Annotated in this window: 57 protein-coding genes and 1 tRNA gene (2 of these 58 cut by a window edge); 23 read left to right on the plus strand and 35 right to left on the minus strand. The window is 38.1% G+C overall.

All coding sequences use genetic code 11. The features are described 5' to 3' along the window. A protein-coding gene (locus FAZ25_RS02645; protein WP_157798163.1) for an IS3 family transposase crosses the window boundary here: on the plus strand, positions 1 to 92 show its final stretch. Its footprint begins 712 nt before the window's first position; the window shows 92 of its 804 coding nt (coding positions 713-804); its start codon lies off the left edge, out of view; it ends in the stop codon at positions 90 to 92. Between the two features lie 136 nt (positions 93 to 228). On the opposite strand, the gene arsC is transcribed toward FAZ25_RS02645, so the two are convergent. The 6 genes from arsC to FAZ25_RS02675 form a co-directional block, all read right to left on the minus strand. Continuing rightward, a complete protein-coding gene (arsC, locus tag FAZ25_RS02650; protein ID WP_004908253.1) occupies positions 229 to 642 on the minus strand; it encodes an arsenate reductase (thioredoxin) in 414 nt (137 codons plus the stop codon). Positions 643 to 1382: 740 nt separating this feature from the next. After that, entirely contained in the window at positions 1383 to 2345 is a 963-nt protein-coding gene (locus tag FAZ25_RS02655; RefSeq protein WP_004908255.1) for a cation:proton antiporter, read from the minus strand. A 370-nt stretch (positions 2346 to 2715) separates the two neighbouring features. Then, positions 2716 to 2898 (minus strand): hypothetical protein, encoded by a 183-nt coding sequence (locus tag FAZ25_RS09610; RefSeq protein WP_004908259.1) that lies wholly within the window; start codon positions 2896 to 2898, stop codon positions 2716 to 2718. 294 nt (positions 2899 to 3192) lie between these two features. Further along, a tRNA-Ser gene (locus FAZ25_RS02665) sits at positions 3193 to 3280 on the minus strand. A 53-nt stretch (positions 3281 to 3333) separates the two neighbouring features. Continuing rightward, positions 3334 to 5160, minus strand: coding sequence for a DNA helicase RecQ (gene recQ / locus FAZ25_RS02670; RefSeq protein WP_100665113.1), 1827 nt, complete (start codon positions 5158 to 5160; stop codon positions 3334 to 3336). A gap of 19 nt (positions 5161 to 5179) precedes the next feature. After that, the gene (locus FAZ25_RS02675) at positions 5180 to 5836 is read right to left on the minus strand and encodes a histidine phosphatase family protein (RefSeq protein WP_099044819.1); all 657 of its coding nucleotides are present in this window, start codon (positions 5834 to 5836) and stop codon (positions 5180 to 5182) included. Between the two features lie 175 nt (positions 5837 to 6011). Between FAZ25_RS02675 and FAZ25_RS02680 the strand changes: the two genes are divergently transcribed. From FAZ25_RS02680 to FAZ25_RS02690, 3 genes are all read left to right on the plus strand, one after another. Then, on the plus strand, positions 6012 to 6212 hold the full coding sequence (locus FAZ25_RS02680; protein ID WP_004902421.1) for a helix-turn-helix transcriptional regulator: 201 nt from the start codon (positions 6012 to 6014) through the stop codon (positions 6210 to 6212). 16 nt (positions 6213 to 6228) lie between these two features. Continuing rightward, positions 6229 to 6705, plus strand: a complete 477-nt coding sequence (locus tag FAZ25_RS02685; RefSeq protein WP_100665112.1) for a hypothetical protein — start codon at positions 6229 to 6231, stop codon at positions 6703 to 6705. A 66-nt stretch (positions 6706 to 6771) separates the two neighbouring features. After that, a complete protein-coding gene (locus tag FAZ25_RS02690) occupies positions 6772 to 7407 on the plus strand; it encodes an SAP domain-containing protein (RefSeq protein WP_040189696.1) in 636 nt (211 codons plus the stop codon). Positions 7408 to 7553: 146 nt separating this feature from the next. Here the strand turns inward: FAZ25_RS02690 and FAZ25_RS02695 are convergent, their stop codons facing one another. After that, a complete protein-coding gene (locus FAZ25_RS02695) occupies positions 7554 to 8018 on the minus strand; it encodes a Tellurite resistance protein (protein WP_100665111.1) in 465 nt (154 codons plus the stop codon). A gap of 46 nt (positions 8019 to 8064) precedes the next feature. Continuing rightward, positions 8065 to 8889: a LysR family transcriptional regulator gene (locus FAZ25_RS02700; RefSeq protein WP_004905084.1), complete on the minus strand. Its 825-nt coding sequence runs from the start codon at positions 8887 to 8889 to the stop codon at positions 8065 to 8067. 127 nt (positions 8890 to 9016) lie between these two features. Between FAZ25_RS02700 and FAZ25_RS02705 the strand changes: the two genes are divergently transcribed. Further along, a complete protein-coding gene (locus FAZ25_RS02705; RefSeq protein ID WP_004905085.1) occupies positions 9017 to 10009 on the plus strand; it encodes a YeiH family protein in 993 nt (330 codons plus the stop codon). A gap of 156 nt (positions 10010 to 10165) precedes the next feature. Here the strand turns inward: FAZ25_RS02705 and FAZ25_RS02710 are convergent, their stop codons facing one another. From FAZ25_RS02710 to FAZ25_RS02730, 5 genes are all read right to left on the minus strand, one after another. After that, entirely contained in the window at positions 10166 to 11521 is a 1356-nt protein-coding gene (locus FAZ25_RS02710) for a Na+/H+ antiporter NhaC family protein (RefSeq protein WP_100665110.1), read from the minus strand. A 289-nt stretch (positions 11522 to 11810) separates the two neighbouring features. Beyond that, positions 11811 to 13010, minus strand: a complete 1200-nt coding sequence (locus FAZ25_RS02715) for an MFS transporter (RefSeq protein WP_100666234.1) — start codon at positions 13008 to 13010, stop codon at positions 11811 to 11813. Positions 13011 to 13089: 79 nt separating this feature from the next. Beyond that, on the minus strand, positions 13090 to 14088 hold the full coding sequence (locus FAZ25_RS02720) for a LacI family DNA-binding transcriptional regulator (protein ID WP_100665109.1): 999 nt from the start codon (positions 14086 to 14088) through the stop codon (positions 13090 to 13092). 19 nt (positions 14089 to 14107) lie between these two features. Then, on the minus strand, positions 14108 to 14884 hold the full coding sequence (locus tag FAZ25_RS02725; protein ID WP_036058438.1) for an alpha/beta hydrolase: 777 nt from the start codon (positions 14882 to 14884) through the stop codon (positions 14108 to 14110). A 2-nt stretch (positions 14885 to 14886) separates the two neighbouring features. Further along, positions 14887 to 16248 (minus strand): glycoside-pentoside-hexuronide (GPH):cation symporter, encoded by a 1362-nt coding sequence (locus FAZ25_RS02730; protein ID WP_004905090.1) that lies wholly within the window; start codon positions 16246 to 16248, stop codon positions 14887 to 14889. Between the two features lie 252 nt (positions 16249 to 16500). Between FAZ25_RS02730 and FAZ25_RS02735 the strand changes: the two genes are divergently transcribed. The 4 genes from FAZ25_RS02735 (at position 16501) to zwf (ending at position 20778) form a co-directional block, all read left to right on the plus strand. Further along, positions 16501 to 17463 (plus strand): prolyl oligopeptidase family serine peptidase, encoded by a 963-nt coding sequence (locus FAZ25_RS02735; RefSeq protein WP_048801863.1) that lies wholly within the window; start codon positions 16501 to 16503, stop codon positions 17461 to 17463. A gap of 30 nt (positions 17464 to 17493) precedes the next feature. Continuing rightward, entirely contained in the window at positions 17494 to 18297 is an 804-nt protein-coding gene (locus tag FAZ25_RS02740; protein ID WP_004905092.1) for an alpha/beta hydrolase family protein, read from the plus strand. Next, positions 18281 to 19162 (plus strand): alpha/beta hydrolase fold domain-containing protein, encoded by an 882-nt coding sequence (locus tag FAZ25_RS02745; RefSeq protein WP_012305001.1) that lies wholly within the window; start codon positions 18281 to 18283, stop codon positions 19160 to 19162. The genes FAZ25_RS02740 and FAZ25_RS02745 overlap by 17 nt, the downstream gene beginning before the upstream one ends. A gap of 155 nt (positions 19163 to 19317) precedes the next feature. Continuing rightward, positions 19318 to 20778: a glucose-6-phosphate dehydrogenase gene (zwf, locus tag FAZ25_RS02750; protein WP_004908307.1), complete on the plus strand. Its 1461-nt coding sequence runs from the start codon at positions 19318 to 19320 to the stop codon at positions 20776 to 20778. Positions 20779 to 20819: 41 nt separating this feature from the next. On the opposite strand, the gene FAZ25_RS02755 is transcribed toward zwf, so the two are convergent. From FAZ25_RS02755 to FAZ25_RS02765, 3 genes are all read right to left on the minus strand, one after another. Beyond that, entirely contained in the window at positions 20820 to 22637 is a 1818-nt protein-coding gene (locus tag FAZ25_RS02755; RefSeq protein WP_040189678.1) for a bifunctional UDP-sugar hydrolase/5'-nucleotidase, read from the minus strand. 172 nt (positions 22638 to 22809) lie between these two features. Beyond that, on the minus strand, positions 22810 to 23400 hold the full coding sequence (locus FAZ25_RS02760; RefSeq protein ID WP_004908313.1) for an ATP-binding cassette domain-containing protein: 591 nt from the start codon (positions 23398 to 23400) through the stop codon (positions 22810 to 22812). 15 nt (positions 23401 to 23415) lie between these two features. Beyond that, positions 23416 to 24036 (minus strand): hypothetical protein, encoded by a 621-nt coding sequence (locus tag FAZ25_RS02765; RefSeq protein WP_227005690.1) that lies wholly within the window; start codon positions 24034 to 24036, stop codon positions 23416 to 23418. Between the two features lie 293 nt (positions 24037 to 24329). Between FAZ25_RS02765 and FAZ25_RS02770 the strand changes: the two genes are divergently transcribed. The 3 genes from FAZ25_RS02770 (at position 24330) to FAZ25_RS02780 (ending at position 26627) form a co-directional block, all read left to right on the plus strand. Then, complete coding sequence (locus FAZ25_RS02770) at positions 24330 to 24770, plus strand: MarR family winged helix-turn-helix transcriptional regulator (RefSeq protein WP_004902369.1); 441 nt, start codon at positions 24330 to 24332, stop codon at positions 24768 to 24770. Continuing rightward, positions 24767 to 25654: a metal ABC transporter solute-binding protein gene (locus FAZ25_RS02775; RefSeq protein ID WP_040189675.1), complete on the plus strand. Its 888-nt coding sequence runs from the start codon at positions 24767 to 24769 to the stop codon at positions 25652 to 25654. The genes FAZ25_RS02770 and FAZ25_RS02775 overlap by 4 nt, the downstream gene beginning before the upstream one ends. 112 nt (positions 25655 to 25766) lie before the next feature. After that, on the plus strand, positions 25767 to 26627 hold the full coding sequence (locus FAZ25_RS02780; protein ID WP_004902364.1) for an aldo/keto reductase: 861 nt from the start codon (positions 25767 to 25769) through the stop codon (positions 26625 to 26627). Positions 26628 to 26668: 41 nt separating this feature from the next. Here FAZ25_RS02780 and FAZ25_RS02785 read toward each other — a convergent pair whose 3' ends face one another. Genes FAZ25_RS02785 through FAZ25_RS02805 form a run of 5 tightly spaced genes read right to left on the minus strand, consistent with a single transcriptional unit; the run spans position 26669 to position 30494 of the window. After that, complete coding sequence (locus tag FAZ25_RS02785) at positions 26669 to 27436, minus strand: ABC transporter permease (protein ID WP_004902360.1); 768 nt, start codon at positions 27434 to 27436, stop codon at positions 26669 to 26671. A gap of 5 nt (positions 27437 to 27441) precedes the next feature. Continuing rightward, positions 27442 to 28347: an ABC transporter ATP-binding protein gene (locus FAZ25_RS02790; RefSeq protein WP_004902356.1), complete on the minus strand. Its 906-nt coding sequence runs from the start codon at positions 28345 to 28347 to the stop codon at positions 27442 to 27444. Between the two features lie 22 nt (positions 28348 to 28369). After that, positions 28370 to 29206: a hypothetical protein gene (locus tag FAZ25_RS02795; protein WP_004902352.1), complete on the minus strand. Its 837-nt coding sequence runs from the start codon at positions 29204 to 29206 to the stop codon at positions 28370 to 28372. After that, complete coding sequence (locus FAZ25_RS02800; protein WP_004902349.1) at positions 29203 to 30108, minus strand: ABC transporter ATP-binding protein; 906 nt, start codon at positions 30106 to 30108, stop codon at positions 29203 to 29205. The genes FAZ25_RS02795 and FAZ25_RS02800 overlap by 4 nt, the downstream gene beginning before the upstream one ends. Beyond that, positions 30105 to 30494: a GntR family transcriptional regulator gene (locus FAZ25_RS02805; RefSeq protein WP_004902346.1), complete on the minus strand. Its 390-nt coding sequence runs from the start codon at positions 30492 to 30494 to the stop codon at positions 30105 to 30107. Before FAZ25_RS02805 ends, FAZ25_RS02800 begins: the two co-directional genes overlap by 4 nt. A 281-nt stretch (positions 30495 to 30775) precedes the next feature. On the opposite strand from FAZ25_RS02805, the gene FAZ25_RS02810 reads away from it, so the two are divergent. The 4 genes from FAZ25_RS02810 to FAZ25_RS02825 all read left to right on the plus strand — a co-directional run bounded on the left by FAZ25_RS02810 (position 30776) and on the right by FAZ25_RS02825 (position 33791). Then, positions 30776 to 31333: an ECF transporter S component gene (locus tag FAZ25_RS02810; RefSeq protein ID WP_004902345.1), complete on the plus strand. Its 558-nt coding sequence runs from the start codon at positions 30776 to 30778 to the stop codon at positions 31331 to 31333. 379 nt (positions 31334 to 31712) lie between these two features. Then, on the plus strand, positions 31713 to 32228 hold the full coding sequence (locus tag FAZ25_RS02815) for a DoxX family membrane protein (protein WP_146972594.1): 516 nt from the start codon (positions 31713 to 31715) through the stop codon (positions 32226 to 32228). A 40-nt stretch (positions 32229 to 32268) separates the two neighbouring features. Next, entirely contained in the window at positions 32269 to 32808 is a 540-nt protein-coding gene (locus FAZ25_RS02820) for a DUF1440 domain-containing protein (RefSeq protein ID WP_040189665.1), read from the plus strand. 80 nt (positions 32809 to 32888) lie between these two features. Further along, positions 32889 to 33791: an alpha/beta hydrolase gene (locus FAZ25_RS02825; RefSeq protein ID WP_048801866.1), complete on the plus strand. Its 903-nt coding sequence runs from the start codon at positions 32889 to 32891 to the stop codon at positions 33789 to 33791. Between the two features lies 1 nt (position 33792). Here the strand turns inward: FAZ25_RS02825 and FAZ25_RS02830 are convergent, their stop codons facing one another. From FAZ25_RS02830 to FAZ25_RS02845, 4 genes are all read right to left on the minus strand, one after another. Beyond that, positions 33793 to 34614 carry an HAD-IIB family hydrolase gene (locus FAZ25_RS02830; protein WP_004902334.1) on the minus strand — a complete coding sequence of 274 codons (822 nt, stop codon included), beginning with the start codon at positions 34612 to 34614 and terminating at the stop codon, positions 33793 to 33795. A gap of 98 nt (positions 34615 to 34712) precedes the next feature. Further along, complete coding sequence (locus FAZ25_RS02835; RefSeq protein WP_146972596.1) at positions 34713 to 36569, minus strand: FAD/NAD(P)-binding protein; 1857 nt, start codon at positions 36567 to 36569, stop codon at positions 34713 to 34715. Between the two features lie 104 nt (positions 36570 to 36673). Next, positions 36674 to 37390 (minus strand): LytTR family DNA-binding domain-containing protein, encoded by a 717-nt coding sequence (locus FAZ25_RS02840; protein ID WP_004905108.1) that lies wholly within the window; start codon positions 37388 to 37390, stop codon positions 36674 to 36676. A gap of 5 nt (positions 37391 to 37395) precedes the next feature. Next, a complete protein-coding gene (locus FAZ25_RS02845; RefSeq protein ID WP_040176509.1) occupies positions 37396 to 38700 on the minus strand; it encodes a GHKL domain-containing protein in 1305 nt (434 codons plus the stop codon). A gap of 190 nt (positions 38701 to 38890) precedes the next feature. Between FAZ25_RS02845 and FAZ25_RS02850 the strand changes: the two genes are divergently transcribed. Beyond that, positions 38891 to 40351, plus strand: coding sequence for a glutamate--cysteine ligase (locus tag FAZ25_RS02850; RefSeq protein ID WP_048801869.1), 1461 nt, complete (start codon positions 38891 to 38893; stop codon positions 40349 to 40351). Positions 40352 to 40580: 229 nt separating this feature from the next. On the opposite strand, the gene FAZ25_RS02855 is transcribed toward FAZ25_RS02850, so the two are convergent. From FAZ25_RS02855 to tyrS, 3 genes are read right to left on the minus strand one after another with little or no spacing between them, the layout of a single operon-like run. Then, the gene (locus FAZ25_RS02855) at positions 40581 to 41444 is read right to left on the minus strand and encodes an NAD(P)-dependent oxidoreductase (RefSeq protein ID WP_048801870.1); all 864 of its coding nucleotides are present in this window, start codon (positions 41442 to 41444) and stop codon (positions 40581 to 40583) included. Positions 41445 to 41448: 4 nt separating this feature from the next. Next, entirely contained in the window at positions 41449 to 42438 is a 990-nt protein-coding gene (locus FAZ25_RS02860) for a D-2-hydroxyacid dehydrogenase (protein WP_048801871.1), read from the minus strand. A 54-nt stretch (positions 42439 to 42492) separates the two neighbouring features. Continuing rightward, positions 42493 to 43740, minus strand: coding sequence for a tyrosine--tRNA ligase (gene tyrS / locus FAZ25_RS02865; protein WP_040189653.1), 1248 nt, complete (start codon positions 43738 to 43740; stop codon positions 42493 to 42495). A gap of 388 nt (positions 43741 to 44128) precedes the next feature. Here tyrS and FAZ25_RS02870 point away from each other — a divergent pair, with 388 nt between their 5' ends. From FAZ25_RS02870 to FAZ25_RS02880, 3 genes are all read left to right on the plus strand, one after another. Beyond that, positions 44129 to 44890 (plus strand): helix-turn-helix transcriptional regulator, encoded by a 762-nt coding sequence (locus tag FAZ25_RS02870; protein ID WP_243236221.1) that lies wholly within the window; start codon positions 44129 to 44131, stop codon positions 44888 to 44890. A 112-nt stretch (positions 44891 to 45002) separates the two neighbouring features. After that, on the plus strand, positions 45003 to 45941 hold the full coding sequence (locus tag FAZ25_RS02875; protein WP_040189649.1) for a multidrug resistance efflux transporter family protein: 939 nt from the start codon (positions 45003 to 45005) through the stop codon (positions 45939 to 45941). Between the two features lie 73 nt (positions 45942 to 46014). Continuing rightward, entirely contained in the window at positions 46015 to 46779 is a 765-nt protein-coding gene (locus FAZ25_RS02880) for a DUF975 family protein (protein WP_004902304.1), read from the plus strand. Between the two features lie 49 nt (positions 46780 to 46828). Here the strand turns inward: FAZ25_RS02880 and FAZ25_RS02885 are convergent, their stop codons facing one another. From FAZ25_RS02885 to FAZ25_RS02895, 3 genes are all read right to left on the minus strand, one after another. Further along, entirely contained in the window at positions 46829 to 47587 is a 759-nt protein-coding gene (locus tag FAZ25_RS02885; RefSeq protein ID WP_192269775.1) for a multidrug ABC transporter permease, read from the minus strand. Further along, a complete protein-coding gene (locus FAZ25_RS02890) occupies positions 47584 to 48483 on the minus strand; it encodes an XRE family transcriptional regulator (RefSeq protein ID WP_004908358.1) in 900 nt (299 codons plus the stop codon). The genes FAZ25_RS02885 and FAZ25_RS02890 overlap by 4 nt, the downstream gene beginning before the upstream one ends. A gap of 195 nt (positions 48484 to 48678) precedes the next feature. After that, positions 48679 to 49359, minus strand: coding sequence for a CPBP family intramembrane glutamic endopeptidase (locus tag FAZ25_RS02895; protein ID WP_040189647.1), 681 nt, complete (start codon positions 49357 to 49359; stop codon positions 48679 to 48681). A gap of 327 nt (positions 49360 to 49686) precedes the next feature. Between FAZ25_RS02895 and FAZ25_RS02900 the strand changes: the two genes are divergently transcribed. The 3 genes from FAZ25_RS02900 to FAZ25_RS02910 all read left to right on the plus strand — a co-directional run bounded on the left by FAZ25_RS02900 (position 49687) and on the right by FAZ25_RS02910 (position 52356). Further along, positions 49687 to 50115: a MarR family winged helix-turn-helix transcriptional regulator gene (locus FAZ25_RS02900; protein WP_192269777.1), complete on the plus strand. Its 429-nt coding sequence runs from the start codon at positions 49687 to 49689 to the stop codon at positions 50113 to 50115. A gap of 3 nt (positions 50116 to 50118) precedes the next feature. Further along, complete coding sequence (locus FAZ25_RS02905; protein ID WP_004908364.1) at positions 50119 to 51477, plus strand: MFS transporter; 1359 nt, start codon at positions 50119 to 50121, stop codon at positions 51475 to 51477. Between the two features lie 141 nt (positions 51478 to 51618). Further along, positions 51619 to 52356: a helix-turn-helix domain-containing protein gene (locus FAZ25_RS02910; protein WP_048801873.1), complete on the plus strand. Its 738-nt coding sequence runs from the start codon at positions 51619 to 51621 to the stop codon at positions 52354 to 52356. A 47-nt stretch (positions 52357 to 52403) separates the two neighbouring features. Here FAZ25_RS02910 and FAZ25_RS02915 read toward each other — a convergent pair whose 3' ends face one another. From FAZ25_RS02915 to FAZ25_RS02930, 4 genes are all read right to left on the minus strand, one after another. After that, positions 52404 to 54653, minus strand: coding sequence for an excinuclease ABC subunit UvrA (locus FAZ25_RS02915; RefSeq protein WP_048801874.1), 2250 nt, complete (start codon positions 54651 to 54653; stop codon positions 52404 to 52406). A gap of 158 nt (positions 54654 to 54811) precedes the next feature. Beyond that, the gene (locus tag FAZ25_RS02920) at positions 54812 to 55993 is read right to left on the minus strand and encodes an ABC transporter permease (protein ID WP_048801875.1); all 1182 of its coding nucleotides are present in this window, start codon (positions 55991 to 55993) and stop codon (positions 54812 to 54814) included. Further along, positions 55980 to 56669: an ABC transporter ATP-binding protein gene (locus FAZ25_RS02925; protein ID WP_004902272.1), complete on the minus strand. Its 690-nt coding sequence runs from the start codon at positions 56667 to 56669 to the stop codon at positions 55980 to 55982. Before FAZ25_RS02925 ends, FAZ25_RS02920 begins: the two co-directional genes overlap by 14 nt. Further along, positions 56662 to 57671: the 3' portion of an efflux RND transporter periplasmic adaptor subunit gene (locus FAZ25_RS02930; RefSeq protein ID WP_040189636.1), read on the minus strand. It continues 16 nt past the right edge of the window; the window shows 1010 of its 1026 coding nt (coding positions 17-1026); its start codon lies beyond the right edge, outside the window; its stop codon occupies positions 56662 to 56664. Before FAZ25_RS02930 ends, FAZ25_RS02925 begins: the two co-directional genes overlap by 8 nt.

Here is a 57671-nt window from a genome sequence, read left to right on the forward strand (position 1 = left end):
TGAAGGCATACGAAACATTAACGCAAGTCCAAGCAGCCATTGGTTGGTATATCAATTTTTATAATCGCAATCGTATCTCAAATGTTGCCTAAGTAACTGAATAAAAATAGTCCAATTTATTGACTTCTGAGCAGTAATTGATAACGGCTAATTTATTGATTAGTTTTTCTGTAAACATTTTTTAAAACCAAAAGACAAGCCATAATGTAATGTGCGCTCGTCTACTGTTTATCCAACAAGATTCATCTTTAATTGCTGTACCAATATCCTAACTTCATCACGTGTCTTTCTAAACTGATTTTGAATAACCTCTTCTGTTCCTGTGGTGCTAGCCGGGTCAGTTAACGGCCAATGCAACCTTTTAATATTGGCTGGAGTAACAGGGCATTTATCATTGGCATCTCCACACAACGTAATAATATAGTCACAGTTAAATAAAAAATCGTTATCAATTAAATCGGACGTATGATTAGATATATCAACTCCCACTTCTGCCATAACACTTACAGCTCTTTGATTTAATCCATGTTGTTCAATACCTGCACTCTTAATTATCCAGTTCTTAGGCATAATATCTTTCGCAAACCCTTCTGCTATCTGACTACGGCAGGAATTTCCTGTACACAAAAAGTAAATTTTCATTAATCTATTCCTTTAAATTTATAAAATACTGTTGTACAACTAATTATACCTGATACTAAATAAATCCATATTAATAAACCTATTTTGGGTTAATAACTTAAAACTTATAAAGTGTAGCCCCAACCAGCGGGTTCCTATTTACGTCTTTTGTAATGTACATATAGCATGTCTTACAACAAAACATGCTAATAACCATAAATGTTTGTGCTACCCCTAAACGCCTATTTTTAGTTAGAAATGCCTTTATATCAGCATTCTATATGAAAAAATCACCTTTAAAAAATTTTTGATTTCTGCATTCGTAAGATTTCAGGACGCCACCTTGTGACGCTCCCCTCCAACAACCCAACCCCGGGTTTTTTTATAAAAACCAATATTAAGGGCATATGTACCTGATTTTTTAGTAATATGTCATACTTTTTTAGTGAACTGGTCAACTAATTGAACATACCTATAAATCCTAACGGCATTGGTAATTGCTTTATGTGAACCAAAAATTTCTACATTTTCACGAATCACTTATTGAATTTCAAATTATTTTTTTGTTTAGTTCTTTGAATTTGATAACAATCAATCTTCTTCCAATCATTCATCACGTTTCTTTATTACAAACAAAAAGCACTGCTTTTACTGCAATGCAGAATATCTTAAATGATTAAAACTCAAAGTTATGTGTTAGAGTCTTTAAAATGATGATGCCATTCAATTAATTTTACTCTTGGTCCTTGTAAATTAGTATATCAGACCTTTTTAAATAATGGTTTCATAATTATGGGTGCTAGTATCGTTGAAACAATTACGGCAACAACAAATTCTGCTGACGTATCATCATTAATAATCTGTGATGATATACCTATTTGAATAATTACAAGAGCCATCTCACCTCTAGAAATCATCCCCGCTCCTATTGCGTTTGCAACATTAACATTTAAACCTGAAAGTCTTGCTCCCCATAAAGACCCGATAAATTTGGTTGTAACAGCCAACACACTAAATATTATAATAGCTGTTAGCTTGTTCCCTAGTCCTTGAATCGCAACTTCAAGACCAATAGATCCAAAGAATACTGGATAGAAAAACCAATTACCAATTTTTGTACTTAAAGCACCTACCTTATCAGAAAAATTAAATTTTCTCAATACTATTCCTAAGGCAAAAGCAAATAAGGGCAATAGACTATTTATCCCTAATGCGCCTCCGCCTACAAAAACAGAGAATAACGTCACAGCAACCAAAGCAATTATATCATCCAACACAGCTGCTGAAAGTATAATTGCCCCCATTGAAGTCGCTAATTTCTTTTGTTCGGCTAGTACAGCTAATGTGATTGAAATAGACGTTGCAGAGAAAACAACCCCCGCAAATATAGCAGTTTGCATATTATATCCAAGCAATAGAAATGCAATCGGGAAAGCAATTACTGGTAATAGCACTCCCATGATTGCAATAAGCGAAGAGGCCTTAATATATTTTTTCATTTCTTTTACATCAGACTCTAGACCCGAATTTAACATTAACAAAAAAATACCTGTCTCAGCAAACAAGTGAATTAAATAGCCTGGTTCTACTACATTCAACAAACTAGTTCCTAAAATGATACCTGACAATAGTTGTCCAACAACTTCAGACAACCCAAACCAAGTGCCTATTTTCCCAAGTACAACAGTAACTATAACTAGCAAAAAAATTAATAGATATTCCATTATTTCTCCTAACATTTAAAAAGCCCCAAAAACAGCTAGTTCCCCGACTAACCATTCTTGAAGCTTACGCCCAACCGTTCAAATTTAATTACGTTTACTATAACATAATTTTGATGTTCAAATCAAATTTGATCATCTAGTTACATTTTTTTATTCCTGCAATTAATTTTTGTGATGTTCTAGCACAACTGAATTCATACTACTTTATCGGCTCACTCATTATACAATCTTGCCCGTGGTCGCTCTATCTTGCTGACTATGGCATTTAATTCGTTATTTAATGCCACAATATAGCTAGTTGGTGCTACTACATTATAGACTCTCCAAATGGTCTTTTTCGCGGTCTTTAAGCCTGTAAATCTCTTTTAACTCAGGTGTTAGCTTTGAGACTAAACACATCTAAGGCGCGCTTAATTTCACGTATAAACGGCTCGTTGTAACGTCTATATTGATTAGCACTATCTGGGTACTCATCCATAAAGTCCACTTGTACATCTATGCTCCCTGTAAAGTATTCACTTAGTATTTTACGATTAGTCCACTGGTTTGTCATAGTTACCTCTTTAATGAGCTGGTATTCTATGAATATTATACTGTATATATACAATTTAAATTAGTATATATGCTGATTATGTACCACATTCTGATGATTTACTAAATGTTTCCCACTTTTGTAAATAAAAAACGGCTTAAATGCCGTTACACTGCTTACTTGCTTATTTAAAATGTTTCCCAAAAAGTTTCCCATTTTGTGTGAAATGCTATGAAATACAGTGCAACGTTTTTCATAAGAAAAGGCGCTGCATCAAGGTTTTTGCAACCTTATGCAACGCCATGAAATGCTAAATGGAGAAGAAGGGATTCGAACCCTCGCACGCTTTAACACGTCTACACCCTTAGCAAGGGCGCCTCTTCAGCCGCTTGAGTACTTCTCCATAACAGATACTACTATACCAGATAAAATCATTAGTAGCAAGTGTTTTCATAATCAAACATTTCCATCACTCGCTAGTACGCCAGCAAAATCCTCATGGTAAATAGCATACTTTTTTTCACCAACACCAGAAATAGACAAAAATTCTTCATCTGTTTTTGGCCTTAAAATGGCCATATTCATCAATGTTTTATCCGAGAATATCAAAAAAGGCGGTAAGCCTGCCGCTCGTGCTAACTCTAAGCGCTTGGCCTTTAGCTTAGCGAACAATTGATTATCAGCATCTGACATTTTCAAACCGGTAGCTGCTGATGTCGCTTGTCGTTGTGCAATAACTTGGCGATTGACACGTTTTTCGACCACAAGTTCACCTTTAAGCACACGAACACCCATAGCCGTTAATTTCAGGACTGGATACTCACCACCTTCAATTTTCAGGTAGCCATCAGCGGTTAAATAGTCGATAAACCGACTGATATCTTTAATTGTGCGTTCTTTCATGAGACCATATGTGGGTAAGGTGGTTAAATAATCATACTTTTTCACAGCTGCATCATGGGATCCCTTTAGCACCTTGGCAACCATCGTTTTACCAAAACTTTGATTCATTCGCACAACATTGGCCAAAACACGCTGTGAATCAGTCGTTACATCAACGATGTCACGAGAATCTAAACAATTAGAGCATTGCCCACAATCTTTGGCAACTACTTCACCAAAATATGCTAATAGATAACGCGGTAAACATGTTCCGGTATTAGCAAAAGCATTCATTTCACGAATTTTGTTATATTCGTTTTGTTTATACGCCTCAGTCCCTTCAGATTTTTGGACGAAGAACTCTTGCAAATGTATGTCTTGTGGCGCATATAGCAGTAAGGCTTCCGACGGTAAACCATCGCGCCCAGCACGTCCTATTTCCTGATAATAGGCTTCAATATTACCAGGCACAGCATAGTGAATCACAAACCGAACATCTGGTTTATTAATGCCCATGCCAAAGGCATTTGTTGCAATCATAACTTCTACTTCATCATATAAAAAGGCTTCTTGCATGGCTTGCCTTTCTTTTTCAGGCAAACCCGCATGATAACGTCCAACTTTCATTCCCTGTTTATTCAGAGACGTATATAACTCATCCACTTGCTTACGCGTAGCAGCATAAATAATACCACTTTTACCCTGATTTGCTCTTAAATAGTCTTGTACATACTGTCGCTTATCCACTTGGTGCGCAATCTTAAGTGCTAAATTGTCGCGAGCGAACCCTGTCAGTACAGTATCCTCATCCGCTACGCCCAGTAATTGCTGCAAATTCTGACGTACACGCTCCGTGGCTGTTGCTGTTAAACCAAGAACTGCTGGTTGCCCTGAAATTTGTGACAGTAATGGCAGTATGTTCAAATAGCTCGGCCGAAAATCATGTCCCCACTGTGACATAACATGGGCTTCATCAATGGCTATCAATTCAATGGGTAATTGCTGGATAAACCCAAAAAAGCTCGGGATTTCCAAGCGTTCTGGTGACACATACAACATTTTATAAAGACCAGCACGAATATCTGACATACGCTGCGCTTGCTCTGAACCAGGTAACGTGGAATTTAAAAATGTTGCGTCTATTCCCATCGCATTCAAACCGTCAACTTGATCTTTCATTAATGAAATCAACGGCGAAATTACTAAAGTAATACCTTCAAACATCAACGCTGGTAATTGGTAGGTAATTGATTTTCCCCCACCCGTTGGCATAATTGCTAATGCATGCTTGTGTGCCAGCACTTTTTCTATAATATCTAATTGTCCTGTACGAAAATCATCGTACCCAAATACTTCTTTTAAAATTTCACGCGGTTTTTGCATAATTCCATTATAAGCCATTGGCTTACCTCATGCTTACTTAAAACACTGTCGTGACATCATTAAAATTAGAGACATGTAATTGACCATGTTCATCTAAATCAAACACAGCTACTGCACCATTTTTAGGGCGTGAGGCCGTCTGTAGTTTGCCATAATGTTGCGCAAGATTGCCAATTAATTGACCATGTGTGACCAACAACAGATTAGCATTGGCAGGATAATGTTGCTGCAGCGTAGCTAGTGATTGATCGATGCGCCGCCAAAAAGCTGCGGCATTTTCACCTAAATGTTGTGGGTCCAACTGATAGATTGTATCCATGATAGTTGTCATATCGACATGTTGACCAATTTCGCTTGGATTGTCAGTTGGTAAGCCTAACGCGTCACCAACCGCACCCCACATCTCATGATTGCCGCCGCCTTCAAAGCTACCAAAGAAATATTCACGCCAATCTGCTGTAACCTTTAATTCAGGCGTATCGAATTGATTTTCAGCTAAAATAAATTCCGCCGTATGCATAGCTCGAGAAGTATCTGACGACAATGCCGCATCAAAACGCACGTTTTGTAAACGTTCTCCTGCAGCCTTACCATCATGCTCGCCTTGTGCCGTCAAGGGTGTGTCAGCCCATCCTTGAACCTTGTCTAATTGATTAAAAATTGTCTGCCCATGTCGCACCGTATATAGTTTCATTATGACACCTCCTGTTAAATGACGATTATGATTTATTCTTTAATTCTACGCGTTTTTTTATTATTGTGCGCTTAAATAATACTACTCATGACTATAATCGTTATAAACGTATTGTTGACTTCTCATTTATGATAGTATAAAAGAGAAGTTAATTACACATTTAGAGGTCATTGTTTTGGAAATAGTTAATCATGTTCAGCATTATCGTAAGCAAGCTAACCTAACACAAGAAAAATTAGCGCAATTAGCCCATGTTTCTCGAAAAACGATTAACTCTTTAGAACATGGGCATTACACACCATCGTTGTTATTGGCTTTGCAGATATCAAAAATACTTAACTTAGATATCAATGTTATCTTCAGTATAAAGGAATAAAAAGGTGCTATTCGTCATGAAAAAAATTATTTTTGAGCAAGTTGTTAATATGATTCTCGCAACACTATTAGCTTGTGCCACTGCAACCACAGTATTACATTCTACAATTGATACATCCACCACTAACTATTTTGTCGAGATTAAGTTCAACAGATTATGGTTACTGTTCATATTGATGTCTATTATTTTTTCTATTCTCCGCTACGTTTACGGCAAAGTTTTTGGTCAACATGATGGTTATGATACTAAAGCAGCAGAATTCAGTTGCCAAGATGAACGTGAACAACTCATTTCACAACATGCTACTAAAATTACTTACCGCTTTATGACGAATATCTTGGCTGCATCTTTGGCCATTTTATTATTCTCCAATTTACTTGCTAATTCTATTATGATGTTACGCTTAATCCCGATTATTTTAATTGCGGTATGCTTTAATCTGATGTTACTTATTTATCTAATCGCTTGGATCTTTTACGACCATAATATTTAACCACAATAATTACTGATAATAAAACAGCGTTAGCGCGTTATTTTTAACATCGATTGGCGGTTTGAAATGCATCAACAACTTACTTTAGCGCAATTTAATGCGCATTACTTCTATAAAACAGAATTAGTATCGCTGTGCAAACAGTATGGTTTACCTGCATACGGCACCAAGGCTGAACTCAATCAATATATCCGTTTATATCTATCTGGTGAACCAATCACTCACATTAAATCTACTCGCAAAAGACCACCTCACAAAAAATTAGCGACAGGACAGTTATCACTTAAAACCAAAATTGTTGGCTCTGGTTTTAAGTTTAACAATGAAGCGCGCGAATTTTTTGCCAATTACTTTGGTGTGGCTCACTTTTCCTTCAAGAAAGAAATGGCGATTATCAAGCGACGTGCCGAGACAACACATGATAATCAATTAACTGTTGGCGACTTGCTGAAACTATATACAGATATGGTTGCGCAAAATACACAGAATCAGGTGCGTCGCCAAACACACGAAGAGTCCACCTATCAATGGAATAATTTTGTTAGAGATTTCTATGCTAGTCGTGTATCAGCACAATATACCAATAAGTTAAAAGTGGCAGCTATTTTGTGGCATCATGTTAAAAACACACCACAATCCAAAATCTATCACGACAACTTGGTTAGTAAATATGCAGAAGAAATTAATTATTTTAAGAAGTGAACTAATCACTTGTGCAAAACCTATTTCTTCTTATTAACCATGCTTAGATAATTAACTTTGCAAATTAACAATATTCATAGTATCGAAAAAACACTTTCACTGAATAAGAAAGTGTTTTTTCTGCATTGTACTACTGTAAGATATATTTACCGCTTGAAAGGGTTCAATTGGAAACGCCATGTGGTTTTTCGGCGTAATAAAAAATGACTGACAGCAACTATGCCAGCAAGTGCAATTAATATATATAACTGCAGCCATTGAAATCCTGAAAATTGGCCTCTTAAAATGTAGACACTTTGCATCATGAGGTACAAAATACTAAACCACCCAAAATAAGCAGCTAGAATATTGCCACCAATTCGCGTGATTTTATCAAACCAGTTTTCGGGTTGACCAGCAAAAAATTTCATATGTAACCAATCTAAAAATAGCATAATAAAAATAAAGCTCAAAAGATCCATGCCCACTAATTTAAGAATTGTCAAATAATCTCGTGTCACATTAAAATGTTGCTGATGGACTATGTTTAAAACATAAGCAGTTAATATATCTGAGCCCAAAATAAAAAGTAGCCAACTCAAAGGTTTGGCGCGAACCATATCACGAATCATCTTATTCTCCATTATTGCTGATTTGACACAGCATGACTATAATCAACTAATCCCGCAACTGCCGTGCTGTTTCAACAACCTGATTATACCACTTCATATATTCCGCACGATTTTCATGTGATAAGCGAATCATATAAAACGAGCGGTTAAATGTCTCCGGTAAAACTTGATAAGGAATATCTGGTGTCAGACTCTGGATGCTCACAATCGATTTGCCAACATTTTGCGCTAACATTCTGACAATAACATCGTTATTAGAAATTGTCATGGCGTGCTGTGGCACAATGTTATTTTGTTTAAAATATTGCTGTGTGTAATGATACACACCCGAGCCTTTTTCACGCACAAGCCAACGTTGATCTGTTAGATTACCAGCTAATACCAATTGATCGACAGCTACCTCATCACGCAAAATGTAATCATGGGTAATGGGTTTTTCAATCATACCAAAATCAAAACGATGATTTAAAACGCCGGCCAGAATTTCTTCTGAATTATGCATTTCAATCGTCACATCAACACTATCAAGCTGCTCAGAACGCATCTGTGCAAACAATTTTGGTAAAAGAACTGTCGCTGATGTTTGCGATACACCAATACTAATATTCAGTCTTTCATCGCGTCCAACACTATCTGTCACCGTTTGCCATTCATCAAGTAAATGTCGCGCCTTTTGGTAGAGTAACCGACCATTTTGCGTTGGTGTAAATTCTGTCCGACCGTTACGATGAAACAGTTGAGCTCCTAATTCTTTTTCTAATTGTTGAATATGCACACTAACAGTTGGTTGAGAAATAAAACGTTGCGCTGCTGCTTTTGAAAAAGAACGCGTCTCATAAACTGCCACAAAAGTTTGAAGTAATTTAAACATGTTCTCACCTATTACATTTATTAATTAAACACATTATAAATATTTATTTTACAAATAGCAAATAGCGCGGTAGCATTAATCATATTAAAAGTTGTTGTGCTTGGCACACACATCGGAGGGAAGAGTCATGAGAATTAAATCTAACATGATATCGGGTATCATTATGACACTCATATTATCTGTGATCTCAAAATTTTTAGCACAATGGTTGCCCTTTTTAGGCGCCGAAGGTATCGCAATGTTACTAGGCATTGTCTTAGGTAATACACTGTTAAAACAAGCCGGTTTCGCCCCAGGTATGAAGTGGGCCGAAAAATACCCCATTGAAATCGGTATCGCCCTCATGGGCCTCACTGTGACACTGCGTACTATTGAGCAGCTCAAGCTACATGGTATTTTATTTATTCTGCTACAAATGTCACTGACAATTTTAATCGTTTTGTGGCTAGGTGGTCGATTATTCAAAGTCTCACCTAAAGCTGCCATGCTTATGGGCGCTGGTAATGCCGTCTGTGGCTCCAGTGCCATTGCTTCGGTAGCCCCAGCGATTGGCGCAACCGACGATCAACGTCGTACAACAGTTGCCACTGTCAGCATTACCGGTGTTGTGCTCTTGTTGCTACTACCGGCAGTTGGTCCCTATCTTGTTGGCCAGCACAACATTCTGCTTGGTGCATTAGTTGGTGGTGTCGTGCAGTCTGTTGGTCAAGTTGTTGGTACAGCCGCATTGATCAATCCAACTGTTGTGACCTATGCCACGCTATTTAAGATGCTACGCGTTATTTTGCTCACGATTGTCGTCATCGTTTTCTCAAAAATGGCACAAAAGCAACAAACTGATACCACTGTTGTTGCACCGAAAGGGATTAAAATCCCCTGGTTTATCATTGCCTTTGTCGTTCTTTTACTGGCTAACAGCTTTATGATGCTCCCCCATGTTTTGACAACTGGTGCGAAAAGCATTTCTGGTTTCTTTGGTATTGTGAACCTAGCTGGTATTGGATTGAACTTGAAAATTAATACTATCAAAAAAGCCGGTGGTAAATTCTTGACTTATGGTTTGGTCACTGGTCTAGTCCAAGTGATTTTAGCAGTGATTTTAATTCGTATCTTATTTTAATGAAGTAACTGTATTCATGCCCTAGCAAAAGCCCACCTGATTTAGAGTAATCCAAATGAGGTGGGCTTTTTGTATGCCATTTGATTGCCGTCGTGACACCAACGTGACTGCCTGATTTTTTTAGTATGCTGCAGTCATTTCACTTGCTGTTACAACTTACAATTCACGTTGTTTTAAGCCGATACCTGTTATTGCTGACAAAATAGACATAATAGGTGAGAGTAAAGCAAAGAGTGTGTATGGGGCAAACTGTACAACAGGTACACCTAGCGTTTGTGCGGCGAAAGCACCTGCTACACCCCATGGCACAAGATAATTCATTACCGTGCCTGAATCTTCAATTGTGCGACCCAAAGCCAATGGTGAAAGTTTAACTGTTTTGAAACTCTCTTTAAACAATTGTCCTGGCAAAATAGTTGACAAGTATTGTTCTCCGACTAAGAAATTGGCGCTAATGCCTGTTAATAGTGTCGCTAACACAATGGCACGTTGACTACGTAAATGTGCCACAATCGGTGCCATGACAGTATTTAATATACCAAGTCCACTCAGTAAACCACCCAACGCTAAGGCCAGCATAATCATCATAATCGTGTCCATCATGGCAGACATACCGCCGCGATTGAGTAATGCCATAAGTGTTGGGTTATGACTAGTTGTTTTGAATCCTTTTACTAATAAATTAGCCCATACCGTAATACTATGCTGCGTCAGGAAAGCCGCACTTGAAACGATGATATTTAACATCAATGCTGGTATAGCGGGAATTTTGAACCACGCTGTGATAACTAGTAAGCCAAGTGGTACGACAGCCCACAAAGTCGGTTGCAGTAACGGTAATAATGCTGCAATTTTTTGTGTCGCATGGGCTGTTGTGTGATGTCCAAAACTCAGTACAACACTCACCAAAAATGTGAGTCCCCAAGCAGGTACTGTTGTCCACATCAAATTCTTGATATGCGCAAATAAATCCGTCTCAGAAATAGCACTAGCTAAATTTGTTGAATCCGATAGTGGCGAGCTCTTATCACCAAAGATAGCACCTGATAAGACAATGCCCGCAACTAGCGCCGGATTCATCCCCATCAATGTGCCAACACCCATGAGTGATACGCCAACTGTTGATAACGTTGTAAAAGCACTACCAATCAAAGCACCAACAATTGACGTGGTCAGAAACGCCGTGGGTAAAAAGAAAGTTGGTGTTAATAACTTAAAGCCTACCCAAATCATAGTTGGAATTACACCTGTAGCCAACCACAATGCGATCAAGGCACCAATCAGTAAAAATAGAAAAAGTGGTGTTAAACCTGATTCAATGCCTTTAATTAATGCCTGTTGACTATCACGCCATGACACCCCCTGTGTTCTAGCAACAATCATAATCATGCCAACAACCACTAATATCGGCGCTATTGGCATGAGGCCAAAGCCAATTACACCCGTGGCTAAAATCACTACCGTCGCCAACAACAATATAACAGACAATTTTGTTCCTAACTTATTTGTCATTATTTTCTCCTGTCGTCACCAGTTACCTGATGTTTTTTATAATAAAAAAAGTCCCCGCTGTCATAATGACAGAAGGGACGAATCGACAATTAAAAAATCCGTGGTACCACCCAGCTTACGCGTTAAAAAACGCATCACTTTGGCATTTGATAACATGGTGCTGCCACGCTTAAATCGATAGCTGTATTTCGGATGATAACACCTGTGCAGTTTTCACCAACCACTGCTTCTCTTGACGCCGAATGTTTATCCTACTCAAAAAGTGCTAATTTCAAGTAAGCATAGTGTACTATGTTGCCGAGTGCTTGTCAACCGGTCGCCTAACCATAAACAACAAAAACCCTGTGACAAGCATCATAGCAATAAATACTGACAAAAAGAGACTATTCATCCACCCTTTATCCATCATCAGGCCTGAATATATCGGTCCCACAACACGTCCAAAACTGATCATCATCGTGACAAAACCTTGTGCTTGGCCAGCAACGGCTGGCGGTGTGATTTGCGCTACCCAAGCTGGTACTTGTGGACTTTGCAGCATTTCCCCCACGGTTAGCAATTCAAAAACAATAACCATTTGCCAAAATTCTCGCACAAAAATTAAAAAGAAAAAGCTACTAGCAAAAATAACGCTACCGATAATGACCGACACATGATAAGGGTGTTTATTAGCCCAATTGGAAACAAATTTTTGAAAAATAATAATTGTAACACCATTAATCATCCACAAATCAGCGTAATTACGTGTCGGCATACCAATCATTTTCATATGTGGCGCCATGACCGTTTCCCATAACATATAGGATAAGTAAGTAATAAACAATAACGCACCTATTACTGCTAGTAAGAACGTCACCTTGAACTTTGCTGTTGTTGTGGCCATTTCTGTCACATCAGTCACAACTTTTTTTCTGGCTGATAAATTCACATTGAACTTGGTAATAACAATCACTGCTAATACCGCGTAAATGCTAGCAGATATACTCATTAAAAGACTAAATCCCAAATCAAAGAGATAACCCACCGCCAAAGTGCCGATAACAACCCCGATATTTAATACAATGTATAGGTTATTAAAAACGACGCGTGCCTTATGACCAGGAATAATTGTAGCAAAAGCATTAACCAGTGTTTGTTCAACACCCATACTTAGGTTAGCTAACCATACAAGTATGGCAAAAACTGGCCAGCTATTCCAGAAAATCAGACTTGTCACTGATACCAATGTCACGAGGCTGGTCAGAACCATCGCTTTATACGGGTGCCAGCGATCAAATAGTTTCCCTCCGATAAAGGCCCCAATCATCCCCATCAGAGCACCAATCATCAACACAATCCCGGCCGTCGTAAAACTTTGGTGTAGCGTGCCAGTCATATATAATGTCATCACTGGCCATATCATCGAGTTGCCCGAGCTAGATAGCATTGTCCCAATTAATAACCATTTTTCACTCAAAACACGCGATTTATCTGTTAAATCCGTTTGCATAAATCCTCCAAACCAATACTTCATTTTAGCATGAATCGTTGCTAAAGATGTCATGGTGACCACTAAAAAAACGCCTTTATTAGGCGTTTTTTGTTGTTGTCCCACGATGAAATGTAATTGGAAATGTATATTGGCGTTCTTGCGCTAAATCTGGTTGTTCTATTTTCCGAATTAGGGTATCTACTAATGTTTTTGCTAAATCAGAGATAGGCTGCACAACAGTTGATAGCGTTGGAAAACTTTCTCGTATAAAGTCACTACCGTCATAACCAACAACTTGAACATCTTGCGGCACACGTAAATGCATCATACGTAGCTCTTCTAAAACTAACAATGCTGTCGTATCGTCTGTTGCCATAATACCATCTGGTTTTTGTTTTAAAATTTCTTGGTGAATAAGCATCTTACGGAAATTAACGGTCGCATCGCTGGGCATCATCTGTATGGCTGGTGTCAGTTGGTGCTTTTTAGCAATGTCCATAAAGCCATTTGTCCGATCAACAGTTGGATTTGTATCATGGATTTCGCCAGAAAAGACGAGTAACTTTTTGGCACCACCGGCTAATAATACACGGGCTGCCGTTTGCCCACCTGAAAAATTATCAGAACTAATTGTTGGAATATTAGGTCCAAAATAGCGATCCAAAGACACAAGGGGTAGATTCAATTGTTGATAGTCGTCAATAATCGTATTATGTGAGGCTGTAATCAGCCCGTCAACTTGATTAGATTGCAACATACCAATGTAAGAACGTTCTTTTTGAGGATTGTCAGAGCTGTTAGCAAGAATCACTTTATATTCACGATTAAATAGTTCTGATTCTATTTTCTCAAGCAACTGTGCATTAAATGGATTACGTGTATCTGTTAAAATCACACCAATGAGTTTCGTACGTTTACCCGACAATGAGCGCGCGACTGAATTAGGATGGTAGTTCATTTCTTGCATCGCTGTATAAATACGCGACTCGGTTTTTTCGGAAAAATAACCACGTTTATTTATAACTCGTGACACTGTAGTCAATGATACACCTGCACGTTCTGCGACATCTTTTAATGTATAGCCCAATTTACCCATCCTCGGTTCGATAACGTCTTTATTTATATAGTTTATCAAAAAATGCTAACGTTGCGTTAAATAGTGTCTCTCTTGTCTGTACATCTCCCCAACTATGATCCGCATTAGCAACCACTGTCAAGTCTGCAGACTGGCGATAAGTTGTCACGTATTTTTGAGCATACGCCACTGGCGCAATCATATCTGATCCACCATGAATAATTTTAACCGGTCCCTGATAATTAACGGCTGTGTCATAAATTGCCACTGTCTTTAAATCTTCAAAGAAGGCAGCACCCAACTTCATCGAATTAAAATCAAAATAGCCTTGCTCAGAAACACTAGCGATTGACTTACCTTGCAGTGTTTTATGTTCTAGAATTTCGTCTTGAAAAACAGCTGCCGGTGACCACATGCATAGACCGGCAATTTGACTGCCCAATTGTCCAGCAACCATACTTGCAGCAACGCTACCCAGACTCATACCCAGCAACGCCACACGGTTTTCATCAACAAAATCCAGTGTTTTCACAAAGGAAACAAGCTGCGTTCCCTCAAAAATCTCATTGCTAAACGTGAAATCCATAAAGGTGCCATCACTCTCACCATGTGCCGAAAAGTCAAATGCAATCGCTGCAATACCGCTCTTGGCAAGTAATCGACTAATTTGAACAAATGAACAAAAATACTCTGTTCGCACTGCCCCAAAACCATGAAACAGGAGCACGGTTGGTACGGGTGCTGTGATATTATCTGGCACATATGCTGTGCCTCGCAATGTTAGTCCATTGATTGTCGTATTCACGTAGTTAATCATCACTAAATTGCTCCCTCATTCATTTCACTTTCACGTTTAGCCATTAAATCAGCATGCATTTTAGCACTCACTTTATCCAAGCCATAGAACAAAATACTAATGACACAAAGCGCGTCAATCAAAGCTGGTCCATAAATAAAGCAGATATTAATCCCCATGATGCCAGACGCTGTTTGTGTGACATTAGGCACAAAGTGGAAACGTGCCAAAATTTCACTGTTAATCACACCTGCTAAACCAGCACCAATACTGGCACCAATGGCAGAAACTGATGTCAGCAAGCCTTGGGCACGGACACCAAAGCGCCATTCACCATAATCAACAGTTTCTGCTGTCATAACAAACATTAGGCTCTGTGCTGCACCTAACCCGAAGGCAGATACTGCAACACCAAGGATAGCAGAACCTACGCTTGCTGTTTGTGCGGCAACCAGTAGCACCCCTTGCCCTAGAATAGCAACAAGCAAATTAGCGATAACAACGGTTCGCATAGGATACTTTTTAATTAAGAAAGGAATCGTAATCGCACCAACAATCATTGCCAGGGAACTAACTGAGTTGGCAATAGCTGACATGCCTTCATTGTGTAAAACATATTTAAAGAAGTAAACAGTAGATGAATTTTTAACCACGACACCAATAAAAATGATGATATTAGTGATAATGATTGTCCACCATGGACCATTTGGGAGCAGTGCTTTGATACTATCATGCAAAGGAACAGGTTTTTCTTGCTCAGGGGTGATATTTTCACGAACATTAATAAAAGTAAATACTTCCGCGATAACCAAAATTACCGCGAAAAGTCCCATCCCCATAGCAAATCCTTTGGCGTTATTCGTTCCGCCTAGCATTGAAACAAGGGGTAAAATTGCTAAGCCTGAAATTAAACCACCAGCTTGTCCTAGTACATTTCGGAACATATTAGCTGAAGCACGTTCATTCGGATCGGCTGATAAACTTGGTAAAATTGCGTTAATGGCTGTGCCTAAACCAGCAAAGCAGACCGTAAAGACTGCGTATGTAATATAAGCCAATGTCAGTCGCGAGCCTGCCGGGAAAAATGCTATCGAGAACAGCAGAACAGCTGATATGGCATAAGGAACGGCCATCCACAAGAACCATGGTCGGACTTTACCAAACCTTGTTTGTGTCTTGTCCACCAAAATACCAAAGATTGGTCCAGCAAAGGCATCAAAAATACGTACAATTAGGAATAATATACCCGTGGCAGCCAAGCTTAGTCCAGCCACATCAGTATAGTAAAACATCAGGTAATTCGTTGCGGCAACAAACACTAAGTTGTTACCAAAGTCACTGAAACCATACGCGACCTTATTAGCAGTGGTTAACTTGTTTTCCATTTGAGTTTCCTCCTCAACTAAATCAGCGAAAGCGCTTACATTTTTAACCGACTTTATTATATGCTGTGTTTTTCATTGTGTCAAGCGGACGTCACAATAATATCTTCAAAAACTTTTTTTATCCCTTATATCTCTATATTTAAGAATAAAACATTATGCTTTGCGCTTGACATATAAAACAAATATGTTTACTATGAAGGCGTATTAAAAATGCAACATTACCCATACACTTATTAATTGGAGGTTACGCTGTTGTCTAATCCTACACACTACATGACACCATTCTCCCCACAGGATTTTCCAGAGGATACAACACTGGTGCCAAAGACTATCACTTTAAACGGTGATGACACCCCCATCATACCGATGTGCTTTACAAACATCGCATATGATGAAAATCATCCGTCATTATTTATGGATATTTTAGTACCTCCTGTCTACATTCCGGAAACTGGCATTAACGATCAACGGCAGTTTCCACTTATTTTATGGATTCAAGGCTCTGCTTTTGCCACCCAAGAAATTGGTCTTCATCTGCCACATCTTAGTGAATTTGCACAACAAGGTTATGTTGTGGCATCGGTAGCCTATCAAGGTAGCGATAAAGGCGGTGAATTTCCATCAACTATTCGCGATGCTAATGCTGCACTAGATTTTTTGTTATCGCATGCCAAAGACTATCATATTGATACGACTCAGATTATCCTATGGGGTGAATCATCAGGCGCCTATACTGCCATTATGATGGCGTTAACCCAGGATGATGCTTTCTTTTTCCACAATGAAGCTAAAAATCGACAGTTTAAAGGTGTCATTGACTTTTATGGGCCGACTGTATTACAAGATTTAGACCTATCACCTTCCATACAAGAACACCGTTCAGCTAACAGTTGGGTCGGCGCTTACTTTGGTCATGCAGCTATTCAAGCAACGAATCCTATCATGACACAGGCTAATCCACTGACATACATCAATACGGCATGTCCACCATTTTTGATTTTCCACGGTACAATGGACATGATTGTACCCTTTCAGCAAAGCGTCTCGCTCAAAACAGCATTAGATGACGCTACTGTTGACAACACTTTTGTCACAGTTAAAGGCAGTAATCACGGCACCGATGCTTTTTGGTCAACTCAGGCCAAAAAAATTGTTCATGCCTTCTTAGAAAAGCACACAAAAAAAGCAGCGACACAACCGGTAACTACTATCTAAAACCAATATAAAATATAGGCGGAATTAATTATGGCTTTTATGACCTTACACTACTTCTCAAACGTACTTAATAAGATGACAGAAGTTTCTGCTATCATCCCCGAAAGGCGTGAAGCCGATGGCACAGTAGCCTACGACCAATTACATGCCCAACCTTTGAAAACAATCTGGCTGTTGCATGGCTTGTCAGGTGACGCCACTGATTGGTACCGTATGACCGGCTTGGAACGTTATGCGACTGAATATGGTTATGCTATTATTATGCCCGACGTCGCGCGTAGCTTTTATAACAATATGACCTCTGGCCCAGATTACTGGCGTTTTATTACCGAAGAATTACCTCACCGACTGCGCCAACTCTTGCCACTTAGTGACCAACGTGAAGATAATGTTGTGATTGGCAATTCAATGGGTGGCTATGGTGCTTTAAAATGGGGATTGAATTGTCCGCAACAGTTCGCACATATCGTAGCTTTATCAGGTGTTGTCGACTTAGTTGATTTTTATGATAAACGCGATATCTTCGCCATGCCTGATTTCGACCTCGTTTTTAGCGGGCAAGATATAACACGCAAGCCCCTATCTCTTGCAGACACATTAGTTCATCTAGATAACAACAAGTGGCCATTATCTATTTATACGACCTGTGGTGAAGAAGATGCATTGTACCAACAAAACGTCATTTTTAGCCAACAATTAGCAGATAAAATCGGATCCCACCATACCTGGGTTTCACATCCTGGTATTCATGATTGGGATTTTTGGGACCAATCACTCCACGAGGCATTTATTTGGTTAGACAAAGAAAAGGAGCAACATGATGACAAAAAATGACATGCTTGAACAAGCGAAAAATATGCGAAATCAGGTGGCTGTTTATGATCTACCCTTGCCTGACGAACGACATCATGGCATAACAAGGTCAGAACAAACAATAGACGTGCCCAATCAAGACGCCCTAAAATTAATAATCTACACGCCCAACTATTTACCTAGTCAAGGTATCATACTTAATTTTCGCGGCTCGGGCTTTATGTATCCTTGGACGGATGGCGACTATGCTTTTGCTAAATCGCTTGTGTATGCAACAAACTATACTGTAATCGATGTAGATTACCCTATTGCCCCTGAACACCCTTTCCCCGCTGCCGTTGACGCTGCATTTGCTGCCTTTAAATATGTACAAGAAAGTTTTACAACATTTGCACCAGTAGATTCGCCTTTGATTGTTATGGGTCATAGTGCCGGAGGGAACTTAGCAGTGACAACACAACTCCGTGCTAAAAAAGACGGCATTCCTTTAGCTAACAAAGTTGTACTGGATTTTCCAGTATTAGACTTAGCCACTGATGCCGCTGATAAAAAATACCCTGATGGTAAAGGCATTCCAGTGGCAGAATCGCGCCTGATGAATCGTTTTTATTTACAAAATGACACGGTAGATTTTGCTAAAAATCCAATGATATCACCCATATTTGCAAGTACGTCTGATTTACTCGGATTTCCAACAACCATAATTCATACTGCCGAATTTGACAGTCTACGCGGTGAAGCCGAAACTTTTGCACAACATCTCGTAGCAGCCTACGTGCGTGTCACCCTTGCACGATATCCAAATGCTTATCACGGTTTTACAGTTGTGAAAACTCCCATAGGTCAACAATCATTTGAAGAACTTGTCCATGATATTCTAAAGTAAACATATCTACAAGGCTGTTTTGATTTTGCCACACCAAGAATAACGACACACTTTTATTTGTTAAACGCTTAATCCGTTTGTGAAAATAGGTACTTTTTAAATGATTTTGCGTTATAATGGTAAATGAATTTAATTATAGTATTAAGGGGAACATCATGGTTGCAGAAATCAAAACATTAGTTACTTTTTTTGGTGGAACTGGTGATTTAGCAAAGCGTAAGCTTTATCCTTCAGTTTTTAACCTTTACAAGAAAGGTTACTTACAAGAACATTTTGCCATTGTTGGTACAGCACGTCAGGATTTGACTGATGCTGAATTCAAGCAATTGGTTCGCGAATCAATCGCTGACTTTACTGAAGATAAAGCCCAAGCCGAGGCCTTCATCGCACACTTTTCATACCGTGCACATGATGTAACCGATGCAGCTTCATACAACATCTTAAAACAAGCAATTGAAGAAGCAGCCGAAAAGTTCGATATTCAAGGTAATCGTATTTTCTACATGTCTGTGGCACCACGATTCTTTGGGACAATTGCAAAATATCTCAAGTCAGAGGGCTTGCTAGCTGATAGTGGTTACAACCGTTTGATGATTGAAAAGCCTTTTGGTACATCATACGCCACTGCCGAAGAGCTACAAAAAGACTTAGAAAACGCTTTTGACGATAATCAATTATTCCGTATTGATCATTATCTTGGTAAAGAAATGGTCCAAAATATTGCTGCCCTTCGTTTTGGTAACCCCATCTTTGATGCCGCTTGGAACAAAGATTACATTAAAAACGTCCAAGTTACTTTGTCTGAAGTGCTTGGTGTTGAAGAACGTGCCGGTTATTACGATACAGCCGGTGCATTATTAGATATGATTCAAAACCACACTATGCAAATTGTTGGTTGGCTTGCTATGGAAAAGCCAGATTCATTTACTGATAAGGATATCCGTGCGGCTAAGAATGCGGCTTTTAATGCTCTTAAAATTTATGATGAAGCCGAAGTCAACAAGTATTTCGTCCGTGCACAGTATGGTGCCGGAGACACTGCTGATTTCAAGCCATATCTTGAAGAAATGGACGTACCCGCTGACTCAAAGAACAATACATTCATCGCTGGTGAATTACAGTTTGATTTGCCACGTTGGGAAGGTGTGCCATTCTACGTGCGTTCAGGCAAGCGTTTAGCTGCTAAACAAACACGTGTCGATATCGTCTTCAAGGCTGGTACCTTTGCCTTTGGTTCTGAACAAGAAGCGCAAGAAGCTGTGTTATCAATTTTGATTGATCCTAAGGGTGGTATCGAATTCAAGATTAATTCAAAGTCAGTTGAAGATGCTTTCAATACACGTATGATTAATCTTGATTGGTCAATTTCTGATGAAGATAAGCAAAATACACCTGAGCCATACGAACGTATGATTCACGACACAATGAATGGTGACGGATCAAACTTCGCTGACTGGAACGGTGTTGCTATTGCTTGGAAGTTTGTGGATGCTATTTCAGCTGTCTACACTGCTGATAAAGCACCACTTGAAACATACAAGTCAGGTTCCATGGGACCTGAAGCATCTGACAAGCTGTTAGCCGAAAACGGTGACGCTTGGGTATTTAAGGGTTAATAAAATAAAAAAAGAAGACTAGCTTAGCTAGTCTTCTTTTTTTATTCAACAGCAATTTTACGATTAAGTTGTGGTGCAGTCACTTTTTGTGCTGTTCGTGTTTTTTCTTCAATATATTTAATCAGCGCGTCAGTATCAGTCCCTGCGGCACCAACTATTTTTGTATTTTTAAAAGCTGTGAAATTATCACCCCCACCATGCAAAAAGTCATTGATAACAACACGATAATTTTTGGTGTCCTCTATGCTTGTGCCATGTGTATCACGCATCTCTATCACACGGTCAGAAGGATTTGTCTCATCAGATTTGTGGTAAGTATACTGCAATCCTGCAATTTGGAGATAATAGTGCTGGTTTTCGTTATATTGTTGATTTAATGCTTGCCTTATTTGAGCCCCAGTCATGTCAACAACTTGCAAAATATTACCAAAAGGTTGAACAGCTGTCGCTGCGCCCCAAGTAATTGCTTTACGTTTATTCACATCTAAATCAGCCCGTACACCACCCGTGTTCGTCATCGCAAAATCCGGGTTTAATTGTGCATGTTGTGCTGCTGCAAGTTGCGAATCAGCAACTAATTCACCCGCTTGATTTTCAAGCGTGTCATTATTATGCAATCGGCCTGTGATTGTTTCATTTGTTGCCGCATAACCAATCACTTGACTCACTTTTTTATTGACGCGTTTATCAGCATCTTTAACAATATTTGCTACTGTTTTATCTGATTTGGTTTTGGGATCATCTTTAGCTGAAAGTACCGGATAAACATGTGACGTCACATCAGTAAAACGTCCTGATTTGCCATCAATATAACACCAACTATTATCGTACGCTTTTCCAGTATAGACAGCTTGAACGACTTGAGTACGACCCACCTTCGCATTAGCATACTGATGTGAATGACCAGCGACATACAAACCAACTTGGTTGTCAGGAGACAAATCATTTAACTTGTTTAAAATAGCCACGCTTTGGCCTGACGTTGTATCTGTTTTTGTTTCTACACCAGTGTGTGCTACAACAATAATGGCATTAACACCTTTTTCGCGTAAAATTTTATCATATTTAGCAATTGTTTCGGCCTCATCAAGCACATCATAGTCTTTATAATTTTGATATAGCGTTAAGCTTGGTAATGTGGCAGTCTCAATACCGATAATGCCAACCTTAGCTGTCTGATTGTTTTGTTTAACAGTCTTGATTATATAGGGTTGATAACCATAAGGGATTTTTTGATTTTTTTTGTTCACCACATTGGCAACAATCATATCAACACCTGACGTGCGATGGGGATAATTTTTAAGCAACTTATCCGCTGAATTATCAGGCTTTTTACCTGTTAAAATACGATTAAATTCGGGCAATCCATGATCAAACTCATGATTTCCAAGCGTCCCAATACTAAACTTCATTGCTTTTAAGGCGTGCATTGTAGATTCGTGGGCCAAAAGCGTTGAATTGGCGGGTGCTGCACCGACAGCATCGCCAGCTTCAATACGCAAAGTATTATCAGATTCAGTGACCGATTTAAAGTGCGATTGTGCTTGATCCAAATAAGCTGCCAAGCGTGATACCGTGCCGGCCTTGCTATAACTCTTGTCCCCTATTTTGACATCTCCGGTGGTATCAAGGCCACCATGTAAATCGTTAATCCCTAAAATTTGAACAGCAATATCATTTTTATGCTTCTGATTGGCCTTTTGATAATCTTTTTCCAATTTTGGCTTAGCATACTGATCCGTACCGTTTATAATTGCAAGATCTGCTTGTACTCGCCCGCCGTAACTAACTAATGCCAAACCAGTCATTAATCCCACAACAAATAAACGCGTTAATTTGCGCGTTGCAACACTTTTCATTCTCATACCCTCCAATTATAATCAATAGTATAGCATTGCATATGCGTGTTTTTGATTATAATTGGGTTAAATAAAGAAACGATTTATCATATTTTTCATTAATTGTTCGCTTTTAACAAAAATGTCTACCTTAAAAATGTTCTTGTTGGCTAGCAACACCGTAATCTTTTTGTTAGTTTAGTGTGGTGATATGAGTTGGTAAATCAGCCAGCTGTTCTGGATGATGTGTGGTGATCAAAACCACTTTATGGCGCACCAGCACAAGATATTCAATCAAGTTAAGAATGATTTCAGTGTTATGACTGTCTACGTTACTTGTTGGTTCATCAAAAATATACAACTGACGATTCAATAAAAATTGCCCATAAGTACTCACCAGCTGTCTTTCGCCACCAGATAATTGCCCCATTTTTGTTGACCAGATGTGGTCCAATACAGGACTAATTAGTTCACTCACATCATCATGAAAAGTTGTTGTTTTGCCTCCCAATTCTTGGTACATTTTAAGTGTTTGTGCCACGGTTAATGTTGGTAAAAACTGCACCTGTTGCAATTGATATGCAACCTGTTTAGGCTTGGGCACATCGTACTTGACCCCCGTCACCTTAGTCGTTGCGACACCAGCAATGAAGTCCAATAACGTTGTTTTACCTGAACCATTGGCTCCAATAAGAATATTCACGACATTTGGCTTTAATGTCATAGAAAAGTCACGCGCCAAGACGCGGTTGCCATACTGAGCTGAATAATGACTAATATGCATAGTGTGCTCCTCCAATTAAACGCGCTTTGCAACAGCATTCACTGTGAATTTTGAGACTGAAAAATAGCCAACCATACTATAAATTAGCGTTACTATCAACCAACACCATATGAATTGGGACGCGATTGCTCGATGAAAAAAACCAAGTAGTAATTCATCGGCAGTACCGGCTATATAAGATATTGGGTTGAACATAGTCACGACATCTTGTAGCAACTTTCCCTCGGGTAATTTCAAAAAAAGAAATGCCCCAAATATCAGCACGCTGGTTAAAATATTAAGCGATTCAATTTTAATGGGTAATAGTACTAGAATACTAGATAACAGGATAATCGGTAGAGAAACAATGACAGATACCAAAAAAGCAGCAAAAATAATTCGCATATCCCAATGATTGGTCACAGACATGAACACGACATTAAAAAGCAACAACTCAATATTTAAAATAAACCAGTGTACACTCACTTGACTACTTAATATCTGCCATTTTGATCCAACAATAAAATATAGTTGCTTGTAAAATCCACTTTCTCGCTGTGAAATTATCGCCACAATAACATTATTTAAAAGTGTCACTAAAATAATATAAGCCCAAAAATAGCTCAAAAAAGCTAAGGTTTGTTCATTAAATGACATTTTTTTCCCAATGACACGATGATTTTGAAATATAAAATAACCGGTTGGCAGTAATAAATTGAATATAAATACAAACTTATTACTCAACATGTTTATAAAATAGATACGGCACAACGCTTTGATTTCCCTCATTTTTTTAACATTCTCTCATTCATCAATATTTTAAAAATAATAAAAATCTTTTATTTGTCATTATACGCTCATTTTTATGGTTGTAAAATGTATCTTGACAGGGCTTATTTTTATTGATATAGTTTACCTGTTAATTAACCAGTAAACTATCGAGGTATCTCATGTCCCAATCAGACCATATTATTCAAGAACTTAATACGTTCGTGCAAACCTATGCTGCCAGTTCCGAATTTATTCAAACAACTGCGGCACAAAAAATAAATGCAACACAAGCACATCTGCTCATGTTGCTTAAAACACAGCACGCCACCAATTCATCACTAGCGGAGAGCATGCATTTAACAAAACCAGCAATTACAAAAGCTATAAAAAATTTGATTGCACATGGCTACGTTGTCGCGACTAAAGATGTCAATGACAAACGTAGTGTTAATTATCAGTTAAGTACTGAAGGCATGCAATTAGCAGCGCAACACGAGGCGTCACACCGTAACTTACACCATCGCATTGATCACACGATTGCAACTTTTACACCAGCACAACGTGAGACAATTGTGGCATTTTTAGCACAAATCAATCACCTAGAGGATAACCAATCATGAAAAAAATTATTGCCATTATGGCTGTTATTATTATTGCTATTGTCGGTTTTGCAGCCTTTAAGGGCCAAGCAACAAAAAAAGAAACCAACCAAATTACTATCGTTGCATCAACTGATTTTTATGCCGAATTAGCCCAAACCATTGTAGGCAATCACGGGAAAGCTACAGCCATCATTAAAGATGCAAATGTATCACCAGAGGACTATGAGCCTACCACTGCAGTTGCCAAAAAGGTTAACGGCACCGATATTGCAATAGCCAATGGTCTTGGCTATGATGCTTGGCTAAATAAATTAGCTAAGTCATCACGACAAACGCAACTCGTGCGTGTCGGAGAAGATGTATTACATGAGAAGTCTGGTGCTAATCCTCATCTTTGGAATAACCCAGATACGATGATTAAAACGGCTAACTATTTAGCCAATGATTTGTCAAAAAGAGACCCCAAAAACAAGTCTGAATATCAAGCTAATGCGAAAAAATATATTTCAAGTTTAGCCCCAGTGACAACATTGATTACCGAACTCAAAAAAGAGGCTAAAGGGCAATCAGTTGCTCAAAGTGAGCCTGTATTTGAATATATGCTGACAGCTCTCGGTTACAAGGTCATGGATACTGATTTTTCGGAGGCTATTGAAGAAGGTAATGACCCTTCACCAGCAACACTTACTTCTCTCAAATCCGCAATCACTAATCATCAAATCGCCTTTTTTGTTAACAATAAGCAAACTACTAGCCCAACCGTTTCAAATATGTTGAACTTAGCCAAAGAAAATAATATCCCTATTGTTAATGTCACAGAAACAATTCCAAATGGTGAGCACTATGTTAGCTGGAAAGTCGCTGAATTGAAAGAAATTCAAAAAATTACCCAGGCAAAATAAAACCACAAACCATCAAATTTAACCGCTTTCATTTCAAGTCATGTTATACTGACTGTGGGTCCAGTGTCTTACTGTTCTCAGAAAATATCATTAAAAATGGAGGTCTATATTCATGTCACTCACAGACACCTACACCTTATCAAATGGACACAAAATTCCAGTTATTGGTTTTGGTACTTGGCAATCGGCTGACGGTGATGTTGCTTACCAAGCTGTAAAATGGGCTTTAGAGGCTGGCTACCGACACATTGATACGGCAGCTATTTACGGTAACGAATCTTCTGTTGGTCGTGCAATCAAAGATTCTGGTATCTCACGCGATGATCTCTTTGTAACAACCAAACTTTGGAATGATGCACATAATTATGACAAAGCTAAAGCAGCACTTGACACATCTCTCGACAAATTAGGATTAGATTACGTAGATTTATATCTGATTCATTGGCCTAATCCGGCAGCCCTTAGAAATGAACAAGAAAATGCTTGGGAATCAGCAAATGCTGATACTTGGCTTGCCTTAGAAGCAGCTTATGAAAATGGTAAAGCCAAAGCAATTGGTGTTTCCAACTTCCAAATTCATCATTTAGAAGCATTGGCTAAAACGCAAAAGATTGCCCCAATGGTTAATCAAATTTTCTTGAATCCTTCTGATCATCAAAACGAGTTAGTTGCTTATAATAAAGCACACAATATACTAACTGAAGCGTATTCGCCTTTGGGCACTGGCAAATTAATTGATTTATCCCCAGTAAATGATATTGCCAAAAAGTATAATAAGTCTATTCCTCAGATTCTTATCCGTTGGTCTCTAGATAAAGGTTTCCTACCACTACCTAAATCGACGCACCAAGAATATATTCAAGCAAACAGCGACGTCTTCGACTTTGCACTCTCTATTGAAGATATCCAAACACTTGATGCTTTGGAACATACAGCCGGCGAGCACCTAGATGCTGATAAGGCTGACTTCTAATAAAAAAAAGCGTTGTTTCACATGAAACAACGCTTTTTTATTTAAACAGAACGCTTTTTAAAGATAAAGTATGCAATCCCATACATCAGAATAATATACACAGCGTAAGCTGTAAACACAGCACCCTCTGACATATGAACCATCTCCTTGAATAAGTGGGCTGGCATTTGTCGATAAACGGCTACACCTAAGAAAATATTAAACGGATTCCACTTTAAGATAGGCGCCATATTAATTAATAGTGATGAAATAGAGCTCAGAATAGGTGTTCCAACAATCATGACAACCCCTAAACCAATAGCAGCACCAGAATTCTTAACTAAGTTAGTAATCAACAATACTAATGCGGCAATGAAAATCATTTGCAACAAAGTTGTTAAGGCTGTTAGCCCCATATTTTGCCAACCAGTTCCGACATAGTTGATTTTATCAGCCAAGTTAATCTTTGGTGCGAAAATAATCTTGCCAAGCATCGTACCTAGAAACGCAGCAACAAACAAACTAATATAAACACTGAAATTCAGCAATAATTTACTAGTGAAAACCATCCCGCGGTTAAAACGTCGTGATAACAATGGCCTAATTGTACCAAAACCAAATTCTTGCGAAACACTTAGCGCGGTAATAATAATACCTGCCATAAATACATAAATTGTCCCCTGACCAAAGTTAGTTATCGCATTTACTGTTCGCTGCGATTTAAAAATAGCCAATATTGCCAACGGAAAAATAAAACTCAATGCAATCCAAATATACAGTCTGTTTTGTTTTATTGCTTTATAATATTCCTGTTTCATTAATGTTAACATGTCAATTACTCCCCCTTATCATCGTTAGCCAACATATCAAGTAACGACTTTTCCAAATTTCCTGTGACTGTATTCATTGTTGTAATGTCAATACCAGCTTGATTCACAGCAGTGATGACTTGCTGCAAGTTGTCAGCCCCAGAAACAAGGACATGCCCATCCTCCATATTAGCTACCCATTGATTAGCAATAGCCAAATTAATTGTTTTTTGGTTATCTGACGTTTCGAGTGCCCAACGTACTTTATCATGGCTAAAGAATGCAGCCATTGTTGCTGTTTCAATAATTTTACCGTGATTAATAATCACAACGTCATCAACTAGCTTCTGTAACTCATCCAACAAGTGACTAGAAATCAAGAATGCGACACCTGTATCGGCCAATTCGCGAATCAAACGTCGCAAATCATGAACTGATTGTGGATCTAAGCCATTCATTGGCTCATCTAAAATAACCAACTTAGGATTACGAATTAGCGCAATGGCAATTCCCAAACGTTGCTTCATTCCTAATGAGAAATTCTTAGCCTTACGCTTACCAAAGTTTTCACCATCAATTTGGGTTTGTTTCATTAAAGTTTTGAAATCAGCTGGATTATCGGTATCCATTGCATACAACTTCAAATGCTCAAGGGCTGTCAAATTTGGATAAATTGACGGATATTCAATCAAATTACCAATTTTACCCAACGCTTGATGGTTACTAAAGGTTACTGGTTGTCCTTCAAATGTGATGTTACCTGATGAATAGCTCATCAATCCAGTAATTGCACGCATTGCAGTCGACTTTCCTGCACCGTTTGGTCCAATCAAGCCAACAATGTGTCCCGCTTCAACATTAAAGCTGACATTTTCCATTGCCTTTTTTGAACCATACTGCTTGTTAACATTTTTAACTTCTAATAATGCCATGTTTCCCCCTAAATAATACTACTTATTTATCCCACGTTACTTTGAGTGTGGGTTTAAATACAAACGTAAATGTAACACCAGTTAAAATAGCTGGTGTTAACAACAAATCAAACAATTTTACAGCAGACAACGTCTCACTATTGTTGGCTAAGACTACTGCATAAGATGTTACAAACACAAATATAACAACCGGCCAACGTAAAATTCTTAAACGCACTGCCTCATCGATTGAGTCGCCACTAATTTTGGTAGATAAATAATAACCAACCGCAAATAACAATAAACCAGCCAGAATCAGAATCATAAACTGTATTGGTTGTTTACTATCTTCTAATAATTTATAGATCAAAGTTAATGGTTGAATAGCAACCAACCCAACAAACATCGCCCCCGCAATTTTCATCCAATTGGGCCCAATAATAGTATAAATGCCGGCCATCACACTGGCGATGAAAAAGAAGTGCGCGCTAGTCATAATATCAAGATTAAGCGCTTGACCAAAATCAGTGGGGTGAAAAATACCAACAATTGCCCCATCCACAACGATAGCGGCGACGATTGGGACAATGACTAACCAAAATATTCGTGCAATAAACAACTGACCACGTGAAATATTTTGCGTGAACAACCATAAATCTAAGCGACGTGACTGATCATTGAGTAACGAAATGGCTGCTATAAATAGCCACACCCCTATTAAAACAGGGCCAAATCCTTTTTCAGCGCTGAAATTACCGTGTAATCCATACTGCCATATCGAAGACCCTACTTGAATGACTGTTAGTAGTACACCTAAACTTAATGCTAGAATCAGTTGATTCTTTTTGATTTTCATGTACAAAATCATTGCTTGTCTCATATTTCCCCCTCCAATTCTTGTTGCCATGCATACGCTTCTTCGGCAAAACTAGCGCGGAAAATATCTTCACTACTAATAGGTAATTCTTCAACAAATTTAAATTCTTGGCTGGCCAACTTAATTCCAATATCTTCCGTAAAATCGTTAAAGACAATTGTCACAACATGCCCTGTTTGAGCAATGATTGTCCCTGTCTCGCGAAGAAATGCGGGTAGCTCTTGGCCGACAAAAGCTAGTTGATACTTTTTAACATCTTTATTCTCATCAATAGCAAATGTACGATCGATTGTCTGGTTTTTGAGCAGTAGAATGCGATCAACTAATGTATCTAATTCGACCAAGTTATGTGAGGCAATCAAAACTGTTGTTTGCTGCTCCATGACTTGGTTAACAATTAATTGCTTAACCTGATCTCGAATTAAGACATCTAGACCATCTAGTGGTTCATCCAGTAAAATATATTGCGCACGACTAGCAAAGCTGAGAATAATCATAAACAGTGCACGCATACCTTTGGAATAAGTTTTAATCTGTTTACTATTATTCAAGCCAAATCGTTTGATTTCTGCATCATACCAAGCTTCATCGAAATCCTTATAGGCCACTTTTAGAATAGCTTTAATTCGTTTTGGTGAATAGTAACGTAACCAATTATCAGGCATATCGATATAAAACAATTGATCATGTCGCTTTGTTGTTTTCAGATAGTCTATGCCATCTAGTCCAACACGACCAAAGTCAGGTAATAACTCACCTGACAGTGTCCCAAACAATGTCGTCTTCCCTGCGCCATTGCGGCCTACTAGACCAACAATCTCGCCCTTATGCAATTCAAAATTAACATTCTTCAACACTTGTTTATTTTGAATTTTCTTAGAAATATTTTCAATAACGAGTGTCATCTCTCCTCCTTGCTCGCTTTAACGTCTTTTCCGTAACTAGCATCAATCCACTGATGCAAAATATCAGAAGATATGCCCGCACGCTTTGCCTCAATCACAACTTCCCCCAATTGTTGTTGAACATTGGCAATAAAACGATCATCTGCGATCACACCATCGTTTTCACGCACGAAAGTACCTTTACCAGCAACAGTTTCAATCACATTTTGACTTTCTAATGCCTTATAGGCTTTAGCAACTGTATTGGGATTTAGCCCTTCGATTAGCGCCATTTCTCTGACAGAGGGCAATTTTTCGCCCACGGATAAAACACCTGCAGCAACTTGAGACTTGATTCGCCACATCAACTGCTCATATAATGGCTGATTTCGCTGAATTTGTGCCATTTATGCACTTCCTTTATCATTTTTCGTGTATGCTTAACCCCAACGTCTGTCACATACACCAACTGATTAAAATGCGCTTCATTAATTCCCCTATGATTAAGTGTACTAAGTGTACTATCTGTATCATGTGTACTATGTTACGCGGTACAGTTATATTTGTCAAGCCCGTGATGAGATAAATCAAATACGAAATATAAATCAATTTTTAGCACAAATGTATGATAAAATTAGGTCAATTGTTTTCATTTAGATCATACTATTCGTAATCAGAGGATACATCAATGACAAAAGAAAAAACTACCCAAACCATTGTTTTTGTCGCTTTTTTTGCAGCTATTACTTTTGTGGCAACTAGCATTCAGGTGCCAATGCCAGCACTCATTGGCAAACCCTTTGTCCATCTGGGTAATGCTGCTGCACTCCTATCAGTACTGATTCTGGGCTATAAACGTGGTGCATTAGCTGGTGGCATGGGCTTAGCGCTTTTTGATGTCACACACAACTATATTCTTGACGCACCTTATTATTTTATCGAAATTTTCATCGTTGGGGGTAGTGCTATGCTCGTATTTTATAGCCTCCACTACAACAAAAAGCCACAAACTAGTAAATTAGCTCTCATTGTTGTTGCAGCAATTATCACCAAACTCGTCATGACAACGCTACACAATTTTGTTATGAGTTTAGTCAAAGGCATGACTATTCAGCCGGCATTTGTTGCAACACTATCGACGCTCTTTCCCACTTTGGTTAATTGTGTCACAACCTTGCTTGTTGTTATGATTGTCTATCCTATTTTAGGCCAGAAACTGCAACACTCATTAGCCCCAACACATTAAAAAAGCCAGCTGACGGTCATGGTAGCGTCTACTGGCTTTTTTGTAAAAACAAAACCCCGCATCTGTTAACAATACGGGAGAAAGAAAATATATTCAAGAATGAGAAGAGAAGATTTGGGAGAGAATGAAATGAAAATCCTATATCATCTGCAGGGTTCTGTTCAATTAATAAGTGTTATTTGTTCTTATCAATAACTATATATTAACGATTCAAGATTAAATTCAAGTTAAAAAATCCTTTTAAAATTAACGCACTTTCTTTTACTATTATTTTACAAGTAAACACTTGGAATTGTTTGACATTTCACAATAAAACCATTATACTTACTTATTGTAATAGAAAGCACGATAATAATTATATGATAAGGAGAAAATCGTTATGTTAGCGTGGTTACGTCATTCAAAAATTGCAATGTGGGGATTGACTATTATTCGGCTCTATCTGGGGTTTGCTTGGGCAAAGGACGGTTTTGAAAAATTAACTGGTCCCAAACCATTTGATGCATCTGGTTTAATTATGGGGGCAATTAAAAATCCTGTTACTGCACCCGGTGGGGCAAAAGCTTTTCCGCTATATGACTGGTTCTTGACTACTTTCACCAACAACGGTCATTCTACTGCTGCCTTTTCTTTCTTAGTATCTTGGGGTGAACTACTGGTTGGACTCGGCCTAATTTTTGGCACGTTAACACTTGCCGCAGCATTTTTCGCATTAGTCATGAACTTTTCTTATCTTGGTGCAGGCGTTGTTTCAGTCAACCCAACCTACATTATTTTAGGTGGTCTATTGCTCATTTCCGGATCCAATTCAGGAAAAATTGGCTTAGACAGATGGGTTACACCATTCCTACGTTCAAAGATGCCGTTCTTGAACAATGATATTAGTGTCAAATAATCTTTAAAAAAATACCGTTATTAGAGGGGAAATAACACACATGTTCACATTACAAAAACCCAAAGCTAACTTGCTTGAAATCACAAGCAAAAGCATTTGGTATGGTTTTATAGCCGGTATGATATCTGGGATGGTAAAAATAGGCTGGGAAGCTATTTTACCACCACGCACCATCGCACGTAATATGACCAATCCACCACAACATATGGCCGAACAATTGGGGTTTTCAGATAAACTTGTTCACGCATTTGTGTACTATTCTCAAGATCAAAAAGTTTTTTGGTTTACATTGTTATTACACTTTTCGTTCGCCATTGTTTTTGCGATACTCTACGTTTTTGTATCTCAATACTGGCCACTCATTGGCCTTTGGCAAGGTGCCGCTTATGGCGTTGTCCTTTGGGTCGTCTGGCATGTTATTTTAATGCCAGCTTTTGGTACAGTGCCGGCCCCTTGGCATCAGCCTTTTGCTGAACATTTTTCAGAATTTTTCGGCCACATCGTTTGGGCTTGGGCGATTGCAGCAACTGTTTATTATCTTATCGCCAAAGACAAGCATGGACATTTAACAACCATTTAAAAAAAGACCTTAACAGAGGTCTTTTTTTATTGCCATTTTTTGTATACTGAAATAAATAGAAATAATTAAAAGGATTGCCGATGTTATTTAAAGATCAAGTTTATCAATTTACGCCAGCAACTGTGCCCAATACAGCCAAGACGGTCATACAAGATTTACCTTATGCTACTGGTTCTCGACACACTTTAGACATCTACTTACCTAGTGGTGTCAAACCTTTCCCAGTCATTTTAGACTTATATGGTGGCGGCCTTCTGCGTGGTAAAAAATCATCTTTCAAACTAAATCCAAGTTTACGATTTTTAACTGATCAGTTTGCTGTGATTAGCATGGATTATCGTTTAAATGTACCACCTTATTGTGAGTTTCCAAATCAAATTGCAGAAATCCGTGCGGCATTAGATTTTTTAACGCGCAATGCAACAATGTACAATCTTGATATGCAACACGTCATTTTAATTGGTGAATCTAGTGGCGCACAATTAGCTATGTTAGCCGCTGCTAGTTTTGCTGCAAACGTGACACTTGGTCACATACCAAACCATCGATTCCTAGATCAATTCCCAAAAGTAGCCGGTGTTATTGGCATGTACGGCCCTTATCAAGTCGACCAGTTTGCAACACAATTTAATCAATTGCATATAATCCCAAAATTTCTGGAAACAGGTTCAGCGATAGCCTTCGAAGGCATTATGTTACAAGGCAATCGCCCTGATAGCGCCCCCTCATTGGTTAAGCAAGCCAATCCTGCAACTTATTTCACACCATCCACACCACCTACGTTACTTATCGCCGGCACTAAAGATCATGTTGTGCCTTATCTACAAAGTCTCAAACTTGCAGAAGATTATTATAGATTGGTAGGAAAAAAACCAACAACTCTTATCATACCAAATGCTGATCATGGTCCAAGTGACTATAATACATCCGCTATTTATTATGAAAAGCTAGCGTTTATCAATGAGCATATAAAAGCAGTGTGAATTAACTCACACTGCTTTTGTCTAGTATCGTTAAAATGGTTCTTAGCACACCAGCATGATTGTTATCAGCCACAACTGGTAAGAAATCACCAGAAAGTTTAGTATTGGGCATAATGTATGGGTACCCCACCTGTGTCAGCATTTCGATGTCATTGCCCCCATCACCAAAAGCTGCGACTTGTGATAATTGAATCCCCAAATTATCTGCTAAAACCTTTAATCCGACTGCTTTATTGACACCTGCTGGCACAATATCAATCGCACCCGTCCCTGTCTCTGTCACGTGTACTTGATGGCCTAAAGCTTGTTTAGCCGCAGCATACAATTTACTTTCATCAAAATCTATCCAATTCATGGTTACTTTAAAAATTGGCATCACGATTTCAGATACATCGTCAAACAAAATCACTTTTTTAAAATATTTTAACCGATCATCAGTGGCTAAATGAGAAAAACTTCGCGGTATATAAGCTGTGTCATCAGTCGAATAAACCAAACCTTGATCTGGCTTTGGTTCAAAGGCTGTGATTAAGGTTTGAATTTGCGCCAATACTGACCAAGGTATTGCTTGGTTATAAAGTACCTCACCATTAGGCGCAATAACGCGTGCGCCATTATTTGTGACATAAAATAAGCCAGCGTGTAAAAAATCAGCTAACAACATCTCAATACGCTCCTGATGGACACCTGTTGCTATCACAAAACCAATATTTTTTGCTTTTAATCTTTCTAGGACAACCTTAAATAGTGCTTTATCAAATGTTTTATCATCTGCTAAAAACGTCCCATCTAAATCAGTTGCTATCAGCTGAATATTTGTCATACTTTATCCTAGTTTCCTTAACTTATAAAATATTGCGGATCTACGTGCTTAATTACTCATAGTGTACCATGTGACTAGCTGATTTATCAGACAATTTCTTAAGCATAAGCTAAAATTCGTTGTGCGATCCAAGCACCTTCACGTAAAACAAGTGTATTAACACCTGGCCTTGGAATAACTGTACCAAACCATTTTAGCCCTTCCAAGGTAATCCCATAAAGATATAAATGATTGATTGTTTCCCCATCACGATTGATAACTTCAAAGGTCTGCTTATTAATATTGGCTGCACCTAATTGATAACTAGTGCCATCAGAACGTATTTTTCTAGGTTGTACAAACATACCATTGTCACGCAGATTGGCGATTAATGGGTTACGAGATAATGAAATATTTGTTGCGCCAAGGCGCGCTTCAACGAGTGCGTTGCCATGAAATAATTGCCCACGAGAATCACTGGCCTCAAATCCTGTAGCGTCAGTCGTAACATGTATGTTGGCCGCTGTTATCTTAAATAATCCCGCCTTCATCAGCGCTAGTAATTGCTCAATTCGCTCCAAAGGGGGACCCACGGATACTAATGCATCAAATGGTTTGAAATGTTCCAAAAACTTTTCATAATCGTCAGCAGTAAAATAATCGCGTTCTACTATATAACGTACGCGATCACGAATATCACGAAGGATATCAAATGCACCGGCAAACGGTGCGCTCTTATTACCCAAACGTGCATCATGAATATCTGCTGATAAATAAGACTGCATCCATGTCGTATAGTCAGCATCATTTGGTAAATCTCGCGCTGGATTACGGATTAAAGCAATATCAAATTCAAAAACGTCAGCTAAGCCGTATTCTTCAGCCGTCGTTTTTAAATCAATACTTGTTAGCAACGCCTGTTTTAGTGCCTCAGATTGATCATAAGTTAGTGAGCTATCTGGTTGATTAATACGATTCAACAAATATTTATATGTCATTTCCTTAACGACAAGGTTTTCAAAATCTTGGTATTGAATATGACCATTGCCAGCCGCACGCAACGCCTCCAAGGCAGCTATAGTGAAAAATTTTGGTTCGTATAATTCACTGGCTGATTTTTCATTAACACCCCGAGCATGCAACGGAAAACCACGGCGGGACCCCGCCACAACCAATGGTTCATGTCCTGAAGGCTTATAAATCAGATTATCATTTTCGTCGCGAATAAAACGTCCACCCTTACCCACTGATAAAGCAGTCATATAATCAAAGAAACTCAGCCCAAGACCACGTATAATAATTTTATCATTCTCATTAAATACCGATAAATCTGCCTCCGCCGGATGCATAGGTGATAAATAATGTAACCCTTTATTTTGTGCAAATGTCTTAAAGCCCTGTTCTTCGTCAGTTAAGTTATCATCTGAATGACCCAATGCCATCACAACGTGGTCTGCTAATAATTGTGTCCCATCATTGAGCATTAATTGAAACTTTTCGCCTAGTTTCTGAACATTCATCACGCTTTGCTGAGTAAAATTTAATGTTTGATTATGTCGTACTCGGCGCATTAACCATTCAAAAAACCAGGCAGCATATATACCCATCATACCACGTGTTGCAAAATCACCAACTTGCGTCAAACGCGATAATTCATTAGTATAACTCGCATCGAATTCTTGGTGATGGGACAAAAAATCTTTCGCTTCTGACTCTAACCATTGGAACATGTTAGGCCCTGGTAAAGGTTTCCCCCCATTTTCAATGGATTCATCATTAAACAAAGTAATTTGATCGATAACTGTATTCATGAGAAAAGATCTATTTTGTGATAAAAACGGATCCCACACACGTCCCCCAATCGCGTGTGGATCATAAATTTGAACATCAATTTGCGTGTCGTCATTAGCTAAATTAATTAATCGCTCAGCTACTGCTAGTCCCCGAGGACCGGCACCTATAATTGCAACTTGCATATATTTTTCTCTCCATAGCGTACAACAATAGACGCATTTTTTTATCTATAAACTAGTTACCATTATAGTGGTTTTTACTATGCTTTTCAAAAAGTTCACTCATGCTAATGCTTGTCCTGTGCCATCACTGCTTGCAATTTTTTGTAATACTTTTTGGATAACGGTACCCTGGCCTGATTAGTTAACGTCAAAGTCCGCTCTTTTGTGTTCAGCGACGCTATTTTGTGCCGATTAACAATATAAGCAGCATGAACTCGCATTAAATCCTTATGTAGTTGTTCAATGTGCTGCATCGTCCCCCGCACGCTAAGCTGACTTTTCTCACTATAAACAATTAACCGATGACTACGCAACACATCTGATGCGATATAGACTACTTCGTGTATGTCAACTTTTTCTGACTTTCTACCGTTGGGAATAGCTATAAAATCAGGTTTTGCTATCACGTGTTCAGCAAGTTGTTTTTCAGCAGTAGTAATTGCAGATACTAACCGTTGCTTAAAAATAGATTCAGCTTGAAATTTATTAATGAAGTCTAAAGCGCTAATTTGATATTGATAACTGGTGGCCATTAATTCGGTATGTGTTGTCACAATAATAATTGGCGAAATAACATCTCGACTTCTGATAAATTGTGCTATGCTCAAGCCGGTATAATTATGATGATTGATTTCCAAGTCAAGTAGTATAATTTTAGGCTGCTTATCAGACATTAGCACTGATAAAAACTGCTTGGGCTGACCAAATACTTCACAATGAGGTAGAATACGCTTGATACGGAGTTGTTGAACAATATTGTCCTCTAATAGATAATAATGCATTATCATCACCCCACTATTAACTTTTGGATAAATTGTCTATTTTCTATTATTGTACAATGCTCAATTAATGGCTGTTGCATCGTATACCGTGTGATGAAACTAAGACCAATACCTTCGTGTGTATTTTTGGACGAATAACCCAACTCTTCTATACGGTGAATATCTATATTTTCTTGGTAAGAATTAACAATAATAATCTCATTGTCCTTTGAAAAAATAATCGACACTTTTTTATCAGTTGTTAGACTGACTGCCTCTATCGCATTATCTAATAAAATTCCCACCACACGATAAAAATCGATGTCTTTTTCAATGCTGGTATTATCAAATAATTTATCTACTGATAACGTAATATTCACTGAGTGCTCTGCTGCCAACTGATACTTCACCAGAATGACGCCACGCAACTGAATATCTGATAATTGACTAAGCTGTAACATTGTTTCTTTAGGTAACAGTAGCTGACTACGTCTAATAACAGAATAATATGTTTCCTTAATATCGTGCATGTTCTCCGTCTGAATAGCATACTCTAAACTAGCTAATATATTCTTATAATCATGCTTAAAGAAACGATACTCAGCATATTGCTTTTCTAATTGATTAACATAATATTGCGATGCAGATAATGCTTCAAAGTGTTGCTCTACCTTATTCTGTAGTTGTTCATAGTAGCGATATAGCATGGGCACCAATACTATAGCCACTATCATTAATAACCAAACTAATTCACGCCAAATTGACATAGTATAGTGGTTGCGCGCAAAATGATAGGCCTGATAATTACCCCATATACGTAAAAATATGCTAATGACTAAAAGGCACATCAGCTGTTTCATGTGTGCTTGTAAAAACTCACCTGGCACCCACTTGAATCTGAAACAACGTAACATAATAACCACAAATGTTGTCACGATATTAACACAGAGATTACTGATAACCTGATACTGAACTGACCAACCCGCTAATGTAGTGAGCTGAGTCACTGGATTCATTAATCCATAAGTCATTAAGGTGCTAACTACTGCACAAAGTAAGATAACTAAGTGACTATCATGCCAAAAGCGTTCTCGACAGCCAATATAGTACAACAAAACAATATTTATAGTTGATGCTAATGTTGCTCTAACAAATGGTGAGCCAACACCATTAGATACCATACTCACGATATATATAAGTAATAGTAGCATGCAAAATTTATGTTTTGTGATTTTTTGGCCAGACAATATATCAAACCAACTTATCATAGCAAAAGCTTCAAAAGCCGACCATGTTAGGGCGTTGAGTAGATTCAAAAAAGAATGAAACATGCTTGCGTCTCCATTGAGTGAATAACTATAGGTTTGTCTCAGTATGTAATACAAATGAATTTCAAACGTTCAACATATTTTATCACATATATAATATAAAAATCACATTGACAAGACTAATCATTTCACAACGCTTTGACTGCAAAGTGCGGTACACTAGAAGGCAAAGTGCTTGCAAAGAGGAGATTATATGACTACAAATGATGAAAACATCAGCTCAAATAATTTAAATAGTAATTTATTTTCTGGTAAATTTGGCATCGAAATTGAAGAACATCGTGTACAAACAGATACCTTATCATTATCACAGCATCCCCATCCCGCATCTCTTGGTAAGCGAAAAACACATCCCTACTTCCAAACTGACTTCTCAGAAAGTCAGGAAGAAGTGGTTACCGCAGTACAGTCATCTTCAGCAGCAGCATTACAACATCTCCATGAACTGCAGTTCATGCTGACGCAGTCACTAAAAGGGAATGAATTTATTTGGCCACTATCAATGCCACCTTATCTCAGAGAAGCCGACATTATTTTTCTAAAAACACACTTTGAACGACCATGGTATCAAAAATATCGCGATGTATTATTTCTGCGGTATGGTCCTTTTCAACACATTATGACAGGAATTCATGTCAATTTTTCACCAGAAGATAGTGTCATCAAAAATTACGCTAACCAACATGCACTTACCGATTATGTCACCGCAAAAAATAAATTGTTTTTCCAAATTGCTCAACAAGTAGCTGGCTATCGTTGGCTATTAACCTACTTGTTTGGCGCTGCGCCAGTGAATGAAAATTCATCAGCAAATTTGCCCAATAATTATCGTAAGCGCCAACCTGTAAGGTCTTGGCGTGCAAGTAATTTTGGCTTTACCAATCAACCTCACATCGATGTAAACTATACCGACTTTAACACACATATTAAACAACTAACCAACCACATTACCAATGGGGATCTCTACGACAAAAGTGAATTTTATGGCCCAGTAAGACTTCGTGCATCTGGTAGTCCCAATGACTTGCGCATTAACGGCGCGGACTACCTAGAATTTCGTATGTTTGATATTAATCCTTTTACTGTCGATGGTATATCACAAGACGCATTAAGTTTTCTCCATCTACTCATTATCGATGCCATCATCAATCCTGAAAATTGGGAGCCAGAAAAATTACGTATTGCGAAAAATAAGAATCATTTGGTTGCTTTACAACCAGCCGGTAGTGAGTTGTCAGCTGAGCTCAAATCACAAGCCTATCAATTGTTATCACGCTTAACAATCATTGCTGAAGCAGCACCAGAAAAATTGAAACTTGATTTTATATCCGCGTTAAATAACGTCAATACTGCTTTAAAGCAACCAAATTTAACAATCAGTGGGCAATTAGTTAGCGAGATAAAAGATGAATCACTCATGGCTTTTGGTCGAAAACAAGGTATTGCCTTGCGCAATCAACGCCAATCCGAAAATTCGAATGACATATTTGAGCGGATTCCTAAACAAATAAGACAAAGTTATATTCAAGCGCATCAACTCGGCTTTAACACAACTATATATCAAAATAATCAACTCAAAATTAGTGATAAATCTCATACTTGGTTATTATCCCAAAGCCAAGATTTGACCCAATTGATGACTAATCAAGATTAATTGATTCATGTTTCGCCAGCAATAAACTAATTGTCACTTTTTCGTATAGTTTTCCTTTGTTATTGCTTATCAAATCATACGTAAAAACAACTATCATTACTTATACTGACTTAAATAAGCTATATAAAAAGCCTTGATGATAAAAAAAATCAAGGCTTTTTAATGATAACTTGAGTGGCACTTATTGACAGCGAAATCCTGTGTTTTTTTAATTGTTTCACGTGAAACGTTAAGTTAACGATGTCCATAACTTGACAATTGCTTGGACACCTTCATCCCCATGTTCTTGATTTAATTTAGTGAATAATTGCTCAGCAAGTACTGTCTCTGGTAATTGCACTTGCATTTCGGCTGCCGCATCTAATGCAATGCGTAAATCTTTCAATAAATGTTTCACATAGAAACCGGCTTTAAAATCATCGTTTAACACACGTGGCATATAATTGGTAATAGACCATGAACCAGCGGCGCCATTAGCCCATACTTGGTAGGCATCTGACAAATTTAAACCGGCTGCTTGCGCATAAGCTATTGACTCCGCCATTCCCAGAACGGTTGCAGCCACACCAATGTTATTACTCATTTTCATGTGTTGTCCTTTACCAGCTGAACCAACATGAATAATTTGGGTTCCTATGGCTTTAAGAACAGGCATTATCCGTTCAAATATAGCTTTGTCTCCGCCTACCATAATAGATAATGTGCCATTTTTCGCACCAACATCGCCACCCGACACTGGTGCATCGAGTACATGTACGCCTTGCTGTTCACCCCTTTTAAATAAAGTCTCAGCCAATCGCGGTGTCGAGGTTGTCATATCAATTAAAATGTCGTTTTCTTTCGCACCGGCAAATACACCTTCTGGCCCTAGCCAGACTGTTTCGACATCTTTAGGATAACCTACCATCGTAAATGTTATCTCGGATGCACGCGTTACATTTGCCGGTGAATTTGCCCAGTGTGCGCCATGCGCCAGGACGTCATGCGCCTTGGCACGTGTTCGATTATACACAGTGACTTCATGCCCAGCTTTTAAGAAATTATTAATTACGCCAGTCCCCATAACGCCCGTGCCAACAAATCCTATTTTCATATTTTTACCTCAAAATTTCATTTTCTGTGTAGCCACCGCGTGCCAATGTCACTGCGTCATTTAGTGCCATTTCTACCATGTTTTTAATAGCGGTATTAGTATAAAAAGCTATATGTGGTGACAAATAAAAATTGTCTAATTGCGTTAGACGTTGAATATTTTCTGGCAAATCAGCAACTGCTTGTTTTTGATCCATAAAATCATTTTCGTTAGGTGCCACATCAAATGCAGCACCATATAATTGTCCTGACAGTAAACTAGATTCTAATGCGGCCATGTCAACAATTTCGCCGCGTGCCATGTTCAGCATAATTGTTCCTGGCTGTATTTGATCAAAAAAGTTTTGATTCGCTAATCCCCGTGTTTCATCATTCAATGGTGTGTGAAAACTAATAACATTGGCGCGAGACAAAGCATCATCTAATGAAGTATATTCTAAAAATGCCTCGTTTTGCGCACGATACACAGGGTCAACCCCAAGCACATTTGCACCCAAGGCATGTAGCATCTGTGCTAATGCTGTTCCAATACGGCCGACTCCGATGATTGCCACTGTCATCTGATAAATTTCTCTTGCTTGACCGCCGGCTGCCCACGTGTAGTCCCCTGTCGCCATGGCACGATCAAATTTTTTATTGTGCCGCAAAATATTAAGTAATTGTGTCAACGTATATTCTGCAATTGCACGTGGTGAATAAGCAGCAACGTTTGATAAGCGAATATGCTGCCCAAATGCGGCTGGTAAATCAAATACGTCGTACCCAACTTGTCGTAAAGCTATTTGTTTAATCCCATAGCCTGCTAATGATTCGTATACAGGAGCTGGTATGGCTGTTGTTTGTTGTGTCGTCACTGCATCAAAACTTTGCGCCTGTGCAACATTATCCACGTTTAGTGGCTCGTACACATTGACAACATCGTGTCCCGTTTTAGCCACCCATTCATCAACAAAGGGTAATTCTTCTTTTACTGTGTTATACATTATTATTTTCATCAGTCTTGCTCCTTTTTAATTTAAATTAAAAGCACGCAAAAAGCGTGCTTTTGTTTACTTAATTTTACCTAAGAAATATTTTTTCTTACCACGTCGAACTAACACAAATTGACCATCATAATGTGACAAGGGATTAATCTCTGCTGCAACATCTGTTACTTTTTCACCATTAATACTAATAGCGCCATTTGCCACATCTTCACGTGCCTGACGCTTTGAAGCTTCGACACCACCATCAACCAAGAAATCAACAATATTTTTGACAGTGTTTGCTGCCTCAAAACTAGGCACACCACCAAATGCATCAGCGATTTGTGCTGCTGATAAGGTTGCCACATTACCACTGAATAATGCAGTTGAAAGATCTTCAGCTTCTTTAACTGCAGCTTCGCCATGCACAAATTTAGTCACTTCTTGTGCCAGTCGGCGTTGCGCTAAACGTTCGCCAGGATTTGTGGCCACTGCTTCAGCCAAATCATCAATTTCTTCACTACCCAAGAAAGTGAAATACTTAAGATATTTCACAACATCTGCATCCCCTTGATTAAGCCAGAATTGGTAGAAAGTATAAGGCGACGTTTTTTTAGGATCCAACCAAATAGCATTGCCTTCTGACTTACCAAACTTCTTCCCTGTTGAATCAGTCATCAACGGGATTGTTAAACCAAAGGCCTTTGCTTCATTACCTTCCAAAGAGTGAATTAAGTCGATACCTGATGTGATATTTCCCCACTGATCAGAACCACCAATTTGCAACTTCACATCTTCACGACGCCACAATTCATGGAAATCAATCCCTTGCAATACTTGATAAGTGAATTCAGTAAATGAAATACCCGTTTCTAAGCGCGAAGCCACGACATCTTTTTTCAACATCACGTTGATTGAAAATAACTTACCATAATCACGCAAAAAATCCGTTAATGTCAACTGACCAAGCCAATCATTATTGTTAACAATTCGCGTATCATTATCGCCAAATAGCTTGGTTACTTGCGCTGTAATACCCTTTTCGTTTTCTGCAAGTTGTTCTGACGATAACAACTGACGTTCAGTTGTTGGCCGTGGATCACCAATTGCCCCAGTTGCGCCACCAATAATAATAACAGCTTTTCCACCAGCTTTTTGAAAGCGCTTTAATACCATAAATGGAATCAAATGTCCTAAATGCAGCGAATCGGCAGTTGGATCAGTACCTACGTAAGCGCCAACTTTGCCACTAGCCATAGCTTCTAATAATCCTGCTTCATCTGTGATTTGATTTAACGCACCACGCCATTTAAGATCTTCTATAAAATTCATCTTCATCTCCCTATATCTTCTTGTGGATAGCAAAAACCGCCCTATAAATACTATAGGACGGTTTTAACCGTGGTACCACCTAAATTGTAAGTCATCGGACCTACCACTTATAACGCCTTATCGCGGCATACGTCATACGTTTTTATGTTGTGTAACTCGAGCACAGCGACGGGTTAGTTCTCATCAACCACTAACTTTCTTTAACGCGTCAATCTGTGTCTTTATCAACTGATGATGTCTTCATTATACCAGAAAATATTAAGATATGTGATTTTTCAAATTTTTATCACAATAATAACAACTGATCTTTTTAATGATAAACGTTTATCTATTTTATGACAGACCGATTATTTCTTGTTATAATTAGGTTCTGATTGGGAAGGGTTTTATGAAATTTAATACTATACAACATACTTTACAAAATATACGCACCAAGCAAAACCTCACACAAGTAGATTTTGCAGAAAAAATATTTGTTTCCCGACAAACTGTCTCTAACTGGGAACGGGGTATTAGTATCCCTCCGGTAACAGCACTCAGCATTATTGCAAATACTTTTGATGTGCCGTTAACACAATTACTGTCTGCTCTTGACGGTGAACAAGCCAATCGTGAGCATGCAGCCGAGCGTCAACTTATTGTTGAGGCATTCCTAACTTTACTTCATCGTCATAACGGCCAATACAGTACAATTGATTTAATTATTGCTGAATCCGGCATCGACTATGAACATGCCATTACATTGTTCAATTCACCGTCAGCAATTTTACAATATATTGCCCAACAAATCGATGCACAAGTCATTGCAGCACTTGATAATTACAGTGATGATGATCCTCTTATGAGGATTGCAGATGCTGTATTACCAGTTCTCTATCAACATAATCATACGCTCAAAATCTTATATACTGGTCACTACGCTAATGGTGAATGGCTCACTTTTCTTAAAAATAGTTATCAAAAATGGGCCGCACCCTTTTTTGATAACTATGACATTACAACAGCACCAGTTTCTCGTAAATTCGCCATCGAACTCACAGTCAAGACAACCCTATCGATTATTTCAACTTGGCTCACACAACCAGTTCCCACACCACCCGATCAATTTCGCCAAACTTTTTTTACACCTGACAAGAACACCTATTATTAAGCTCATCTGTCCTTGAAAAAGATTCAACTTGTGAATGTCAACATGTTGAATCTTTTTGTTAAAATGAATAGCATATTACTTTTACTAAATTTTTATTTTTTAGGAGCTTACCATGTCGATTCGTTTTAAAGCCATTACACTAGGAATTATATCTGCCTTCTTTTTTTCAATTACCTTTGTTGTTAATGAAGTTATGGCCAATGCTCACGGCTATTGGGGCTACACCGCTGCTTTACGGTACTTATGGATGCTGCCCTTAATGTTAATTGTCAATAAACTATTTGGCTCAAATGTGAGACATGTTCTGGGTATTATCAAACGCGATATGAAATCCTGGTTCATCTGGTCCCAGGTTTGTTTTGTTTTATTTTATGTGCCTTTGTGTTGGGCTGTTAACTATCTGCCAGGATGGCTGATATCTGCTACTTGGCAATTGACTATCATCTTTGGCGTTTTAACTACACCATTGGTGCGTGTCAAAACACAACAAAGCGGCTACGTTCGATTAAAGATCCCAACCAAAGCAATCCCATGGATGGTTATCATTCTTGTTGGGGTGTTCTTAACTGTCGCCAGTTATATTACTCACTTAAAACACATTGCCCCGTTACTATTCGCGATTATTGCTATCATGCTAGCAGCAGTTGCTTATCCACTTGGCAATAGACAAATCATGGCCACGACAGATGGGACTGTCACTGCTTCTGAAAAAGTATTAGCAATGTTAATTTGTTCGTACCCGACTTGGCTTATTATCGCTACTTTATCATATACTCAGGTTGGCTTGCCGTCCGCACCACAGTTGCTTAACACATTCATTGTCGCACTGTGTTCCGGCGTGATTGCTACTGTTCTTTTTTTTGGTGCAACACAATTAGCTGTTCACGATATGAAAAGTCTCGCTGCTGTTGAAGCGACACAAGCTATGGAAGTTATTTTTTCTGTTTTACTCAGTCTATTATTCCTCGGCCATGCGCTCCCGACACCAGCCCAGTTATCCGGTCTATGTCTTATGGTTTTTGGTATTATTATGTTATCAATTCGAGAATAAACCAGCTATACGTTGATTTTCCTTCTTATAATTGTTACAATTGTGTGACAAAGAGAAAGTTTGAGGTTGATGTATGCCAAATAATAGAAATATTAAGAATATTGCTTGGGCTCGTGTGACAAATCATTTCAAAGCAGCCTTTTTAGTCTCACTTGTGCCAATGATTTTAACAGTATTAAGTGTTATGTCTAACCATAACCGCACTACTAACTTTACTGATGATCGCATGTTAGACAACAGTGATTATACAAATGTTCCACATGAAATCAATCATTTTTTGCAAGACAACTGGCCCACTATATTATTAGTTTCTCTTGTTATTGCTGCATTTCTGCTCATCATCAGTGCTGTAATGAGTGCCGTCGCAACGTTCTTTACGGAAAGTTCAGTTAGCGGATTTATTGATTGGCATGAAACCAATGTCACACCAGAACACCCAATTAAAGCTGGCTTTCAATTACTCACAAGTATGAACTTTAAAATTGCGCTACTACGTGCTATTTATACCATACTTTGGTCACTATTATTCATCGTCCCTGGTATTATTAAAAGTCTATCTTATTCGCAAGCAATATATTTATATCGCGATGATTTACGCCATGGTCGAGAAATTAAGACAGCCAACACTTACATCTCTGAATCAAGAAAGATGATGTATGGTTTCAAAGGACAACTATTTATCATGTATTTAAGCTTGATTGGTTGGTACTTTGTCACACTAATCACTTTTGGTTTGGCAAATATTTTTGTTTTACCATACACGCTAGCTATTCGTGCTGAATTCTACATTGCCCTTCGCGAATTACTCCCACCAACCGAACAAAATACCGTCTTATAAAAAAAGAATGTGCCAAGCACATTCTTTTTTTATTGCTTATGCTAATCCTTTACATATCAACATGAATTGTTTTTAAATGCTTTATCTTTCTTTGCTGCCGACTAAATAGTAACGCAATAACCACTATAATAAGCAACAAACTCAACAAATATTTTCCTAGAGATACTTCCCAACGTTGATGATTCATCATTTTTTGCACAATATCAAAGAGATAATATCCTGGGAAAAACTGTTGAAAAAAATTAATGCTCTCAATAAGCGGTCCATTACCTGACATGAATGTGTCCCACCGAATCATGAGCACCCCAAAACCCATACTCAACGGCATACTTAAAGCTGATATAGTATCACCATCCACTAAAATACCAATTAAAAAACCAATAACACTTAAATACAAACCTAAACCTAAAATTAGTATGATAAGAACCAATAGTGATAAATTAACGGTAATGGCCTTTAACAGTGAACCTACCAATACATTAACCGCACAAATACTCAAATTAAGTACGGATTGTACGACAACTTGATCTAACAACCAATGTTTCATTGCATAATGAGACGTCTTTGATTGCAAGCGATAAAATTGCTGTGTTTCACTAATCTTTTTAGAAAATGTCACAATCGAATTTCCTGCAATACCAATTACACAAGCAACAACAAACCAAAGGGCACCATTAGATACATCAAAGAATTTAGCAGCTCGTGAAATATTAATAATCATGATATACCATCCTAATGGGAAAATCAAAGTGAATAATATAAAGCGTCTATTGCGAAAGGTTTCCTTAATATCTAGCCATTTAATCATTGTTTCTCACTCCCTGTTTTATTTGCTATACGGTACCACTGCTCAATCGTTTGATTTTTTGAATGAATGGTCGCTACCGATTCTTTAGCTGCAATGACACCGTCTTTTAATAAAACAACACTTGTAAAATATTTATCAATTTGATTAAAATCATGCGTAATTGTCACCACACTGCCACCAACATGATCTAGGTAATCCCAAAAGAAATCAATAGATTCTAAATCCATTCCTACAGTTGGCTCATCTAAAACCAAAAGTTTTGAGGGCCTGATTAGACTAATTAACAAAGATAACCGTCTTTTCTGACCCCCAGACAACTGACTAACTAGTGTTTTTGATTGCTGCTGCAACTTAAATTTAGCTAACATGTCAGTTACCAAAGTTGGTGAATATTGTCTTTTTATTTGTGCTGATAAAGCAATGTGTTCGTGTACACGTAATGATTCTATTAACATATTTTCTTGTGGCATGACACTTAAATCTTCCTGTGGCTTAAAATTTTGAGATACTATGCCTTCATCTGGTTGTAACAAGCCTAAAATAAGATTAACAATTGTTGTCTTTCCTGAACCATTACCACCTAATAATGCAATACGATCACGGCCATAAACTGATAGGTTAACATCCTTTAAAACTGGTTTTTGAAATGATTTACTAACATGTTGTAGTTGCAAAATTAAATCATCCGTACGCTGTTTGCCAGCCAATAAAAAATCTAAGTCGACAGCAAAAATATCTGATAGCGAAATTAACTTATCAATATCCGGTTCAGCATCACCATTTTCCCATTTTGATACAGATTGTCGTGACACAAATAGTTTTTGTGCTAGTACTTCTTGAGATATTCGTTTTCTCTGCCGTAGTACACTAAGCTGTGATTTGAAGACATTTTTCATTTTTTAACTCCTCATTCGCTTCGATGCGTTTGTTATGGATTAAGTATACATGAAAGATGTCTTTTAAAAATAGTTGACATAAATATTGCTGTATCGCTTTATTTGCCTAGCTCGCAACTATTGGTTGCGTCGTTAAAATTTGATTTTATGCAATAAAAAAAGCCCTGCTTAATCATGGCTTTTAATGATATGTGATTAAAACAATACTGCAAAAAAATTATTCAGCATGTGGGTTAATATAGCATATTGTAATTTTTTAGTAATCAGTCTCACGGCCATAAAACCAGTACTCATTATTAAATAAATTGACCATTGATATAAATTAGCTGGCCCATGGACAAGTGCAAAAATAATTGTTGGCCAAATAGCTTGAAATATTGTCCCAAACATTCTCGACTCATAAAATAAAATACCACGAAAATAAATCTCTTCGACTATTGGACCAATAATAATCATACTAACTTGAACAAAAAACAACGGTAGGCCTTGTGATACACGACCTAGCATTTCATCAAGTATTTCTTGGTTATCACTCGTCTCTACCTGCTTTCCAAAAAAATGATGTAACACATATGTTCCCAATAACACAAGCAAAAAAGCCCCGACAGATACTAGTAATTTTTTCCAATTTAATCGCTCAAATATAGTAATTTGTCGCCGTGACAAATAGCTGTACCCAACATAAGCAAGTAGTACACCAAACAAAACATTTAATCCTGTAAAGCTAATCTGCAATAATAATGTTATTCGCGGTATTAATAAACAACCTAAAAATATACCTTGGCAAGAAACAATAATCACGATTAAAATTGTGACGGTTAAAATTCCAACGCCTTGTTTACTCTTCTCAATAAATTTTTCTCGATTTCCAAACATCAACCGCCCTCATTTATACTATAAATTAAAAAAATCCTATACCCTACATCTCAAGTAATAGCCTATCGTGTAGGCTCAGTAGATGCGTTGTATAGGAAAACCCCTAGTTTGATGATAATGCTTCACTTGTCGTTCAGCTCCCCAAAAACTATTCTATCAAATTGTTTGATTAAAAATTTCAACTCTTCCAGGTTTAAATAGATTAGTGACTTTATCTAAACTATGTGATAAAATACACTACTTTCAACACTGTCAGACTTGCACTGGGGGAGTAAACCCTTTATAATAATTAGTTAGCTAACTAATTATTATAAAGGGGTATACTTCATGACAGAATCAATTGGTAAATTACTCAAAATCGCGCATACATCACTCATGCGAGATTTGGATGCAATTGCTCAACCTCACGGTCTGACAGCCGTTCAAATGACTATAATTGATTATCTCAGTAACGCGAGTCGCGTGACGACTCAGCATGATGTTGAGCAAGAATTTAATATTCAAGGTTCCACAGTCACTGTTATGCTAGATCGCATGGCCAACAAAAACTTGATCACACGTCAAAAGAGTACGAAAGATAAGCGTATTAATGAAATTCATTTGACGACTCGCGGTTTTGAGGTCAGTGACATCATCAAAGGTTACATTGCTGAACACGATAGTCGTATGTTAGCCCCTTTTACAGATGCTGAACAAACTGTTATTTTACAATTTTTAAAAATGGTCGGTCAATCTGTCACGCAAAAGGAGAAATAATTTATGGCTACAACAGTAGTTCCTAAGCAGCATGTTCTAGCTATCATTTCCGTTGCCTTACTGGCAGCCGGCGGCATTATGATAGAAACAGCTATGAATGTCACTTTTCCAAAACTAACGCAAGTTTTTCATACATCTCTTAATAACATACAATGGGTAACAACCGCTTACCTTTTAGCTGTTACTGTGACTATGACAACAAGTGCCTACTTAACCAACCGCTTTGGCGCCAGGCGAATATGGCTAACTGCCAATCTATTATTCATTGGTGGTACAATATGTGCCGGCTTTGCTAACAGCTTGGCAATATTACTTCTCGGTCGTGTATTGGAGGGCATAGCAGCCGGACTTGCTATGCCACTCATGTTTAATTTAGTTCTCTCGCTTATTCCTAAACCAAAAATTGGTGTATGGATGGGTATTGGTGCCATGGTAATTAGTTTGGCACCTTCTTTTGGCCCTACCTATGGTGGCGCCTTGATTGAAACTTTAGGCTGGCGGGCTATTTTCTTTACGTTATTAGTAATTCCAATAGCCTCTTTATTACTTGGCTGGCATAATATTGCTCATGTAGCAAAACAAAATAAGCATCTTTCATTTGATTTCATCGCGTTTTCATTATTAGCTATTGCCTTAATCACCGGATTATTAGTCGTCAACCAACTAGAAACAGGGCGGTTAAATATATTATTTTTAATCCTAGCCATTATTTCAGTGACTGCTTTTATTTATAAATCTCAACATAGTCAGAAAGTATTTCTCAATATCAGACTATTTAAATCGCAAACATTCACACTGTTACTCATTCCTGTCACATTTTATATGTTTGCCAATCTTGGCCTAAGTTTATTAATTCCCAATTATTTGCAGGCTAGTGCTGGCACAACTAGCTTCTTAGCCGGATTTGCTTTATTACCAGGCACATTATTTGGTGCCTTTCTATCACCTTATTTTGGGTCATTATATGATAAAGTTGGCGCAACTAAATTAATTTTTTTAGGGAATGGTATTTTTACCATCAGTTTGTTAGGCATGGCACTTTTAACACATCGTCTGGGATTTATATTAATTTTAATTAGTTATATTATTTTTACTATTGGTCGCAGTATGGCTTTTAGTACCGGTATGACAGCAGCTGTTGATCAATTGCCTATTGCTCAACAAAACGATGCCAACGCTATTCTACAAGCATCACAAATGTTTATGGGTGCCCTGGGTACCACAGTGGCGGCATTATTTGGTTCTAACCGAGGTGGCATTGCCATTGGCTTAAACCAATTTTTATGGCTACTTTTTGCCATCGCATTACTACTATTTCTGCTTTTTTGGTTACAAAAACACTTAGCTGAGGCTACTAAGTAATTACCACGCAATGTTTCATGTGAAACGTTGCATGGTAATGTGGGGAAAGCATCATTGGCTGTTACGCTAAACCTTTAAAAGTATTGCATTGTTAGCCGTTTTATGATAATTTTTGTTATAACAAATTGACCGGAGACAAGTATGCATATTGGTATAAAAATTAAACAGCTCAGAATCTCGCAAGGACTCACACAACAAGAATTTGCAGACAAACTTTTTATTTCCTATCAATCTGTTTCTAACTGGGAACGTCAAAAACGTCATCCAACAGCTGAAATGATGCTCACAATGATTGAAACGTTCAATTTGCCGTTAGATTTTTTCATCATGGCGCATGATAAGGCTCATGATAATGAAGAAGATTTAATTTTATCTGCTTTTTTAACCAATATGTCACATAATTTAGATGAAATTCCTACTTTAAAATCGATTCAAAAAGTATCAGGTATTTCTATTCATCGTATTAAGGCCTACTTTCCATCTTTTGACGATATCATTTATGCCTTCATTAACAAAATCGATCAGAGCATTAAAACTCAAGTAGCAGATAGCTTAGCGACTAATAAGCCTGTTCTCGAGACCTTCATCGATGATATGGCGCCTATGCTGTATCAAAAAAAAGATGCACTGCATATTTTATACACACGTCCCTATATTAGGGGCGTGTGGACACAATTCATTCGTTCGAAATATAAATATTTACTAGTCCAGTATAATCGAGATAATCAAACTGATGCCTTACGTACAGAATATCTCATCGAGACATTAATGGCCTTTATATCCGTATGGATGAGTCAAGAGATCCCTGAGCCCCTATCTGAATTTCAAAGTCGGATTAGACAGCTCACTGATAGCCGCATCAGCATTTGGTTATCCTAACCAGTATTTTTGATATAAAAAAGCGATACGGTATAGTATCGCTTTTTTTATGGTAAATATGGCTTTGTAATTTCGTCATCAGATTGTTTCAAATCTGATACTGTTCCTGTAAATATAATGTGACCACCGTATTTGCCACCACCTGGCCCAGTCTCAATCAACCAATCACCCTGACTAATCAAATTTAAGTTATGCTCGATAATTACAATTGTATTCCCTTTTTTGATAAGTGATGAAAAAAGCGCCAGTAATAAGTCTATATCTTTCAAATGTAATCCTGCACTTGGTTCATCCATGATATAAACACTGCCCTTTTGATTAAGGTACTTAGATAGCTTAGCCCGCTGTAACTCACCACCAGACAATGTTGTAAATGACTGATCTAATTTTAAATAACCGAGCCCGACATCATTAATGGCCTGCAAGCCTTGTTTTATCTTTGGCTGCTTTTTAAAGAAAGTCAGAGCCTGGCTAGCCGTCATAGCTAGCACATCAACAATTGTTTTTCCGTTATATTTGTATGCTAAGACTTCAGGTCGATATCGCGTACCTGAACACAGTTCACAAGTTGTTGTCATATTATCCATAAAATACATATTATGAACAATCACCCCTTTACCTTTGCAATTCGGGCATGCTCCCTGCGAATTAAAACTAAACAATGCTGCACTAACATGACATGTCTGAGCGAAAAGATGACGAATCTCGGTAAATATATCCAGATAAGTAATCAGTGTAGATCGGCTACTTTTACCGATTTCTTTTTGTGAGATACTAATGACAGCTTGCCCCGACTGCGTTAATTGTTGATTTATAATCTTAGCTAGTGATGATTTTCCAGAACCAGCAACACCACAAATAACAGTTAATGCTTGCTGTGGTATTTTGAAAGAAACATGATTGACTGTATTAGCACTTTGATCATCAAACAAAAACCAGTGTGACAGATCGCACTGTTGTTGCGCATATTGCAGTGGTCGTTGGATTAAGCGATTAGTTTGTGTAGATGATAGCAAAAATTGATCAATTGTTCCAGAAAATATGACTTCGCCACCATTAACACCAGCCCCAGGTCCAATATCAATGACATAATCTGCTTTTTTTATCAGTAAAGGATTATGTTCAACAATCAAAATTGTATTCCCCTGATTTTTTAGTCGTGCCAAACAAAACATAATTTTTTCAATATCTTTTGGGTGTAGACCAGCACTAGGCTCATCCAATACATAAAGCACATCATTTAACGAGCTAGTCATATGCTTAGCTATTTTTAGTCGTTGGGCTTCACCACCAGATAGTGTTTCGGTTCGACGCGCCAGATTTAAGTAATCTAATCCAATTTGCATTAGTGCATCTGCATAATCTATAATTTTATGTTTAACATCAGCAACTAACTCATTATCAATCGTCTGAATGAAATCTTTTAATTCATTAATCTGCAAAGTTGACAGCTCATATATGTTTTGACCATTTATTTTTGAAGATAGTGCTGCCTGATTTAAACGCGCGCCGTGGCAGGCTGAACATAGCTCAGAATGGACAAAAACTGCCAATTGGGCTGCATGTCTTTTCCCCTCATCTGTATTGATAATACTTCTTTCAAATCGTGGTACAAGACCTTCATAAAGTGCTGTTTTAGGCCAACCATTTGCCGCATGATTAAGTTTAATTTGTGGTGAGTAAAGTAATAAGTCTAATTCTTTCTTACTGTAGTCTTTTATTTTTTTATCTAAATCAAATAACCCGCTATAAGCATATCGCTTCCAACGCCAAGCATCTCTGCCAAATGTCGGAAAATTGATTGGTCCTTCATTAAGCGACTTATCAAAATCAACAAGCTGATGTAAGTCGATTTTTTTTTGTAATCCTAAACCGTTACATATAGGGCACTGCCCTTGTGGATCATTAAACGAAAAGGCATCAGAGTAACCTACAAATGGCACGCCAATTCGTGAAAACAGCAATCGTAAATAGGTATAAAGCTCCGTGTATGTGCCTACTGTCGATCGCACATTCCCTCTCATTTGACGCTGTTCAATTGGTATGGCAATCGGTAAATTTTTAATCCGAGATACAGATGGTCGTCCGTATTTAGGTAACACATGTTGAACATAGCTGGAAAACGTTTCATTGAGCTCCCGACGTGATTGTGCCACAATCGTATCAAAAACCAAGCTCGATTTTCCAGAACCTGATACACCCGTAAAGACTGTCATTTTATGCTTTGGAATAGTCACAGAGATATCTTTTAAGTTATTCTGATTCGCATGTTCAATTTCAATCCATTGATTTGCCATAATCGTCCCCTCCAATTATTATTTGTTTCCTAGCTATTATCTCATAACTCTCTTTTAATCACCAAAGCTGTATTGCCGGTAATAAAAAGCGTGGCACCTAATTGGCGCCACGCTTTTTATTGCTTATGCTATGCACAAGACTAAACTAGCATGTTATATCATCGTAGAATATCAATCAAATTTTTATTACTTGCTGTTTTGGCTGGTAATATTCCAAAAACAAGACCGACAACTGTTGACGTGCCAAAAGCTAGTATGAATGTTGCTAATGAGACACTGGCTTTGAATGGTAAGAATACTGAAATTCCCATAGCAATCCCAAGACCACCTAGATAACCAATCATACCACCACTAAGTGTTAGTAGCACGGCCTCAATTAAAAACTGCCACAAAATTTGATTTTGTGAAGCACCCACTGCCATACGAATGCCAATTTCCTGTGTCCGCTCACTAACCGCAATATACATCATGTTCATCACACCAATACCGGCAATGAACAATGAAATGCTCGCGACAGCAACAATAAAGTAAGTAATCCCTTTAATAACAGCACTGATACCTTTAAGCATTGCAGCCATATCGTAAAACTGATAATCCCCTGTATTGTGTTGTGAACCACTACTATTAAGTTGATCCACTATTTTTTGAGTTTCCTTAGAGACATTTGTGCCTGTAGTAAACGTTAGCTTCAAAGTATTTGCAGCACCATTATTGTTATTGGTTTCAAAAACTTGACGTGGCAAAACGACATCATAGTTTTGATAACTCCCTTGGACCGCATCGTTACTCAAAATACCAATAATAGTATAAGTTGTCCCATTAATATCAATACTTGCATTCAAAGCATTTTTAACTGTTTCATAGCCTTTTTTGGCTATGCGTTGACTGACCAACGCTACTGGGTTCCCGACCAATATATCTTGCTTTGATATGCCACGCCCAGTTATTAAAAACTTTTGATTCGCAGACTGTGCTAAATATGTCGTTGAATCAATATTTTTACCGTTAATGTTGCCCGTAGCTGATAAAATACCATGATCATCGGACTGGACATTAACTTTAGTTACCTTATCATTTTCTCGTATGCGATTTAAATCATCATCACTAAACCCTGATACTTTGCTGTCATTTTTTGATACAAACTGGATTTCAGTAGATTGTTTGCCACTCGTGTCGGCCTGAAGATTTTTCATCATTGCCAATCGTGCCCCATCGCCAAGTGCTAAGATTGTAATAACTGCAGCAATGCCTATTACAATCCCGACCATTGTCAGAACACTCCGTCGTTTGTTGGATAGAAGGGAACGACATGCACTGACAAAAAGTTCACGTATTTGCATGTGATACCTCCTCATCACTTTTAATGCGACCATCTAGAATACGAATTAAACGATTGGTTTGTAGGGCAACCTCTTCATCATGGGTAACCATAATAACAGTTGTTCCATCCTGATTTAAGGCTTTAAACAGTGCCATAATTTCAGCTGAAGTGGCTGAATCAAGTGCTCCTGTTGGTTCATCAGCTACCAGAAAGTTAGGCCGAGTTACAATAGATCGTGCAATAGCAACACGCTGCTGCTGTCCTCCAGACAAATTTTTAGGCAACTTATGATAACTATTTGGCAAACCAACTTGTGCTAGTACATCATTAACGCGCGCAAAAATATCCCGACGCTTCATACCAGCATACAATAAAGGTAACCCAACATTCTCGCCAACACTCTGATTTGTTATTAATTTAAAATTCTGAAAAATAAATCCCACAGATTGGTTTCTCAATTTTGCGTGCTGTTTACGATTCAATTTACTAACTGTCACGTCGTCAAACACATAACTACCATCGAAATGTTGATCTAAAAAACCTATAATATTTATCAAAGTTGACTTGCCAGAACCGGAAGGACCCATAATGGCGACAAATTCACCAGCACTGATTGTTACATTAATATCGTGTAATACTTGGTAGTCATCGCCACCTTGTCGATAACTTTTAGCAACGTCAGACAAATTAATCATGCACAGCCTCACCATTTTTCAAATGACTATCTGGATTAAGAACAATTTTTTCACCTTTTACAATGCCCGATTTAACAATATAATTGGTGCCCGCTTCTACAACATCAGCACTGATACGCTGTGCTTTACCATCACTGATTTTATATAAGTTTCCTTGATATACAGCTGATTTTGGTATCTTTAAATCTGATTGTTGAATCTTAACTTTAACACTCTGCCCATACAAAAAATCGTTATTTACCGTAGCCGAGAAAGGGTAATAAGTGGTTCCCTTTCCTTGATCTGTCGGGATTTGCTCAATTTTTGTGATTGTTGTTTCTTGCGTCGGCGTGCCATCTATGCCGCTAACTGACAATTTATCACCACTGTGTAACTTGTGATAATCATATTCTGATACATTGGCCTTCAAAACTTTATCAACAGCATTGAGCGTTAACCCAGGCAAACCATCTTTTGTATTGTAATCCACAGAAACAATCCCATCAAAAGGCGCCGTTACAGCTGTCGTTACTTTGCTTTGTAACGCTACTAACCTATTCTGTGCTTCTTGCACATCCACATTGGCATCATTTATGATTTGTTGCGATTGCGAATCAGACGGCCCTTTACCTCGTTCATTAGCCCGATTATTTGCTTGTTGTGCAACATCTTTTATGCTTGTTCCAGCTCGACTTGATTGACGCATCATCTCTTTTTGCGCATCAACTGCTTCTTGAGCTTCTGGATTATTAACCGTCATTAATATATCCCCTTGGTGCACATTCTGGCCATCACTAACATTAAGTTGTTGTAGCTTTCCAGCTGGTGCGTTGAGCACTTGTGTTTTACTTGCTATTACTTTCCCAGACATTGAAAGCGCTGGTGTCGTAGTTACCGTATAACTTTGATACCCTTTTTTATCTTTTGTCGCTGTTTTATGCGTTGTTTTTTGATAAGTTGTCACACCAGCAGTTGTGAGTAACCCAATACCAACCAAACTGCTTACAACAATTAATGCCGTTT

The organism is Leuconostoc sp. LN180020, assembly GCF_014844115.1.
Lineage (GTDB): Bacteria > Bacillota > Bacilli > Lactobacillales > Lactobacillaceae > Leuconostoc > Leuconostoc citreum.

Excerpts from the sequence above, each read along its gene's own strand:
- arsC (WP_004908253.1), bottom strand. The coding sequence starts at position 642 with ATGAAAATTTACTTTTTGTGTACAGGAAATTCCTGCCGTAGTCAGATA.
- FAZ25_RS02655 (WP_004908255.1), bottom strand. The coding sequence starts at position 2,345 with ATGGAATATCTATTAATTTTTTTGCTAGTTATAGTTACTGTTGTACTT.
- FAZ25_RS09610 (WP_004908259.1), bottom strand. The coding sequence starts at position 2,898 with ATGACAAACCAGTGGACTAATCGTAAAATACTAAGTGAATACTTTACA.
- recQ (WP_100665113.1), bottom strand. The coding sequence starts at position 5,160 with ATGGCTTATAATGGAATTATGCAAAAACCGCGTGAAATTTTAAAAGAA.
- FAZ25_RS02675 (WP_099044819.1), bottom strand. The coding sequence starts at position 5,836 with ATGAAACTATATACGGTGCGACATGGGCAGACAATTTTTAATCAATTA.
- FAZ25_RS02685 (WP_100665112.1), top strand. The coding sequence starts at position 6,229 with ATGAAAAAAATTATTTTTGAGCAAGTTGTTAATATGATTCTCGCAACA.
- FAZ25_RS02690 (WP_040189696.1), top strand. The coding sequence starts at position 6,772 with ATGCATCAACAACTTACTTTAGCGCAATTTAATGCGCATTACTTCTAT.
- FAZ25_RS02695 (WP_100665111.1), bottom strand. The coding sequence starts at position 8,018 with ATGATTCGTGATATGGTTCGCGCCAAACCTTTGAGTTGGCTACTTTTT.
- FAZ25_RS02700 (WP_004905084.1), bottom strand. The coding sequence starts at position 8,889 with ATGTTTAAATTACTTCAAACTTTTGTGGCAGTTTATGAGACGCGTTCT.
- FAZ25_RS02705 (WP_004905085.1), top strand. The coding sequence starts at position 9,017 with ATGAGAATTAAATCTAACATGATATCGGGTATCATTATGACACTCATA.
- FAZ25_RS02710 (WP_100665110.1), bottom strand. The coding sequence starts at position 11,521 with ATGACAAATAAGTTAGGAACAAAATTGTCTGTTATATTGTTGTTGGCG.
- FAZ25_RS02715 (WP_100666234.1), bottom strand. The coding sequence starts at position 13,010 with ATGCAAACGGATTTAACAGATAAATCGCGTGTTTTGAGTGAAAAATGG.
- FAZ25_RS02720 (WP_100665109.1), bottom strand. The coding sequence starts at position 14,088 with ATGGGTAAATTGGGCTATACATTAAAAGATGTCGCAGAACGTGCAGGT.
- FAZ25_RS02725 (WP_036058438.1), bottom strand. The coding sequence starts at position 14,884 with ATGATTAACTACGTGAATACGACAATCAATGGACTAACATTGCGAGGC.
- FAZ25_RS02730 (WP_004905090.1), bottom strand. The coding sequence starts at position 16,248 with ATGGAAAACAAGTTAACCACTGCTAATAAGGTCGCGTATGGTTTCAGT.
- FAZ25_RS02740 (WP_004905092.1), top strand. The coding sequence starts at position 17,494 with ATGGCTTTTATGACCTTACACTACTTCTCAAACGTACTTAATAAGATG.
- FAZ25_RS02745 (WP_012305001.1), top strand. The coding sequence starts at position 18,281 with ATGATGACAAAAAATGACATGCTTGAACAAGCGAAAAATATGCGAAAT.
- zwf (WP_004908307.1), top strand. The coding sequence starts at position 19,318 with ATGGTTGCAGAAATCAAAACATTAGTTACTTTTTTTGGTGGAACTGGT.
- FAZ25_RS02755 (WP_040189678.1), bottom strand. The coding sequence starts at position 22,637 with ATGAAAAGTGTTGCAACGCGCAAATTAACGCGTTTATTTGTTGTGGGA.
- FAZ25_RS02760 (WP_004908313.1), bottom strand. The coding sequence starts at position 23,400 with ATGCATATTAGTCATTATTCAGCTCAGTATGGCAACCGCGTCTTGGCG.
- FAZ25_RS02765 (WP_227005690.1), bottom strand. The coding sequence starts at position 24,036 with ATGTCATTTAATGAACAAACCTTAGCTTTTTTGAGCTATTTTTGGGCT.
- FAZ25_RS02770 (WP_004902369.1), top strand. The coding sequence starts at position 24,330 with ATGTCCCAATCAGACCATATTATTCAAGAACTTAATACGTTCGTGCAA.
- FAZ25_RS02775 (WP_040189675.1), top strand. The coding sequence starts at position 24,767 with ATGAAAAAAATTATTGCCATTATGGCTGTTATTATTATTGCTATTGTC.
- FAZ25_RS02780 (WP_004902364.1), top strand. The coding sequence starts at position 25,767 with ATGTCACTCACAGACACCTACACCTTATCAAATGGACACAAAATTCCA.
- FAZ25_RS02785 (WP_004902360.1), bottom strand. The coding sequence starts at position 27,436 with ATGTTAACATTAATGAAACAGGAATATTATAAAGCAATAAAACAAAAC.
- FAZ25_RS02790 (WP_004902356.1), bottom strand. The coding sequence starts at position 28,347 with ATGGCATTATTAGAAGTTAAAAATGTTAACAAGCAGTATGGTTCAAAA.
- FAZ25_RS02795 (WP_004902352.1), bottom strand. The coding sequence starts at position 29,206 with ATGAGACAAGCAATGATTTTGTACATGAAAATCAAAAAGAATCAACTG.
- FAZ25_RS02800 (WP_004902349.1), bottom strand. The coding sequence starts at position 30,108 with ATGACACTCGTTATTGAAAATATTTCTAAGAAAATTCAAAATAAACAA.
- FAZ25_RS02805 (WP_004902346.1), bottom strand. The coding sequence starts at position 30,494 with ATGGCACAAATTCAGCGAAATCAGCCATTATATGAGCAGTTGATGTGG.
- FAZ25_RS02810 (WP_004902345.1), top strand. The coding sequence starts at position 30,776 with ATGACAAAAGAAAAAACTACCCAAACCATTGTTTTTGTCGCTTTTTTT.
- FAZ25_RS02815 (WP_146972594.1), top strand. The coding sequence starts at position 31,713 with ATGTTAGCGTGGTTACGTCATTCAAAAATTGCAATGTGGGGATTGACT.
- FAZ25_RS02820 (WP_040189665.1), top strand. The coding sequence starts at position 32,269 with ATGTTCACATTACAAAAACCCAAAGCTAACTTGCTTGAAATCACAAGC.
- FAZ25_RS02825 (WP_048801866.1), top strand. The coding sequence starts at position 32,889 with ATGTTATTTAAAGATCAAGTTTATCAATTTACGCCAGCAACTGTGCCC.
- FAZ25_RS02830 (WP_004902334.1), bottom strand. The coding sequence starts at position 34,614 with ATGACAAATATTCAGCTGATAGCAACTGATTTAGATGGGACGTTTTTA.
- FAZ25_RS02835 (WP_146972596.1), bottom strand. The coding sequence starts at position 36,569 with ATGCAAGTTGCAATTATAGGTGCCGGTCCTCGGGGACTAGCAGTAGCT.
- FAZ25_RS02840 (WP_004905108.1), bottom strand. The coding sequence starts at position 37,390 with ATGCATTATTATCTATTAGAGGACAATATTGTTCAACAACTCCGTATC.
- FAZ25_RS02845 (WP_040176509.1), bottom strand. The coding sequence starts at position 38,700 with ATGTTTCATTCTTTTTTGAATCTACTCAACGCCCTAACATGGTCGGCT.
- FAZ25_RS02850 (WP_048801869.1), top strand. The coding sequence starts at position 38,891 with ATGACTACAAATGATGAAAACATCAGCTCAAATAATTTAAATAGTAAT.
- FAZ25_RS02855 (WP_048801870.1), bottom strand. The coding sequence starts at position 41,444 with ATGAAAATAGGATTTGTTGGCACGGGCGTTATGGGGACTGGCGTAATT.
- FAZ25_RS02860 (WP_048801871.1), bottom strand. The coding sequence starts at position 42,438 with ATGAAAATAATAATGTATAACACAGTAAAAGAAGAATTACCCTTTGTT.
- tyrS (WP_040189653.1), bottom strand. The coding sequence starts at position 43,740 with ATGAATTTTATAGAAGATCTTAAATGGCGTGGTGCGTTAAATCAAATC.
- FAZ25_RS02870 (WP_243236221.1), top strand. The coding sequence starts at position 44,129 with ATGAAATTTAATACTATACAACATACTTTACAAAATATACGCACCAAG.
- FAZ25_RS02875 (WP_040189649.1), top strand. The coding sequence starts at position 45,003 with ATGTCGATTCGTTTTAAAGCCATTACACTAGGAATTATATCTGCCTTC.
- FAZ25_RS02880 (WP_004902304.1), top strand. The coding sequence starts at position 46,015 with ATGCCAAATAATAGAAATATTAAGAATATTGCTTGGGCTCGTGTGACA.
- FAZ25_RS02885 (WP_192269775.1), bottom strand. The coding sequence starts at position 47,587 with ATGATTAAATGGCTAGATATTAAGGAAACCTTTCGCAATAGACGCTTT.
- FAZ25_RS02890 (WP_004908358.1), bottom strand. The coding sequence starts at position 48,483 with ATGAAAAATGTCTTCAAATCACAGCTTAGTGTACTACGGCAGAGAAAA.
- FAZ25_RS02895 (WP_040189647.1), bottom strand. The coding sequence starts at position 49,359 with ATGTTTGGAAATCGAGAAAAATTTATTGAGAAGAGTAAACAAGGCGTT.
- FAZ25_RS02900 (WP_192269777.1), top strand. The coding sequence starts at position 49,687 with ATGACAGAATCAATTGGTAAATTACTCAAAATCGCGCATACATCACTC.
- FAZ25_RS02905 (WP_004908364.1), top strand. The coding sequence starts at position 50,119 with ATGGCTACAACAGTAGTTCCTAAGCAGCATGTTCTAGCTATCATTTCC.
- FAZ25_RS02910 (WP_048801873.1), top strand. The coding sequence starts at position 51,619 with ATGCATATTGGTATAAAAATTAAACAGCTCAGAATCTCGCAAGGACTC.
- FAZ25_RS02915 (WP_048801874.1), bottom strand. The coding sequence starts at position 54,653 with ATGGCAAATCAATGGATTGAAATTGAACATGCGAATCAGAATAACTTA.
- FAZ25_RS02920 (WP_048801875.1), bottom strand. The coding sequence starts at position 55,993 with ATGCAAATACGTGAACTTTTTGTCAGTGCATGTCGTTCCCTTCTATCC.
- FAZ25_RS02925 (WP_004902272.1), bottom strand. The coding sequence starts at position 56,669 with ATGATTAATTTGTCTGACGTTGCTAAAAGTTATCGACAAGGTGGCGAT.